This is a genomic window from Streptomyces sp. NPDC028907 (assembly GCF_055564995.1).
The window spans coordinates 1-57,446 of the sequence record NZ_JBVHVE010000002.1 but is presented as its reverse complement, the minus strand read 5'-3'; the positions used below and the strand labels follow the sequence as shown (position 1 = coordinate 57,446).

At 69.8% G+C, this 57,446-nt stretch carries 49 protein-coding genes (1 of these 49 running past the window's edge); 24 read left to right on the top strand and 25 right to left on the bottom strand.

From position 1 onward, the window contains the following. Positions 1 to 1,082 carry the 3' portion of a dipeptidase gene (locus ACZ4UU_RS04650; protein ID WP_468036472.1) on the top strand. The gene continues 109 nt to the left of window position 1, outside the view, so the window shows 1,082 of its 1,191 coding nt (coding positions 110-1,191); the start codon falls outside the window, past its left edge; the stop codon is at positions 1,080 to 1,082. 221 nt (positions 1,083 to 1,303) lie between these two features. Then, positions 1,304 to 2,431: a dipeptidase gene (locus ACZ4UU_RS04645; protein WP_468036471.1), complete on the top strand. Its 1,128-nt coding sequence runs from the start codon at positions 1,304 to 1,306 to the stop codon at positions 2,429 to 2,431. 69 nt (positions 2,432 to 2,500) lie between these two features. Here the strand turns inward: ACZ4UU_RS04645 and ACZ4UU_RS04640 are convergent, their stop codons facing one another. Further along, positions 2,501 to 2,860, bottom strand: coding sequence for a VOC family protein (locus tag ACZ4UU_RS04640; protein WP_468036470.1), 360 nt, complete (start codon positions 2,858 to 2,860; stop codon positions 2,501 to 2,503). A gap of 123 nt (positions 2,861 to 2,983) precedes the next feature. Between ACZ4UU_RS04640 and ACZ4UU_RS04635 the strand changes: the two genes are divergently transcribed. Further along, a complete protein-coding gene (locus ACZ4UU_RS04635) occupies positions 2,984 to 3,484 on the top strand; it encodes a CGNR zinc finger domain-containing protein (protein ID WP_468036469.1) in 501 nt (166 codons plus the stop codon). A gap of 167 nt (positions 3,485 to 3,651) precedes the next feature. Then, a complete protein-coding gene (locus tag ACZ4UU_RS04630) occupies positions 3,652 to 3,951 on the top strand; it encodes a hypothetical protein (protein ID WP_468036468.1) in 300 nt (99 codons plus the stop codon). A gap of 39 nt (positions 3,952 to 3,990) precedes the next feature. On the opposite strand, the gene ACZ4UU_RS04625 is transcribed toward ACZ4UU_RS04630, so the two are convergent. Then, a complete protein-coding gene (locus ACZ4UU_RS04625; RefSeq protein WP_468036467.1) occupies positions 3,991 to 5,334 on the bottom strand; it encodes a UDP-glucose dehydrogenase family protein in 1,344 nt (447 codons plus the stop codon). Between the two features lie 190 nt (positions 5,335 to 5,524). On the opposite strand from ACZ4UU_RS04625, the gene ACZ4UU_RS04620 reads away from it, so the two are divergent. Continuing rightward, positions 5,525 to 6,682 (top strand): acyl-CoA dehydrogenase, encoded by a 1,158-nt coding sequence (locus ACZ4UU_RS04620; protein WP_468036466.1) that lies wholly within the window; start codon positions 5,525 to 5,527, stop codon positions 6,680 to 6,682. A 199-nt stretch (positions 6,683 to 6,881) separates the two neighbouring features. On the opposite strand, the gene ACZ4UU_RS04615 is transcribed toward ACZ4UU_RS04620, so the two are convergent. After that, on the bottom strand, positions 6,882 to 8,150 hold the full coding sequence (locus tag ACZ4UU_RS04615; protein ID WP_468036465.1) for a tyrosine-type recombinase/integrase: 1,269 nt from the start codon (positions 8,148 to 8,150) through the stop codon (positions 6,882 to 6,884). 38 nt (positions 8,151 to 8,188) lie between these two features. Here ACZ4UU_RS04615 and ACZ4UU_RS04610 point away from each other — a divergent pair, with 38 nt between their 5' ends. Further along, positions 8,189 to 8,731: a hypothetical protein gene (locus ACZ4UU_RS04610; RefSeq protein WP_468036464.1), complete on the top strand. Its 543-nt coding sequence runs from the start codon at positions 8,189 to 8,191 to the stop codon at positions 8,729 to 8,731. A 261-nt stretch (positions 8,732 to 8,992) separates the two neighbouring features. Continuing rightward, a complete protein-coding gene (locus ACZ4UU_RS04605) occupies positions 8,993 to 9,334 on the top strand; it encodes a phage terminase small subunit (RefSeq protein ID WP_468036463.1) in 342 nt (113 codons plus the stop codon). 1,084 nt (positions 9,335 to 10,418) lie between these two features. On the opposite strand, the gene ACZ4UU_RS04600 is transcribed toward ACZ4UU_RS04605, so the two are convergent. The 8 genes from ACZ4UU_RS04600 to ACZ4UU_RS04565 form a co-directional block, all read right to left on the bottom strand. After that, entirely contained in the window at positions 10,419 to 10,904 is a 486-nt protein-coding gene (locus tag ACZ4UU_RS04600) for a hypothetical protein (protein WP_468036462.1), read from the bottom strand. A 94-nt stretch (positions 10,905 to 10,998) separates the two neighbouring features. Then, a complete protein-coding gene (locus ACZ4UU_RS04595) occupies positions 10,999 to 11,223 on the bottom strand; it encodes a DUF397 domain-containing protein (protein WP_468036461.1) in 225 nt (74 codons plus the stop codon). Between the two features lie 339 nt (positions 11,224 to 11,562). Next, positions 11,563 to 11,763, bottom strand: a complete 201-nt coding sequence (locus ACZ4UU_RS04590; RefSeq protein WP_468036460.1) for a hypothetical protein — start codon at positions 11,761 to 11,763, stop codon at positions 11,563 to 11,565. Positions 11,764 to 12,019: 256 nt separating this feature from the next. Then, positions 12,020 to 12,763, bottom strand: a complete 744-nt coding sequence (locus ACZ4UU_RS04585) for a DUF5753 domain-containing protein (RefSeq protein ID WP_468036459.1) — start codon at positions 12,761 to 12,763, stop codon at positions 12,020 to 12,022. A gap of 82 nt (positions 12,764 to 12,845) precedes the next feature. Continuing rightward, a complete protein-coding gene (locus ACZ4UU_RS04580) occupies positions 12,846 to 13,370 on the bottom strand; it encodes a DUF6879 family protein (protein ID WP_468036458.1) in 525 nt (174 codons plus the stop codon). Further along, complete coding sequence (locus ACZ4UU_RS04575; RefSeq protein WP_358991807.1) at positions 13,354 to 13,545, bottom strand: hypothetical protein; 192 nt, start codon at positions 13,543 to 13,545, stop codon at positions 13,354 to 13,356. Before ACZ4UU_RS04575 ends, ACZ4UU_RS04580 begins: the two co-directional genes overlap by 17 nt. A 432-nt stretch (positions 13,546 to 13,977) precedes the next feature. Next, on the bottom strand, positions 13,978 to 14,460 hold the full coding sequence (locus ACZ4UU_RS04570) for an RICIN domain-containing protein (protein WP_468036457.1): 483 nt from the start codon (positions 14,458 to 14,460) through the stop codon (positions 13,978 to 13,980). A gap of 338 nt (positions 14,461 to 14,798) precedes the next feature. Then, positions 14,799 to 15,356 carry an acyl-CoA thioesterase gene (locus ACZ4UU_RS04565; RefSeq protein WP_468036456.1) on the bottom strand — a complete coding sequence of 186 codons (558 nt, stop codon included), beginning with the start codon at positions 15,354 to 15,356 and terminating at the stop codon, positions 14,799 to 14,801. A 119-nt stretch (positions 15,357 to 15,475) separates the two neighbouring features. Between ACZ4UU_RS04565 and ACZ4UU_RS04560 the strand changes: the two genes are divergently transcribed. Further along, complete coding sequence (locus tag ACZ4UU_RS04560; RefSeq protein WP_468036455.1) at positions 15,476 to 16,750, top strand: LCP family protein; 1,275 nt, start codon at positions 15,476 to 15,478, stop codon at positions 16,748 to 16,750. Between the two features lie 64 nt (positions 16,751 to 16,814). Here ACZ4UU_RS04560 and ACZ4UU_RS04555 read toward each other — a convergent pair whose 3' ends face one another. Further along, positions 16,815 to 17,177 (bottom strand): four-helix bundle copper-binding protein, encoded by a 363-nt coding sequence (locus tag ACZ4UU_RS04555; protein WP_468036454.1) that lies wholly within the window; start codon positions 17,175 to 17,177, stop codon positions 16,815 to 16,817. 179 nt (positions 17,178 to 17,356) lie between these two features. Next, entirely contained in the window at positions 17,357 to 18,811 is a 1,455-nt protein-coding gene (locus tag ACZ4UU_RS04550; protein WP_468036453.1) for an LCP family protein, read from the bottom strand. A 141-nt stretch (positions 18,812 to 18,952) separates the two neighbouring features. Between ACZ4UU_RS04550 and ACZ4UU_RS04545 the strand changes: the two genes are divergently transcribed. Beyond that, positions 18,953 to 19,981, top strand: coding sequence for a glycosyltransferase family 2 protein (locus ACZ4UU_RS04545; RefSeq protein WP_468036452.1), 1,029 nt, complete (start codon positions 18,953 to 18,955; stop codon positions 19,979 to 19,981). Between the two features lie 24 nt (positions 19,982 to 20,005). On the opposite strand, the gene ACZ4UU_RS04540 is transcribed toward ACZ4UU_RS04545, so the two are convergent. From ACZ4UU_RS04540 to ACZ4UU_RS04525, 4 genes are all read right to left on the bottom strand, one after another. Continuing rightward, positions 20,006 to 21,595: an LCP family protein gene (locus ACZ4UU_RS04540; RefSeq protein WP_468036451.1), complete on the bottom strand. Its 1,590-nt coding sequence runs from the start codon at positions 21,593 to 21,595 to the stop codon at positions 20,006 to 20,008. 346 nt (positions 21,596 to 21,941) lie between these two features. Beyond that, complete coding sequence (locus ACZ4UU_RS04535; RefSeq protein WP_468036450.1) at positions 21,942 to 23,759, bottom strand: LCP family protein; 1,818 nt, start codon at positions 23,757 to 23,759, stop codon at positions 21,942 to 21,944. A gap of 226 nt (positions 23,760 to 23,985) precedes the next feature. Then, positions 23,986 to 25,140, bottom strand: coding sequence for an LCP family protein (locus ACZ4UU_RS04530; RefSeq protein WP_468036449.1), 1,155 nt, complete (start codon positions 25,138 to 25,140; stop codon positions 23,986 to 23,988). Between the two features lie 483 nt (positions 25,141 to 25,623). Continuing rightward, the gene (locus ACZ4UU_RS04525; RefSeq protein WP_468036448.1) at positions 25,624 to 26,379 is read right to left on the bottom strand and encodes a TIGR03089 family protein; all 756 of its coding nucleotides are present in this window, start codon (positions 26,377 to 26,379) and stop codon (positions 25,624 to 25,626) included. A 141-nt stretch (positions 26,380 to 26,520) separates the two neighbouring features. On the opposite strand from ACZ4UU_RS04525, the gene ACZ4UU_RS04520 reads away from it, so the two are divergent. After that, the gene (locus tag ACZ4UU_RS04520) at positions 26,521 to 28,158 is read left to right on the top strand and encodes a peptidoglycan recognition protein family protein (RefSeq protein ID WP_468036447.1); all 1,638 of its coding nucleotides are present in this window, start codon (positions 26,521 to 26,523) and stop codon (positions 28,156 to 28,158) included. Between the two features lie 191 nt (positions 28,159 to 28,349). After that, positions 28,350 to 29,432: a mannose-1-phosphate guanylyltransferase gene (gene manB / locus ACZ4UU_RS04515; RefSeq protein ID WP_468036446.1), complete on the top strand. Its 1,083-nt coding sequence runs from the start codon at positions 28,350 to 28,352 to the stop codon at positions 29,430 to 29,432. A 558-nt stretch (positions 29,433 to 29,990) separates the two neighbouring features. Here manB and ACZ4UU_RS04510 read toward each other — a convergent pair. The 4 genes from ACZ4UU_RS04510 to ACZ4UU_RS04495 form a co-directional block, all read right to left on the bottom strand. Further along, positions 29,991 to 30,992, bottom strand: a complete 1,002-nt coding sequence (locus tag ACZ4UU_RS04510; RefSeq protein WP_468036445.1) for a DNA-3-methyladenine glycosylase family protein — start codon at positions 30,990 to 30,992, stop codon at positions 29,991 to 29,993. A gap of 187 nt (positions 30,993 to 31,179) precedes the next feature. Next, a complete protein-coding gene (locus tag ACZ4UU_RS04505) occupies positions 31,180 to 32,490 on the bottom strand; it encodes a coenzyme F420-0:L-glutamate ligase (protein WP_468036444.1) in 1,311 nt (436 codons plus the stop codon). Beyond that, on the bottom strand, positions 32,487 to 33,446 hold the full coding sequence (gene cofD / locus ACZ4UU_RS04500; RefSeq protein ID WP_468036443.1) for a 2-phospho-L-lactate transferase: 960 nt from the start codon (positions 33,444 to 33,446) through the stop codon (positions 32,487 to 32,489). The genes ACZ4UU_RS04505 and cofD overlap by 4 nt, the downstream gene beginning before the upstream one ends. A 33-nt stretch (positions 33,447 to 33,479) precedes the next feature. Beyond that, positions 33,480 to 33,986: a cysteine dioxygenase gene (locus ACZ4UU_RS04495; RefSeq protein ID WP_468036442.1), complete on the bottom strand. Its 507-nt coding sequence runs from the start codon at positions 33,984 to 33,986 to the stop codon at positions 33,480 to 33,482. A 647-nt stretch (positions 33,987 to 34,633) separates the two neighbouring features. On the opposite strand from ACZ4UU_RS04495, the gene ACZ4UU_RS04490 reads away from it, so the two are divergent. From ACZ4UU_RS04490 to ACZ4UU_RS04480, 3 genes are all read left to right on the top strand, one after another. After that, positions 34,634 to 34,897, top strand: coding sequence for a WhiB family transcriptional regulator (locus ACZ4UU_RS04490; protein ID WP_003975777.1), 264 nt, complete (start codon positions 34,634 to 34,636; stop codon positions 34,895 to 34,897). Between the two features lie 301 nt (positions 34,898 to 35,198). Beyond that, the gene (locus ACZ4UU_RS04485) at positions 35,199 to 38,849 is read left to right on the top strand and encodes a glycosyltransferase family 2 protein (RefSeq protein WP_468036441.1); all 3,651 of its coding nucleotides are present in this window, start codon (positions 35,199 to 35,201) and stop codon (positions 38,847 to 38,849) included. Next, the gene (locus ACZ4UU_RS04480) at positions 38,846 to 40,381 is read left to right on the top strand and encodes a DUF5719 family protein (protein WP_468036440.1); all 1,536 of its coding nucleotides are present in this window, start codon (positions 38,846 to 38,848) and stop codon (positions 40,379 to 40,381) included. The genes ACZ4UU_RS04485 and ACZ4UU_RS04480 overlap by 4 nt, the downstream gene beginning before the upstream one ends. A gap of 28 nt (positions 40,382 to 40,409) precedes the next feature. Here ACZ4UU_RS04480 and ACZ4UU_RS04475 read toward each other — a convergent pair whose 3' ends face one another. Then, a complete protein-coding gene (locus tag ACZ4UU_RS04475) occupies positions 40,410 to 40,853 on the bottom strand; it encodes a metallopeptidase family protein (protein ID WP_107123000.1) in 444 nt (147 codons plus the stop codon). Positions 40,854 to 41,196: 343 nt separating this feature from the next. Between ACZ4UU_RS04475 and ACZ4UU_RS04470 the strand changes: the two genes are divergently transcribed. From ACZ4UU_RS04470 to ACZ4UU_RS04440, 7 genes are all read left to right on the top strand, one after another. Further along, positions 41,197 to 41,574, top strand: a complete 378-nt coding sequence (locus ACZ4UU_RS04470) for a DUF3499 domain-containing protein (RefSeq protein ID WP_228044524.1) — start codon at positions 41,197 to 41,199, stop codon at positions 41,572 to 41,574. A 184-nt stretch (positions 41,575 to 41,758) separates the two neighbouring features. Then, complete coding sequence (locus ACZ4UU_RS04465; RefSeq protein ID WP_468036439.1) at positions 41,759 to 43,387, top strand: L-lactate permease; 1,629 nt, start codon at positions 41,759 to 41,761, stop codon at positions 43,385 to 43,387. Positions 43,388 to 43,482: 95 nt separating this feature from the next. Next, positions 43,483 to 44,850 carry a phosphomannomutase/phosphoglucomutase gene (locus tag ACZ4UU_RS04460; protein ID WP_468036438.1) on the top strand — a complete coding sequence of 456 codons (1,368 nt, stop codon included), beginning with the start codon at positions 43,483 to 43,485 and terminating at the stop codon, positions 44,848 to 44,850. Positions 44,851 to 45,142: 292 nt separating this feature from the next. Further along, positions 45,143 to 45,313, top strand: coding sequence for a Trm112 family protein (locus ACZ4UU_RS04455; RefSeq protein WP_020940431.1), 171 nt, complete (start codon positions 45,143 to 45,145; stop codon positions 45,311 to 45,313). Between the two features lie 256 nt (positions 45,314 to 45,569). Further along, entirely contained in the window at positions 45,570 to 46,697 is a 1,128-nt protein-coding gene (locus tag ACZ4UU_RS04450) for an SIS domain-containing protein (RefSeq protein WP_468036437.1), read from the top strand. A gap of 162 nt (positions 46,698 to 46,859) precedes the next feature. Continuing rightward, a complete protein-coding gene (gene manA / locus ACZ4UU_RS04445) occupies positions 46,860 to 48,011 on the top strand; it encodes a mannose-6-phosphate isomerase, class I (RefSeq protein WP_468036436.1) in 1,152 nt (383 codons plus the stop codon). 162 nt (positions 48,012 to 48,173) lie between these two features. Continuing rightward, the gene (locus ACZ4UU_RS04440) at positions 48,174 to 49,157 is read left to right on the top strand and encodes a cation diffusion facilitator family transporter (protein WP_468036435.1); all 984 of its coding nucleotides are present in this window, start codon (positions 48,174 to 48,176) and stop codon (positions 49,155 to 49,157) included. A gap of 106 nt (positions 49,158 to 49,263) precedes the next feature. On the opposite strand, the gene lepB is transcribed toward ACZ4UU_RS04440, so the two are convergent. Together lepB and ACZ4UU_RS04430 are read right to left on the bottom strand one after the other, a co-directional pair. Beyond that, positions 49,264 to 49,935: a signal peptidase I gene (gene lepB / locus ACZ4UU_RS04435; protein WP_468036434.1), complete on the bottom strand. Its 672-nt coding sequence runs from the start codon at positions 49,933 to 49,935 to the stop codon at positions 49,264 to 49,266. A 108-nt stretch (positions 49,936 to 50,043) separates the two neighbouring features. Beyond that, the gene (locus ACZ4UU_RS04430) at positions 50,044 to 52,182 is read right to left on the bottom strand and encodes a fructose-specific PTS transporter subunit EIIC (RefSeq protein ID WP_468036433.1); all 2,139 of its coding nucleotides are present in this window, start codon (positions 52,180 to 52,182) and stop codon (positions 50,044 to 50,046) included. 595 nt (positions 52,183 to 52,777) lie between these two features. Here ACZ4UU_RS04430 and ahcY point away from each other — a divergent pair. Beyond that, positions 52,778 to 54,235, top strand: a complete 1,458-nt coding sequence (gene ahcY / locus ACZ4UU_RS04425; RefSeq protein WP_468036432.1) for an adenosylhomocysteinase — start codon at positions 52,778 to 52,780, stop codon at positions 54,233 to 54,235. 119 nt (positions 54,236 to 54,354) lie between these two features. Further along, positions 54,355 to 54,969, top strand: coding sequence for a hypothetical protein (locus ACZ4UU_RS04420; protein WP_468036431.1), 615 nt, complete (start codon positions 54,355 to 54,357; stop codon positions 54,967 to 54,969). A gap of 30 nt (positions 54,970 to 54,999) precedes the next feature. On the opposite strand, the gene ACZ4UU_RS04415 is transcribed toward ACZ4UU_RS04420, so the two are convergent. Beyond that, positions 55,000 to 55,965 carry an RDD family protein gene (locus tag ACZ4UU_RS04415; RefSeq protein ID WP_468036430.1) on the bottom strand — a complete coding sequence of 322 codons (966 nt, stop codon included), beginning with the start codon at positions 55,963 to 55,965 and terminating at the stop codon, positions 55,000 to 55,002. Between the two features lie 130 nt (positions 55,966 to 56,095). Here ACZ4UU_RS04415 and ACZ4UU_RS04410 point away from each other — a divergent pair, with 130 nt between their 5' ends. Next, positions 56,096 to 57,103, top strand: coding sequence for a stage II sporulation protein M (locus ACZ4UU_RS04410; RefSeq protein ID WP_468036429.1), 1,008 nt, complete (start codon positions 56,096 to 56,098; stop codon positions 57,101 to 57,103). The last annotated feature ends 343 nt before the right edge of the window (positions 57,104 to 57,446 follow it).

Genomic DNA, 57,446 nt, shown 5'->3' with positions numbered 1-57,446 from the left:
TCGACGCCCGGGACATCGCCACCCACCAGGGCGCCCACCTGCACACCGATCTCCCGCGGCTGCGCGAGGGCGGCGTGGGCGCGCAGTACTGGTCGGTGTACGTCCGCTCGGACTACGCCGGCGACAAGGCGGTCAGCGCCACCCTCGAACAGATCGACTGCGTACGGCAGCTGCTGGCCCGCTACCCGGCAGACCTGCGCCCGGCGCTGACGGCGGCGGACATGGAGGCGGCGCGCGCGGAGGGCCGTATCGCCTCCCTGATCGGTGCGGAGGGCGGCCACTCCATCGCCGACTCCCTGGCGACGCTGCGGTCCCTGTACGCGCTCGGGGTCCGCTACATGACCCTGACCCACAACGACAACATCGCGTGGGCCGACTCGGCGACGGACGAGCCCGCAGTGGGCGGGCTGTCGGCCTTCGGCCGCGAGGTCGTACGGGAGATGAACCGCGAGGGCATGCTCGTCGACCTCTCGCACGTGGCGGCGACGACGATGCGCGACGCGATGGACGCCACTTCGGCCCCGGTGATCTTCTCCCACTCCTCATCCCGCGCGGTCTGCGACCACCCGCGCAACATCCCCGACGACGTCCTCGAACGCCTCCCGGGCAACGGCGGCGTCGCGATGGTGACGTTCGTGCCGAAGTTCGTGCTCCAGGCCGCCGTCGACTGGACGGCCGAGGCCGACGCGAACATGCGCGCGCACGGCTTCCACCACCTCGACACCACCGCCGAGGCGATGAAGGTGCACCGCGCCTTCGAGGAGGCCAACCCGCGTCCGGTCGCCACGGTGTCCACGGTCGCGGACCACCTGGACCACATGCGCGAGGCCGCCGGCATCGACCACCTCGGCATCGGCGGCGACTACGACGGCACCGCCTTCACCCCCGACGGCCTGAACGACGTCTCCGGCTACCCCAACCTCATCGCCGAACTCCTGGACCGCGGCTGGTCCCGGGCCGACCTGGCCAAGCTGACCTGGCAGAACGCGGTACGGGTGCTGGGCGCGGCGGAGGACGTCGCCCGTGACCTCCAGGCCACGCGCGGGCCGTCCAACGCGACCATCGAGGAGCTGGACGGCTGAGCACGGACTTCCGGTCATACCGGAAGTCCGTGTGCGAGGGCGGGTGGGGCGAACGCTGGACCACGCGCGCGTGCCCCCACGCGCGTACCCCCGCGTGTACCGTTCCACGCGAGTTGTCGCCCCGTACCCCCGAACGCACCACCCACCGGGTGACCCCACCGGGTCCGTGCGACGGTGAACCGTACTGCTGATCAGGACGCCGATCACGTACGGAGACCGCCATGGCAGACCTCAAGTACGAACTGGATCCCGTCCCCGAGGTCGGCGAAGTCGATGACCTGCCCGGCTCGTCCGCGGGGAAGGCGTCCCCGCCCGGTGCCGACTCCGGTGAGGGTCCCGACGCCGGTCTGCTCGACCGTGCCCACGCGCTGCTCGCCGCCCGCCCCGTCGCCGACGGCTACAGCGGACTGCCGTGGGCGCTGCGTCATCTGCCCTGGTTCGACCTGGAGCTCGGCGAGAGCGCCGTCGACACCGATGTGCCCCGGATGCGCGAGGGCCATGTCGCCGCGCTGTTCTGGGCGCTGCACCTGCCCGAGGGGCTGGCCGGCGACCAGGCCGTCGGTGCCACGCTCGATCAGCTGGACCTGGTGAAGACCGTCGTACGGGCCCACCCCGAGGGCCTGCGCCTGGCCTGTACGCCCGGACCGGTCACCGATGTCCAGCACTGCGGCCGGATCGCGGTGCTGCCCGGACCGGCGGGGGCCGACGCGATAGGTGACTCGCTCGGCATCCTGCGGTCCCTGCACGGGCTCGGACTGCGCTCCCTGACGCTGTCCGGGGTGTCCTGGGCGAGTGAGGCGGGGCTGACCCGGTTCGGCGAGGAAGTGCTGCGCGAGATGAATCGGCTCGGAGTGCTGGCCGATCTCTCCGGCGCCTCCGCAGACACCGTGCGCCGGGCGTGCGCGGTCTCCAAGGCGCCGGTCCTGTGCGCCCGCTCCGCCGCCCGCGCCCTGCGCCCGCACCCGGCCAACCTCCCCGACGACCTGCTCGCCGAACTGGGCGCCGCGGGCGGCCTGTGCATGGTGCCGCTCACCGCCGAGCAGACCGGGCCGTCCGTCCGGGACGTCGCCGACCACCTCGACCACGTCCGTGAGGTCGCCGGCCCTGAGTCCGTCGGCCTGTCCGGCACCTACGACGCCGGGTCCGCCCACCCGCAGGACCTCGCGGACGCCTCCTGCTATCCGCACCTCGTCGCCGAGCTGCTGCGCAGAGGCTGGGCCGAGACCGACATCGCGCTGTTGACCTGGGACAACGTCCAACGGGTCCTGCGCGAGGCCGACTTCACGGCCCGTGAGGCACAGCGGCGCCGGGAGCCGTCGACGATGAAGATCTCCGAGCTGGACGGGTAGCCGGCCGCCGGGTGCCAGGGATCAACCGCGCCCGATCAGCGCAGGGCGCGATCAGCGAACGCGGTCGGGTCAGCAGGCGCACAGGCAGAACGGGTGCCCGGCCGGGTCCGCGTAGACCCGGAAGGTCCGCGAACGGTCCTCGGTGTCCAGCGGCTTCGCTCCCAGCGCCAGCACCTCCTTCTCGGCCGTGTCCAGGTCCTCGACCGTCACGTCCAGATGGAACTGCTGCGAGTGATCGGGCGCGGGCCACTGCGGCGGCACGTGACCGGGGGCGGCCTGGAACGCCAGCGCCGGCCCGCCGGGCACCTTCAGGTCCAGCCAGTCCCCCTCTCCCTCGACGCTGCCGCCGAGCACGCGCGCGTAGAAGTCGGCGAGGGCGCGTGGGTCGGGACAGTCCAGGACGACGGCACCCAGTGAAGCGATGGCCATGACTTCCTCCTCGAATCCTTGGTTACCCGTGATCTGCGTCAACAGGTAACGCGGTTACCCCATGCTCCCGTATCGGCGGTAACCTCGCAAGGGGATCCGGGCATGGAGGGATAGCGTTCGACCATGAGTGAGAGATCGCCCGCGCCCGGGGGTCTGGAGCTGGTCCAGGCACTGGTCAACACGCTGGACATCGAGTCGGGCGCCGACGCGCTGGACACGGCGGACGGCCGGGCGCGCCTCGGCCTGGTCGAGGAGGACGTCCCCGGCGCCCGCGAGCTGCGGGAGTCGCTGCGCGTGGCCCTGCTCGCCCACGCCGGCCATCCGCCGCACCGCACGGTGACCCCGCTCGGCGAACTGCTGACGGCGAGCCCGCTGGTGGTGGCGGTCGACCTCGCCGACGGTTCGGCCACCCTCGCCCCGGCCCACGAGGGCCCGCTGCTCTCCCGCGTGGCGGCCGCGATCGCCCAGGCCCTCGTCGAGGGCACCTGGACCCGGCTGAAGGCGTGCGAGGCGGTCGACTGTCACTGGGCGTACTACGACCGCAGTCCGGCGGGGCGTGGCCGCTGGTGCTCGATGCAGGTGTGCGGGGCGCGCGCGAAGATGCGGCGCTATCGAGCGAAGTAGGCCCGCGGGCCGAGCGGGTCGGCCATTCCGAAAGGTTGTTGAAGATTCACCCGGCGCCGGGCGGCCGGTGTGGGGCAGAATGCGGCAAGACGCCGTTTCGGCCGACTGAGCCTCGGCCGAAACGGCGTCCCCGCGTCACTGTCAGTGGCTGCCCGTAGGTTGTCCGCATGTCGATCTCTGTTGGACTCAGCCTTGATGTCACCGGTCTCCAGTCGGAAGAGGAGACGGGGCGCGTCGCCGCGGCACTGACCGCGTTCCTCACCGACAACGACCTCGACCGAGACGTGGTCGTCACCGAGGAGGCCTCGGCCGGCCGGGTCTTCGCGGGCAGCGACTACCCGATCATCGTGACCCGCTTCGGCGCCTGGGCCGACCGAATGGAGCAGGGCTCGCAGGAGACGGTGCGTGCGGTCGCTCCCGCCGCGGTGGTCGACCTGCGGTGGAGCTTCGAGGACGAGGACGACTGACCGCCGGTCGGAACGCCGGTCGGTCACGTCCTTCCCGGCCTAGGCCGTCGGGCGCCCCATCGCCCGGTAGCTCCAGCCGGCCTTCCGCCACAGCGCCGGGTCGAGGGCGTTGCGGCCGTCCAGGATCACCCGGGCCGCCGCGACCTCGCCGAGCGTGGCCGGGTCCAGCTCGCGGAACTCCCGCCACTCCGTGAGGTGCAGGACGACGTCCGCGCCGCGCACCGCCTCGATCGCGCTGTCGGCGTAGCCGAGGGTCGGGAAGAGCCGGCGGGCGTTGTCCATGCCCTTGGGGTCGTACACCGTGACCTGGCCGCCCTGGAGGTGGATCTGCCCGGCGACGTTCAGCGCGGGCGAGTCCCGTACGTCGTCCGAGTCGGGCTTGAAGGTCGCGCCGAGGACCGCGACCCGCTTGCCCAGGAAGGGCCCGCCGCCCAGCGCCTGCCGGGCCAGCTCCACCATCTGGCCGCGCTGGCGCATGTTGATCGAGTCGATCTCGCGCAGGAAGGTCAGCGCCTGGTCGGCGCCCAGCTCACCGGCGCGGGCCATGAAGGCGCGGATGTCCTTGGGCAGACACCCGCCGCCGAAGCCGATCCCGGCCCGCAGGAACTTCCGTCCGATCCGGTCGTCGTAGCCGATGGCCTCCGCCAGCTTGGCGACGTCGCCGCCGGCGGCCTCGCACACCTCCGCCATCGCGTTGATGAAGGAGATCTTCGTGGCGAGGAAGGAGTTGGCGGACGTCTTGACCAGCTCGGCGGTGGGGAAGTCGGTGACGACGAAGGGGGAGCCGTCGGCGATCGGCGTCGCGTACACCTCGCGCAGCAGCTTCTCGGCCCGCTCGCCGCGCACGCCGACCACGATCCGGTCCGGGCGCAGCGTGTCCTGGACGGCGAAGCCCTCGCGCAGGAACTCCGGGTTCCAGGCCAGCTCGGCGTCCTCGCCGGCCGGCGCGTGCTCGGCCAGATAGGCGGCGAGGCGGTCGGCGGAGCCGACGGGGACGGTGGACTTGCCGACGACCAGGGCGGCGTTCTTCAGATACGGGGCGAGCTGGGCGAAGGCGTTGTCGACGTACGACATGTCGCAGGCGTACTCACCGTGCCGCTGCGGCGTGTTCACGCACACGAAGTGCACATCGCCGAACTCCCCGACCTCGGCCCAGTCCATGGTGAAGCGAAGCCGCCCGGTCGACCCCTCGATCCCGGCCACGTGCTTGCGCAGCAGCTCCTCAAGACCCGGTTCGTACATCGGGACCTCGCCGCGCCGGAGCATCTCGATCTTCTCGGGCACGACATCGAGCCCCAGCACCTCGAAGCCGAGCTCGGCCATGGCCGCGGCGTGCGTCGCGCCGAGATAGCCGGTGCCGATCACGGTGATCTTGAGGGCCATGGAGACTCCAGAAAGGGGTACGGGGGAGGTGCGCGCCCGAGCATAGTCGGAGGCTCTGAAGGGCAACTTCCCAGCTGTCGCCAAGCTCACGTACCCGTCCCGTGAGCCGACCTCTAAAATTTGAGTTACTTAACGGTAATTAGCGCCAGCATCGCACTTCCCAATCAGCGTCCTTGGAGCGTGAGAGACCTTGGCCGGATCGGCTGACTTCGACCTGTACCGCCCGTCCGAGGAGCACGACATGCTCCGCGACGCGATCCGCTCGCTGGCCGAGGCGAAGATCGCGCCGCACGCCGCCGCGGTGGACGAGGACGCCCGCTTCCCACAGGAGGCGCTGGACGCGCTGGTCGCGAACGACCTGCACGCGGTGCACGTGCCCGAGGAGTACGGCGGCGCGGGCGCGGACGCGCTCGCCACGGTGATCGTGATCGAGGAAGTGGCCCGCGTCTGCGCGTCCTCCTCCCTCATCCCGGCCGTGAACAAGCTCGGCTCGCTGCCCGTGATCCTCTCCGGCTCCGAGGAGCTGAAGAAGAAGTACATGACCCCGCTCGCCAAGGGCGAGGGCATGTTCTCGTACTGCCTCTCCGAGCCGGACGCCGGTTCGGACGCGGCCGGCATGAAGACCAAGGCCGTCCGCGACGGCGACCACTACGTGCTGAACGGCGTGAAGCGCTGGATCACCAACGCCGGCGTCTCCGACTACTACACGGTGATGGCGGTCACGGACCCGACGAAGCGCTCCAAGGGCATATCGGCGTTCGTCGTCGAGAAGTCCGACGAGGGCGTCTCGTTCGGCGCCCCGGAGAAGAAGCTCGGCATCAAGGGCTCCCCGACCCGCGAGGTCTACCTGGACAACGTTCGCATCCCGGCGGACCGCATGATCGGCGAGGAGGGCACCGGCTTCGCCACGGCGATGCAGACGCTGGACCACACCCGCATCACCATCGCCGCCCAGGCCCTCGGCATCGCCCAGGGCGCCCTCGACTACGCCAAGGGCTACGTCCAGGAGCGCAAGCAGTTCGGCAAGCCGATCGCCGACTTCCAGGGCATCCAGTTCATGCTCGCCGACATGGCCATGAAGATCTCCGCCGCCCGCGCCCTGACCTACCAGGCCGCCGCCGCCTCCGAGCGCGGCGACGCCGACCTCACCTACCTGGGCGCCGCCGCCAAGTGCTTCGCCTCGGACGTGGCGATGGAGGTCACCACGGACGCCGTCCAGCTCCTCGGCGGGTACGGCTACACCCGTGACTACCCGGTGGAGCGGATGATGCGCGACGCCAAGATCACGCAGATTTATGAAGGCACGAACCAAGTTCAGCGGATCGTGATGGCAAGGAACCTGCCCTAGCAGGGTTTTTGCAGGTCAGGAGCTATTTCGAAGGTCCGGAGGGACACCCTTGGCTTTCTGCCCGTTGCGGCCCGATCGGGGCCGTTCCTGGGCGTCATGCTGGGGGAATCCTGGGCGGATGCCCGGCTGAAAACAGCTACTGACCTGCACAAACAACACAGCCCCCGGCGCGCTGCCGGGGGCTGTTGTCGTACGCGGATCAGGCGACCTCTGATGCCTCCGTCGGGTCGTCAGCGCCGGGCGTCAACATCGTTGCGATGGCGGCCCGGCCGCGCTGCTCGGCCCCTTCGAAGATGTAGTGGTAGTGCTCCCTCAGCACATCCGTACTGCTGTGGCCCATCCAGTCGGTCACATCGTTCTCGGGGACTCCGGCGTAAAGCAGCCGCGACCCGTAGTAGTGCCTGAGTGAGTGCGCCTTGCAGTACTTCACCTGTCCCTTGCCCAGAGCCTCCATCCAGATCTTCGGGTAGAAGTACGACGCGTAGAGGTAGCCAGTGCGCGTCACGTTGGGGAAGAGAAGCCGTTCCGGCCCCCATACGCCGTGGTTCTTGATGTGCCGCCGAAGCTCGAAGGCGACGTTCGGAGGGAGGGGGACAGTGCGCCCTGGCTCGCCTTCGTCGCGAGCCTTGATGTGCCGACGCTGGATCGCGCTGTTCTTGCCCGACGCGGTGTCTCCGTCCTCGGCAATCTGGAAGTCGACCCGAAGCGTCTCGGCCTTGAAGTCGATCTGATCGCGGGACACCGCCATGGCCTCACCCAGCCGCAGGCCGCACCCGGCCATGAGCCACAACATCGCGCGGTATCGCGGAGGAGCGGCATCCAGCATCGCCAGAACTTCCCGCGTCGTGAGCCGCCTTGCGGTGCTCTTCTGCTCCCGGATCTCCTTGGCGCGGCTGCCCGCGCCCTTGACCCTCTTGCACGGGTTCCGGCCGACGATCTCGTTGACGACAGCCCAGTCCATCATCCCGGAGAAGAACGAGAATCGCTGACGCCGTGTGCGGGCGGACAGCTTCCGGTCCTGCTCCATCCACAAGAGCCACTGCTCAACATCAGCGACCTTCAGGAACACGATGGAACGGGCCTTGAAGAACGGCTCAAGAGTCGTCTTCTGGATGGACCGGTACTGCTTCTTGGTGCTGTTCTCCAGCTTCCTTTGATTCGTCCACTGCTCCCACACGGCCGTCACGGGCTGCTTGCCCAACCGGTCGTCCAGGTAGGTCCCGGCGTCGAGTTCCTGTTCCTTGCGCTTGCGCTGGTCGTCAGCCCGCTTCTTGGTCTCGAACGTCTTCTGCCGTTGCTTGCCGTCCGGGTCATACCAAAACGTCGTCCACTTCTTCGGGTCGTCCTTCGAACGCGCAACCCAAGCTCTAGCCACGGAGGTGCTGGCCTTTCTGTCCAAGGGGAGTGCTCGACCGGTGTGCCGGGAGCACCTGACCTCAGATTGAGCTTGCCCACCCTGTGTTGTCAACCCTGGGTGGAGCCCTCAGGGTGGTGTATGGTGAGGGTATGCGAGCAGATGAGAGCGGCTTTGAGATCGAGCAGCAGCAAGGGGGGTGGACGGTTCGCATGTGGTGGCCGACAGGGCCTGTGACTGGCGGCCCGCAGCGCATCACCATCGAGCCGGCCGCCGATGCGCCCGCACGGGACGTAGCCCGTGGCATCTCCACGACTGTGCTGCGCAGGCTCGACCTTGCTGCGGCTCTGAACCTGGCCAAGATGGCACCGCAGGCTCAGAGCGTGTTGGAGGACGCGGCGAAGGCGCTCACCGAATCAGGGGAGACGGCCGGGCTTCTGCTGGCCAGCGAAGGTGTTTCGGAGCGCTACTTGGCTGTTCTCTCGTTCACCTACGCGTCCATGGCCGACATGGGAGCCGTGGCCCCCGTGAGGCGATTGGCGAAGCTGATCGGCCGTAAGCCGGAGACCATCAAGGATCACTTGAAGCGGGCTCGGCGTGAAGGCTACTTGGGCACGATCGCTGGAAAGGCCGGGGGAGAGCTGACCGATAAAACGTCGAAGATCATCGAATCTATGGCGGTTTCGAAGGGGTAGCGACCTCCCTCGTAATGCAGAACTTTATAACTCACGGCCCCCGAGGCGACTCGGGGGCCTTCTGTTTCCGGAGGAGCGCTTGACCAAGCTGATGACAGTGGATGACGTGGCCGGGTATCTGAACAAGCCCCGGTCATGGGTGTATGGGAACTGGCGTGACGAGAAGATCCCGTTCCGAAAGGCGGGGCAGTCCCTCCGCTGCCGACCGGCTGCAAGCCTGCGCCGGCCGTCGACGGCGCGTAAACGGAAACCGGAGGGTCCATGCCAAAAATGCGTAATCCGAATTCGCCGCACTCTCGATACAAGGGACTGGACGTGCTACCGAACGATCACGGCCTACCCGTTCCTGATCTGCCTTCCGTGAGGGGCTGGTCACATGCCGAATCCGAGCAATGGCACCAATGGTGGAGCAGCCCTCAGTCCGCGCGCTGGGATGAGTCCTACGTCCCGACTGTGGCAGTCATGCTGACCTATTACGGCAAAATCCTTGACGGCACCGCTACCCGTGATCACCTCACCGAGTTCCGCCAGTTGGCCACGGCCCTTGGGCTGACGGCCGACGGCATGAAGCGGCTGGGCTGGCCCTTCGAGGGGGACGAGTGAGCAGGCGGGCCGCCAAGCCCGGGGCGGCGGGAACGCATGACGGCATGCACCGAGCTGGTTATGAGTGTCCATGGGATGAGCCCCAGTGCTCGCGCTGTGTCGAGGGGTTCGCCATTCACGTCGGATTGGAACTGACTGGGAAAGTGAACCCCTGGGGCGACAAACTGAAGCATCAGCCGAAGAAGTGTTACGGATGCCGCCAGATGTGAACTGTTCGCCGCTGGGGATTTGATTGGCAAACGCGATGGAAGGGGACAGCACCCCCGGTGGGTCCTATTCTTTTCTAATTAGGCATTACCCCCGTTATTCATAAACATTTGAGTAATGCTTCAGTTATTTGTTAGTTATCGTTCCATGGTAAGGGTGGGGAAGAATGAAGGTCAAGCGGGAAGCCGTGGAGCAACGCTCCGGCCGCTCGCTGAGACTTTCGGCCCTAGCAAAGGAATGCAGCGCTATGCGTAAGACCGTGCTCATGCCCGTGGAAAAGGTTCTGTGTGACGCCCACATAGCGCGTGGAAGAGATGCTGTCGGCCGCCTTCACCCTGGTTCGCCGTTCCGTCCAGGACGCAGTCCGGATCACCAAGGGGGCTACCTCTCCGAAGGTGAAGCGTCAGCCGCTCAGCCTTGAGGACAAGGTGCGGGCCAGGATCGAAATGCACGGCGGACGCGCTACGTCCTCTCAGGTACTCCCGTACGTCGGAGCGACGGCCGCAGAGGTCAAGGAACTGTCCGGAATCGTCGTCACCGTGGAACGGGCGGGGAAGACAGGCCGACCGGCTACCGTTTTCTCACTCCGCGGTGACGCTTCCGGTGACTCTGTGCCGCAGCCGGCCAGCACGGACAGCAACAAGAACCGGAACACTTCCCGTCACGTACAGGCGCAGCCGGCCAGCGCGGAGCGTGAGCGAAACCGCGCGCGGGTCGTTCGCCTCGACGCTTACCGCCCGGCACCCAAGCAGGCCCCCGAGTCTGTGCCGGAACCGAAGCGGTCAGAACCGCTCGCAGACTTCAACCCCTTCCGGGCACTGCTCTAACCAACCAAACGAGCCCCGGCCAAAAGGCCGGGGCTTCTTTGTTGCTTCGACTACGCGACTGGGCAGGCCAGTTCAGCGTTCGCGCGATTCGGGGAACAGGTCACCACTGCCAGGGACAGATACGAGGGACGTTCCAGGTAGAAGCCGTATGACACATCAGCACCCGAGCACAGTTGCTCGGCAGCAGCGTTCACCAGCCGGGCCAGGCGCGTGGTGTCGCGGTCTCTCTCCGATACGAACCGCGGCGCGTACACGGCCAGCTGTTCACCGAGCCAGTACGCCGCTTCCTTTGACTCGTCCCAGGTGCCACGAACGAGGGGGCGGGGCTTGATGAGCCAGTACGCCGTTTCGATTGGCGGGAGGTCGGCAGTGGGGAACTCTGCGACCACTTCCCGGTAGCGCTTGAGCAGCCGCTCTGCCTGTACGTCCTGATCGGAAACCGGTGCTGGCGGAGGGTCAGGGTGTGGCGGTCGTCGTAGAGCTTCATTATCGAAACGCTCCTTCGGGCCGGTCCACAGATAGCCGTGATGGTGCACCAGTCAGTCCCGTTCGGTGTCGGCGGTCGGGGGACCAGCCGGGCCCGGCCCTGGAGCGACGGGGGAGCCGAGCCCGGCTGGCGGGGAGGGAGGATCAGACGTTCAGGCCGAACCGCGCCGGGTCGATACCGGCCGCGTCCAGCTCCTCCGTGGTGAACCGCAGCGGCTGCGCGTCCGGCCGCTTGCTGTCACCGAGGGCCCAGGCGTCGTCGCCGATCTGGGCCAGCGTCACGCACCCCTCGGTGCAGGGGCCGCCACACGCCTGGACGAACGAGGCCCCGTTGATGTCGAGCGCGTACAGGTCGGTTCCGTTCTGCATCACTGCACCTTCCTGCTCAACTAATCGCGGCCATGGCTGACCGCCGCCGCCCATACCGGGCGGGAGTCTGTTTCACCTAGGTCAGTTGGGGACCGTGCGTGGAGAGGTCAGAGGGGAGTTGTCGCGCGTCCTCGGGGTGTCCATAGCGCTTGTGCAGCCGCATTGCTTCGACGGTTTCCAGCGCCTTGGCCGGACTCCCGGATCGATTGGCTGCACGAACCCGCTTGCGGAGCGTTGCGCATTGGACGCACGACGCCGGGTCCACCTGACCCGTTCGGGGTGCTAGCAGGTTCAGCAGATCCTGAACGAACACGGAGTTCTCCCGAGGGATCTGGGGTTTCAGGCGCGCGTTACTTGCTGCGGAGGGGCCAACCACCCTCTTCCGCCGCCTTCGGGCCACAGGAAGGCAACGGAGCGCTTCTGCCGTTCGCCCGGCAGCTCCCCAGGGTCCTCGTAGTCCCCCATCACGTCGCGGAGGATGCCGATCCTTCCGGAGGCGTCCTGGACCCGCTTACCGATGTCCTCGGCCGTGACGCTCACGGCTGGTTCCCCGCGTGCTCGTCTCTCTGGTGCTGACGCATCCTCACGTTGGCGTCAGATACGGCGCTGTAGTCACTGCCCGAGCGGGCGTTCTCGCGGGCGACCGACTGAGAAAGGCACGCGGGGCAGCCGGGCACGGGTGACGGCTCGCGCGGCAGCTCCGACAGGCACGTCCCCGCCGTGGGTTCGGTCGCAGGACCGGACGTTCTCTCTTCGCTCTCCATGCCGCCATCTTCGGCGGGTCATGGATGCATCTCTAGCCTGTTTCCTGTTCCCGCAAAAAGTCGTTCCGGATGCCCTCGATCAGATTCCGCATATCCGCGCCGGCCAGCGCCACCTGCTCGAATCTTTCGAACTTATCAACGTACAGACTTACATCCCGGGGGTCTGTGACGACCACCTCTGCGTGAACCGTTTCTATGGTGACCATTCGGTCGTCACGGATGACGAACGCGTGATTAGCGATGTCCTGCTGCTGAATCGCCAGCGGAACTACACGGATGTCCACATGCGGTAGTCGAGATATGGAAGCGATGCGGTCCAGCTGTGCAGCCATCATCTGTACCGGGACGATTCGCCAGCGTAGAACTGGCTCCGTGATAACGAACCGAAGTGACTTGGCGTTGTCGTAGAGAATCGCTTGTCGTTCAAGTCGTCCGTTGATTGTCCGCGTGAGGGCGTCCTCACTCAGATCGTGGCGTTTCAGAATGGCTCGGATGTATTCGGGCGTCTGGAGTAGTCCAGGGACGAGTGCGGGTTGGAACAGCCGCAGCGTCGACATCTGGGCTTCCAGGGCCTTGGCGGCCTGCTGGCCCTTGTGGACCCCGATCCGCTTCAGAAGTCGCCACGCTGTCGCCTCGGTCGCCGAGGCTCGGGCCGCGTCCGTGTACTCGGCCTTGACCTCGTCCGACACGCCGATGGCTGTCAGGATGCGCTCAACGTCTGTTGCGCTGGGTGCCAGCTTGGCATTCTCGATCTTGGACAGCTTGGACGGAGACATGAGGGCGCTGCGAGCCACTGCTTTGGCCCCTTCCCGGAAGCCATTCGCAGAGCCCGCAGCGCGGCCCCAAGCTGTGCTCTGTTCACACCCCGTACTTTGCCCACCATTTGTTGAACGGTTCTGCCTGTGCGAGTGCCGCGTCACGGTACTGCGTGAATTCCGCCGCGCGTTCCGGCGGTAGTACTTCCGATCCGAGGTACTTCCCGTTTTCGTCGTAGTTCATGACGGCCACGGAGGTAGAGTCGAAGAACCAGAAGTCCGGGACATTCTCCAGCGGGTTGGGCTTTTCGGTGGTGTCGAGGATGAAGAACTCTTCGCCTCCGGTCATGTTCTTCCGGTAGCCCCACCCGAGTTCGAAGCGAAGATAGTCCGTGAGCGGGCGCGACAGAATGTGCACCCGGTAAACCCGCTTCCCCTTCTCGGTGTGTGAGCGGAGTTCTTCGATCCAGCCCGCGTTGTAGCCCTCCGGCTGAGGCTCCCCGGCCTGGAATGCCTGGAAAGCTTCCACGTTCCCGGACTGGCTATAGTCGTCCAGGGTTTCCAGGCGGAACGCCTCGCGCTCGAAAGAGTCGAAGAGGTCGCCGAGAGTCTTAGAGGAGGTTGTCACGGATGGCCTTCTGAATCAGTTCCATGGGGATCTCGACCAGGGTTTCGTGAGCGGGAATCTCCAGCCCGTGATCGGTGGGCGTCTCGCCTTGAACCAGGAAGGTGCCTCGGTCCGTCGCGTAGATGGTCGGACAGTCCTTGATGTCGCACGTGCTGACCAGCTTGGTGACCTTCATGGTCTGGGTTCCCCTCTCCCATGCCGCTGCCAGTGCCCCGCATCTGGGTTGATGCTCCCGAGGGTGAGGCGCACCGGTCAAGCGATCACGGTTGACGGAACAGGAAACCGCGTAACCTGCCCGAAGCCTGCCACTCCTCGGACCGTCCGGAGGGGATGTCATCAGTGCCAGCCCTACCTGGGCAGACCCTTGACGATCATGGGGAAATGCTGGGGCAGGCCCCTCTGGGAGGGTGTTCGTGCAGGTCAGAGCCGTATGACCTGTAAAGCACGTAGATCTACGAGAGCACCAACCAGGTCCAGCGCATCGTGATGGCGCGGAACCTGCCGTGACACCCGTCCTGCTGCGACGAGGGTGACCGGAGGAAGCCCCGGCCGGCCGTGCGGGCCCGGCCGGGGCTTCCTCGTCAGTCGCGCGCGTTCTCGTGCGGAGTCACCCCTGGTCCTCCGACGAGGGGTAGATCCGCCACAGCTGGGAGAGGTTCGGCCCGCCCCACATGCGGGTCAGGCCCACCAGCCGGTCGTTGCCCTGGAGGTGGTCGGCGATGGCCAGGGCATAGCGCGGGTGCACGACGGAGACCAGGTAGAAGTCATTGCCCCGCTCCGCGTGGGAGACCAGCCGCCAGTGCTGGCTGAGGCTGTCCGTGTGCTCTCGGAGGGTCACGGTGTCGGGCGGGTTGGCCCCTGCCGTGAGGCAGCGGTGGTTCGCGTACGACTCGATCCGCACGGTGGCGCCGTCCGCGTTCGCCCGCAGGAACCACCGATGCGAGGTGTTGTCCTTGGCGAACGGGTCCTGGGCCCAGGTCTGGGTGTGGTTGCCGACACCGTCGTGCCAGTCGTTGCACATGAAGTAGGTACCGGTGACGTGATGGGTCATCGTCACCGATCCGCCCGCGAGCAGTACGAGGTCCGTCAAGTCAGTGCTCCTCAGCCTTGAGAGTCCGTCACGGGAGAGGGCGCCCCTGAACTCAGCGTAGGCGGCGGGCTGTTGCTCCACAGCACGGCGAACCGGACGTTTCACGAGGCCAGAGCCTGTCCGGGAGGTCTCGAACGGTTGGACGGCGCTGCCCGACCCCGCTGACAGTGCGTCACCCACATGCCGCTCACCCGGCGCAGCGGTGGGACAGGGCACCGCCGGATTCGAACGGGCCGTACGGAAGCCACGAAGGGGCCGGGACGGCAAGACCGGGAAAGTGACAGCCGCCCCGACGGGACGGCTGGCTCATGCCTCACCCCTCGCCACCCCCGGGAGGTTCAGTCCTCGAACCCCTCCGCCAGCCGCTTCTCCCGCAGCTCCTTGATGGCCCGCCGCCGCGCCAGCCGGTGAGTCCGGCGGATCTGGGCCTCCTGGCAGCGGCGCTTGTCGCGCTCGGTCTCCGGTATCACCGGCGGTACCCGGCGCGGCTTGCCGTCGGCGTCCACCGCTGCGAAGACCAGGTAGGCCGAGCCGACCTGGGTGGGCGGGGCCGACTCGTTCCAGCGCTCGGCGAGGACCCGTACACCGACCTCCATCGAGGTCCGGCCGGTCCAGTTGACCTGGGCCTTCACATGGACGAGGTCACCGACGCGCACCGGCTCCAGGAACGCCATCTCGTCCATGGACGCCGTGACGGCGGGGCCACCGCTGTGCCGACCGGCCACCGCACCCGCCGCGTCGTCGACGAGCTTCATGATCACACCACCGTGCACCGTCCCCAGAAGGTTGGTGTCGTTGTGGGTCATGATGTGACTGAGGGTGGTACGGGACGCGGAGGTCGGCTTGCCCGGGATCTCCTGAGTGCCCGACTCCGCTGTGGTGACCTGGTCTGTCATGGCCTCCACCTTATGCCGAGCCGACATTCGCGGACTTTGTGTTGGCTTCGCAACAGCCGTGCCTCTATTTTCCCCCGAACCTTGTAAGGGACCCGGGCGTGCCCTGCACACTGGGGCGCATGAATGACTGGCCCGGTGGATGGTCCGACGACAACCGCGGTAACCGCTACGGACGCGGCAGCTCGAGCGCACAGCCCGAGGGTGCACGCGTGATGCGGCAGGTCCGCCGCGGTCCGGCGGCGCCGCCCGGCCAGGGATACGGCGGGGTGCCGCAGCAGCCGTCGTACGTGAACGGCCAGGGCCACGGCGGATACGACGCCGACGACGGCTACGACAGCGGTTACAACACCGGGCAGGTCTACGGCGGCGGCCCGGGCGGTCCCGGCGGCGGCACGCACGAGCCGCGCCCCGCGCCGAACTGGCGGCGCCGGATAAAGATCACCGCGATCACACTGGTGACGGTGCTGGTCGTGACGACCGTGGCCACCTACTTCTGGGCCGACGGCAAGCTCAACCGCGAGGTCGACCTGGCCCAGGTCATCGACCGGCCGGAGGCGGGCGAGGGCACGAACTACCTGATCGTCGGCTCCGACAGCCGTGCGGGCATGTCGGCCGAGGAGAAGAAGAAGCTGCACACCGGGTCCGCCGAGGGCAAGCGCACGGACTCGATGATGATCCTGCACACCGGCAGCAACGGCCCGACGCTGATCTCACTGCCCCGTGACTCGAACGTCACGATCCCGTCGTTCAAGGGCTCGGACTCCGGGAAGCTCTACCAGGGCACCGGCCGCCAGGTGAAGCTGAACGCGGCGTACGCGGAGGACGGCCCCGAACTGCTGGTCCGCACCGTCGAGGCCAACACCGGCCTGCACATCGACCACTACGTCGAGATCGGCTTCGCCGGCTTCGCCAACATCGTGGACTCGGTCGGCGGCGTCGAGATCGACATCCCGCAGGACATCAAGGACTCCAAGTCCGGCGCCGACTTCAAGAAGGGCAAGCAGACCCTGAACGGCGAGGAGGCGCTCGCCTTCGTCCGCACCCGGTACGCGCTGGCCGGCTCCGACCTGGACCGGACGAAGAACCAGCAGAAGTTCCTGTCCGCCCTGGCCAACCAGGTCGCCACCCCGGGCACCGTCCTCAACCCCTTCAAGCTGTACCCGACCATGGGCGCCGGCCTGGACTCGCTGATCGTCGACAAGGACATGGGCCTGTGGGACCTGGCGTCCATGTTCTGGGCGATGAAGGGCGTGAGCAGCGGCGAGGGCAAGTCGATGAACATGCCGATCTCGGGCAACGCCTCGAACGGCAACCTCCAGTGGGACACCGCGAAGGTGAAGCAGCTGGTGGAGCAGTTGAAGAACGACGAGACGGTGACCGTCTCGGGCAACTGAGCGCGCCTGTGTGTCGAGGGCACCCCTTTGCGCGGGGGTGCCCTCGACCGCTGTCAGGCGGCCGTCACATCGTGGCGCCCGCCATCGCGCGACAGGTGGCGGCACAGCTACGACACGCCTCGGCACAGCGCATCATCTGCGCGTCGTCGGGCATGGACATACACGCCTCGGCGCACATCTCGCACGCCTTGGCGCACATCGCGCACATCTCGGCCGACATCGGCGAGCGGCGCATCATCATGTCCGCGCACATACGGGTCGTCTCGGCGCAGTCCATGAGCGCCCGCATGATCTGCATCTGAGCCTGGCCGCCCATCTGCATGCAGGAGCTCATGGTCTCCTCGCAGATGCTGTGGCAGGTCATGCACGCGTCGACGCAGTCCTGCATCTCCTTGCTCATGGCAGGCATGGTTCCGGGCTGGGTCATGGCTCCTCCTGGGGGACGCGGGAGCCCGGGGCGGGCCCCGTGCCCTTCCGTCCTACGCCCGCCCACCGCGCCGCGCCATCGGGCGGACGCGAACAATTCACACCAGATGCCGCACGAGCCAACGCGTCAGGCATTCCGCCGTATGCCGTCGCGCACGTCCATTGAGGTTAGGGACGGTGCTACGAGCACCCCGCCTCGTCGCCCCGCACCACGATCGACTGGCCCTGCGTCGGGTCCTCGGCCCGTACCTTGCGCACCTTCTCGAAGTCGGCCCCGACCATCACCTTCAGCGTCGGCCCCAGCCCCTTCACCGCACGCAGCTCGCTCCCCGGCAGCGCGGCCGCCAGCGACTTCGCCGAGCGGTCCCAGCCGGGGTCGTGGACGACGACCGTCCGCTTCAGCGCCCGGTCCGCCGCGGCCACCGGACGCCCCGTCGTACGGAACCCGGTCGCCGCCAGCGCCGCGTCGACGCGCTTGCCGAGGCCGTTCTCCTTCGTGCCGTTCTCCACCTGGACATGGATCTGGCGCGGCGCGACCTCCACGGGCACGGCCCGGCGCTTCGGCCGGTGCGAGGACAGCGGCTTGTCCTCGCGCAGGGCCCGGAAGAGGCGCTCGGCCTGAGCGGTGTCCCACTTCACCGTGGAGCCGATGCCCTTCACCTCGTACTCCAGCTGCCCGATCGGCACGGTGGTGAACTCCGACGACGACGGCGAGAAGTTCCGCATCGCCCGCCCCAGGTCGAGCAACTCGCCCGTCCCGAAGCCCTTGTCGGCCCGTACCGAGCCCAGCACGGCCCGCGTCACGTCCCGGAACCTCATCGGGTTCAGCAGGATCCCGGACGACGTCGCCCGCTCGACCAGTGCCGCCATGAACCGCTGCTGGCGGTGCACCCGGCCCAGGTCGGAGTCGCTGTCGACATGCCGCGCGCGGACGTACTGCAGGGCCTCGCCGCCCATCAGCCGGTGCCGCCCGGCCGGCAGGTCCAGCCCGGTGTACGAGTCCTTCAGCGGCTCGGCGGTGCAGATCTGCACGCCGCCGACCACGTCCACCGTCTTCATGAAGCTGGTGAAGTCGACCTCCAGATAATGGTCGATCTTGACGTGCGTCATGTGCTCGACGGTGCGCACGGTCAGGTTCGGACCGCCCTCCGCGTACGCCGCGTTGATCTTGATGGGATGGGCCTTGCGCCCGTCGACCGCGGGCACCTCGGCGTACGAGTCGCGCGGCAGGCTCACCACGCTCGCCCGCTCCCGGTCCTCCGAGATGTGCACGATCATGATCGTGTCGGTGCAGTGGCAGGGGGCGCCGCCGAGCCGGTACTTGCGCCGCTCCTCCTCGCTGATGCGGTCGCGGCCGTCCGTGCCGACGAGCAGCACGTTCATCCCGTGCCCGGCCTGCGGCCGGTTCTTCATGTCCTTGAACGGGTCCACGCGCGCGATCTTCGCGTCCAGGCTGGTGACCACGGCGTGCCCGATCCCGGCCGAGGCCAGGATCACCACCGACAGCGTGGTCACCGTCCGCATGGCCCAGCGCGGCCGCCTGCGCCGTACGGGCGCGACCGGCCGCGCCCCGCCACGGGACGGCTGCGGACTGCGCTGCGGCGAGGCGGGGGAGCGGCGGGGCGGCGTGGGCATGGGGGGATACCTCCGCTGGGGTTGCCCTGGGGGCCGTACGTGGGATCCGTGAGCACCGTAGGCCCATACGATCTGCTGACCGGGGCAGCGACCCCGGCGGCGCGCAATGCTGTCCCCCGTTCGCGGTAACGTGAGGCCCCTATGAACGCCAATCCCGACGTGCAGCTCCCCGCCGTGTCCGTCATCATGCCCGTCCTCAACGAGGAGCGGCATCTGCGCGGAGCCGTCCAAGCGATCCTCGCGCAGGAGTACGCCGGCGAGATGGAGGTCGTGATCGCCCTCGGTCCGTCCACGGACCGCACGGACGAGATCGCCGCCGAGCTCGTGGCCGAAGACCCCCGCGTACACACCGTCCCGAACCCCACCGGCCGCACGCCCGCCGCGCTCAACGCCGCGATCAAGGCCTCCCGCCACCCGATCGTCGTCCGCGTCGACGGCCACGGCATGCTCTCGCCGAACTACATCGCCACCGCGGTACGGCTCCTGGAGGAGACCGGCGCGCAGAACGTCGGCGGCATCATGCACGCCGAGGGCGAGAACGACTGGGAGCACGCCGTCGCGGCCGCGATGACCTCGAAGATCGGCGTCGGCAACGCGGCCTTCCACACCGGTGGCGAGGCACAGGCCGCCGAGACCGTGTACCTCGGTGTCTTCCGGCGCGAGGCGCTGGAGCAACAGGGCGGCTACAACGAGGAGTTCATCCGCGCCCAGGACTGGGAGCTGAACTTCCGGATCCGCGAGGCGGGCGGCCTCATCTGGTTCTCGCCCGAGCTGAAGGTGTCGTACCGCCCGAGGCCGAGCGTGAAGGCCCTCGCCAAGCAGTACAAGGACTACGGCCGTTGGCGGCACGTCGTCGCCCGCTACCACGCCGGCTCCATCAACCTGCGCTACCTCGCCCCGCCGACCGCGGTGTGCGCGATCGCCGCGGGCCTCGTGGCCGGCGCCGCCCTGACTCCCTGGGGCTTTTTGATCCCCGGCGGCTATCTCGCGGCCATCGCCGCCGGGTCCGTCCCGGCCGGCAAGGGCCTGCCGCTGAAGGCACGCCTCCAGATCCCGGTCGCCCTCGCCACCATGCACATGTCCTGGGGCTACGGCTTTCTGACCAGCCCGCGCTCCCTGGCGAAGAAGGTCATCGCCTCGCGCCGCCCGGCGGTTCTCAGCGCCAACTGAGCCCCGCCGGGCGGGCGGTGCCCGTCACCAGGTGAAGTCCGGGTCCACCTTCATGCACGCCTTGGTGTCGGAGGCGTTCAGCGCCTCCGCCGTGTCCGGCGTCTTGTCGTCCTCCTTCGGCGCCTTGTAAGCCGTACCCTCGCGCCAGTCGGCGCCCACGACGAGCGTCACGCCGGAGACGTTCGTGGACTTCTCCACGGCGCTGGTGGGGATGCCGAGGGCCTTGGCGAGCCGCTGGGCGTCGCCCTCCAGGTCGGCGCTCGGGTAGCGGACGATTGTCGTGTCCTCGACCGGTGCGGTCGAGGCGTCCGCCACGGCCCGGGTGAAGCCCTTGTCGACGAGCAGCCCGGCGACGGTGGTCGCGCGACCGGAGGCCGGGGCGAGGGTGTCGGTGCGGGTGCCGTTCTGCACCTGGACGGCGATCTCGTCGTCCGCCGCGGCCGGGTCGGTGGAGCCCTTGTCCTCGGTGGACTTCTTCTTCTTGTCCTTGCCGTCGAGGGCGATGTCCTCACGCACCAGCCGGAACAGCTTGGTCGCGTCCTCGGTGGGCACCACCCGGCCGGTCTGGATCGTGTCGTACTCGTTCGGCATCGTCGTCATGGTGATGCGCGACGTCGGCACCTTCTTGAGCTCGCCCGCCAGGTCGTACAGCTTCGCCACCGTGCCCAGACCCGGGTCGACGGTGAGGGCGTTGGTGGCCGCCTCGGCGAGCGCGCGCAGCTTGCCCGGGTTGCTGAGCTTGGCGCTCTTGCGCAGCTCACGGACCATCGAGTTCATGTACTGGTGCTGCGCCTTGGCGCGGGCGAGGTCGCTGCCGTCCTCGAAGCCGTACCGGGTGCGCAGCCACTGCAGGGCCTGCTCGCCCTTGACGTACGTCGTGCCCTTCTCCAGCTTCAGCCCGGAGCCGTGGCCCTTGCTGTCCTTGGACTCGATGTTGGCGTTCACGCAGACCGGGACGCCGCCGATCGCGTCCGCCATCGACACCACACCGGAGAAGTCGATCATCATGAAGTGGTCGATGTGGATGTCGGTCAGCTTCTCCCACGTCGCCACCGTGCACCCCGGCCCGCCGCGGCCGAGCGACCGGTTCGTCATCATGCGCTCGCGGGCCTCGTACACGTCCCCGCTGTCCGGGTCCGTGCACTTGGGCATGTCCACCAGGGTGTCGCGCGGCATGCTCACCACCGACATGTTGGTGCGGTCGGCGGACACGTGCAGCAGCATCTGCACATCGGCGAGCGGGACACCGCCGAACGTCTCCTTGGCGCCGCCGAGTTTCTGGTTCTCCTTGCTGTCCCGGGCGTCCGAGCCGATCAGCAGGATGTTCAGCGGCGTCTGACCGGCCGCGTTCGCCTCGGTCTTGGCGGCGCGGTCCTTCGCGTCGCCGATGTTGAGGTCGTCCTTCTTCAGGTTGCCGTTGAGGTGCTGGTAGTAGAGATACCCGGCACCCGCGGTGCCCAGTATCACCACCGCCAGAACCGTCGCCGACCAGCGCAGCGCACGCCGTCTGCGACGCCTGCCGTCGGCCCCCCGGCCGCCTCTGCGACGCCCGCCACCGTGCCGGCCGCCCCGGTCGGCCGGCGTGTCCTGGTCGGCCTGCGGGGTGAGGGACATGGTGTCCTCCACCGCGGGGGCCTCCCCTCGCACACTGCTCTGCGCCAACTCTCTGCCCTTCCCCGCCCTTTGCCCGACACGGCTCAGCTCCGCCCCGGACCTCCCTGTCCGGTGCGGAGCGCACCATGGCAGACCGCCCTGTCCGACACCGGTTCGCTACCTGTCAGACCTCTGGGGGGCCGGACCGGGTTGGCCACGCGTCGGCAAAATCCACGCCGGGTACGGCAGCGCGCCGAGCCGGCCGACGCCGGTCGACACACCGGCGTCGTGTGTCAGACCAACGAGCGTCCGGCACAGTTGCGTTCCCGACACCAATTTCGTGCCGGGAGCGAGCGGCATCCCGGGGCTACTTCGCGCACTCGACCTTGTCGGCCGTGGACTTCTCCACGTCGGGAGCCTTCGTCGGAGCCGTGAGCGAGACGCCCGCGCCCTTGAAGTCCTTGCCCAGGGTCAGGGTCATCGTGGGCAGGCCCTGGGAGTTGGTCACGCTCTTGCCGGGCTTCATCGCGGACCCCGACAGCCCCATGATGGCGGCGAGCGCGCGAGCCTGGTCCGCCTGGTCCGGCGCGTACTCCAGCGTCGTCTTCGCCAGCGTCGCCGGGGCGTTGCCCGCGTTCTCGGACTTCTCCACGCCCTCCTCGGTCTGCAGCCAGGTGAGGGTCTCCTGGGCGCTGCCGGCGGGCGCTCCGCCGTTCATGACCTGCACCCGTACCTCGGAGGGGTCGGCCTTGGTGCCCTTGAGCCGGGCGGCCACGGCGGCGGCCTCCTTCTTCTTCTGCTGCTTGACCTCGGTGAAGGAGACGTCGTTCTGGATCGCCTGGAAGACCTGGGGAGCCGTCGTCTCGTTGAGTACGACCGTCGCCTTGACCTTCTCGGCCGGGTTGTCGATCACCGGAACCGTGGTGAAGGTCAGGTTCTTGGTGTTGAGCTTGCCCAGCTCCAGACCGAGGTCCTTCAGCTTGTCGATGCTGTCGAGCTGGGAGTCGACGGTCAGCGCCTTGGTGCCCGCCTCCGCCAGCTTGATCATCTTGGTCGGGCTGGTGAGCGTGTCGTTGGACTTCAGCTTGCGCATCAGCGCGCTGAGGAACTGCTGCTGGAGTCCGATCCGGCTCAGGTCGCCGCCGAAGCCGACGGCGTGCCGCGTGCGGACGAAGGCCAGCGCCTGCTCGCCCTCGATCACATGCTCGCCCTTGGGGAGGTTGAGGTGGGAGTCGGGGTCGTTGATGTCCTTGCCCAGACACACCTCGACGCCGCCGACCGCCGTCGTCAGCGTCTTGACCGCGTTGAAGTCGGCCACCATGAAGTTGTCCGGCTTGATCCCGGTCAGCTCGGTGACCGTGCGCGCGGTGCAGCTGGGCGTACGGCCCTCCTGGCCGAGGCTGGTGTTGAAGCGGACGCCGGTCTCGCCCGCGATGACCTTCGAGGAGCCGTCCTCCTGCGTCGTCGGGCAGTCCGGGATGTCGACGATCAGGTCGCGCGGGATGCTGAGCGCGGTCGCGTTCGAGCGGTCCTTGGAGACGTGCAGCAGGATCGTGGTGTCGGCGTGCCCGGCGCTGCCCGCGTCGCCGTACTTGTCGTTGCCCGCTCCCGTGCGCTTGTCCGTGCCGATGAGCAGGATGTTGATGGCCTTGTCCTTGGAGAAGCCACCGGTGCTCGCGCCGTCGTCGGAGATGGACTGGATGTTGCCGTTGAGGTGCTCGATGTAGAGGTACCCGCCGACCGCGACGGCGACCACCACGAACGCCGTCACACCGCTGGTCCACAGCAGGGCCTTCTTCGCCTTGCTCTTCTTCTTCACCGGCCGACGACCGCGCCGGCCCGCCGACGGCTCCTCGGGCGCGCCTCGGCGCCTGCGCTGCGAGGGGACCTCGCGGCCGGGCGCGGCGCGGTCCGGGCGCGGCTCGCGGGCCGGTGCGCCGGTCCGGTTGCGTACGGCGCCTCCGGCGTCACCGGCTCCGGCGGCGCCGTTCGCCGCGCGCCCCGCGCTCGCTCCGCCGGCTCGTGCGGCGGTGCCGGCCCGGGAGGCGGATCTGCGCGGTCCCGGAACCGACGACTGCGGAGCGGAAGGAGTCAGTCGCAGTTCGTATTCACCGGTGTTCGGGTTGAGCACCCACTGGTCTGCGGGATCGATGTCGTCCGCCCGCCCACGGCCTTGCGCGTCCACGGTTGTCTGAATCCTCCGTCGGGGCCACGCGGCGCCTTCCCCCTCCAAGGCGCTCGGGTCTCTCGGTCAAACAGTGCGCAAGCCTAACTACGGCAGGGAGCACCGGATCGCTCACACTATCCGCCCAGTTCAGCGTCAAGCGACGACGGTGACAAATTCCACGTCCCTACAACTGGGCAATCCGGCGCATTTCTTTGAACTGGGGTTCGTCGACTTGGTGAGCGTTTTACTCACAGGGGTTCTCGGCGGCTGTGTTGCCCCGGAAGGTGGGTGCCGGGGGAGTGGGGTCGGCGGGGCGGCTCGACTGACCCCTGCGGGACTTCCCGTCGCCGTCATGCGAACTCCTGTACGAAGAGCCGCGTGGTGACCCCTGGGACTTTTCGGGCGAATTCACGACTTCCACCGGGGCGTCGACGCGGAGTCGCTGGAAGAGCCGTCGCGCTTCGGGCTCCACGAGTTGGTCGCGATTGGCGTTGTGTATGTACGACTCCCGAGGGACCGTGAGAAATTGCACGCGTTCGGTGGGGATGTTGCGTACTCCGCGGGCGAGTTCGTACAAACCACGCAAACTGGCCAGGTCGGGGTCGGTGGTGAGGGACGAGGTCGCCGCGTCCAGGACCGGGTAGAGCTTGACCGGATTCAGCAGGACGTCGTTGCTCTGGACCTTGTGCACGAGGGCGGCGAGGAAGCGCTGCTGGCGCTCCATGCGCTCGGTGTCGCTGCCGTCGCCGAGGGACTTGCGGGCGCGCACGTAGCCGAGGGCCTGCTCGCCGTCGAGGGTCACCTTGCCGGCCGGGAGCCGTAGCTTGGCCGCCTTGTCGTTGATGGGCTTCGCCAGGCAGATCTGCACGCCGTCGACGGCGTCGACCATCTCCTTGAAGCCGTGGAAGTCGACGACCACGTGGTGGTCGACGCGGATGTCGGTGAGTCGCTCCACGGTGCGGATCGTGCAGGCCGAACCGCCCTTCTGGAAGGCGTAGTTGAACATCGCGAACATGGGCTGGGTGCGGGTGCCGTCGCGGCGGCGGCAGCTGGGGACGTCCACCATCAGATCGCGGGGTATCGACACGGCGGTGGCGCTGCGGCGCTCGGCGGAGAGATGCAGCAGGATCGTGGTGTCGGAACGCTCGGTCCCGGAGTCGCGTCCGTAGCGCCGGTTGGCCCGGCCCGCCCTTGAGTCCGACCCGATGAGCAGGATGTTCTGCGCGCCACGCACCAACGAGGTGGGGCGCTCCTTCTCATACCGGGCGAGTTCGGCCGCGGCGGCCTCGTCGGGCGTGATGTTCGCGTCGAGCTTCGCGTACACGGCCCACCCGACCCCTCCCGCGACAACGAGCACACCCCCCACCCCGAGCGCCCCACGCCGCACCCACCGCCGCATGGGCCCCCTCCTGCTGCGCGCGCGTGCGGTCTCGGTCACGGCTGGGTCCACCCCTCAGTGCGTGCTGCGTGCGGTGTGGGCTGCTCTTACGACCATGGCGTGGATGGGGGGTGGGGGGTGGGTCGTGGAGGGCTGAACGGGTGACGGTTGCTTGCGACGGCCTGCGGGTGTCGGGGGGAGGAGGGGTGAGGTGCGCGTCACAGCCGCCGACGTCACCCTTCGACGCCGGGCCGGTGTCTTGGGCCCGTCCGGCGTCTTGGGCCTGTCCGGTGTTTGAGGACGAGATGTTGCCGTCCCTAGCTCCCACCCACACGCAGGGGCTTAGGGCCGGCCCAGGCATTTCCAGCCCGTCCGGCGTTTGAGGACGAGGCCCGGAGGGCCGATGGCGGGGGTCCAGGGGGCGGCAGCCCCCTGGCGGGGTCGAAGGGGCGGAGCCCCTTCAGGGATGGGACGGGTAGGGGCGGCGGGGGCGAGGAACTGGGGCTAGCGGGCCGTCGTGGTGACCCGTTCGTCATCGATGCGCTTGGCCAAGGCGTCCTCCGACAGCGCGTCGAGGCGGCGGCACAGGACGACGGAGCCGCCGGTCGCAAGCGCGGCGTACAGCCCGGCGTTGAGCCCCTCCCACGTGTCGTACGGAAGGGCCGAGAGGATCCGGGACCCGGGGCCGGTGAGACCGAGCGCCGGCGCCTCGTCGCGGGCACGCTCCACGACCTCGGCAGCACTGAACTCCCGGCCGGCCACGATGAGCGCGGGATCCTCGGGGTCGACCGGAGCGTACGGCGCGAAGCGGTCGCCCTGACTCGGCACCTCCACGGCGTAGTCGGCGAAACCGACCGGAGGCTGCGGAAAACGACCCCCCAGCGGCCGTAGCGCCAACGCGACCCGCTCCCCCCGACAGGCCCGCGCGGCCTCCAGCCCCTCCGGCCCGCTCACCACCACGTCGGCCACCGCCGGGTCGCCCCCCACGTCCGCGACGGCACCCACCGACGAACACGCCAGCAACCACACCGCCGTCTGCCAGTGCGCGGGCAGCAGCAGCGTGACCCGGTCACCCGGCCCGGCCCCGAGGTCCCCCTGGAGCAGATTCGCGGTCTTGGCCACCCAATTGGCGAAGGTGGCCACGGACAATTCGACACGTTCCCCGGTGGCGTCGTCGTAGAAGGTCACCAGGGGTCGTCCGGGATCCGCGGCGAGCGCGGAACGCAGCAGGTCGGCTGGGGTGCGATCGGTGGCGTTCACCTGCGCAAGCGTACGCGGGCGAGCGGGTGCGCACCCCTGGGTGGGGGCGCCGGCCCGCCACCGGTTCGGACGAACGGCGGGCAGACGCTTCGTCAGTTCTCCGATGGACAGGTTTGTATGACTATGCCCAACATCAACGGTATGCGTGGATTCCTTGCTTCCTCGATCGGTGTCACGTGCGCGGCCGCTCTAGCCCTCCCGCTCACCCCACCCGCCTTCGCGACAACCGCGAGACCGGCGTCCGGAGTGCAAGCGGCCACCGGCGAGAGGATGGTGACCGGGCCGACGGGGCGTCACGAGGACGCCGATGCGTACCTCCCCGGCAGCACCCAGTCGCTGCCCCTCGCCCCCCTCGACCGTGATCGCATCCTCGGTGCCCCCGTCGCGCAGGGGCTGTCCCCCCGGGACGTACCGCACTTCTCCCTCGTCGGCGTCACCTGGGATCGCCCCGGCGCCGAACTGCACGGCCGCGTCCTCGTCCGTACCCGCGCGGTCGGCACGGGCACCTGGTCCGGCTGGCAGGAGGTCGAGACGCACAACAGCGACCACGCCGCCGACCCGGGCACCGACGAGCCCACCTCGGGCCGGGTGCGCGGTTCCACGGCGCCCTTGTGGGTCGGGGAGTCGGACGCCGTGGAGGTGCGGGTCACCCCGGAGACGGAGCCGGAGCCGGAGCCGGAGACGAAGACGGAGACGAAGACGGAGAACGGGCCCGCACGCCCCCGGCCGACCGACGAACCCGAGGACGGGGAGGCCGCAGGGGAGGGGACTGGGGAAGAAGTCGGAGAGGGAGCCGGGGAAGAAGCCGGAGAGGGAACCGGGGAAGAAGCCGGAGAGGGAACCGAGGAGGATGCCGGAGAGGAAGTCAGTGGTGACGACTCGGCGACCGCCCCCGAGACCGCCACGACGCTCCCCGCCGGCCTCCGCCTCGAACTCGTCGACCCCGGCGAGGCCGCCCCGGTGAAGGGCGGCGACTCCGGCGATGCCACCCGCCCCGGATCCCTGAAGGCCGAGACCGTCGAGACGGCCGAAGCCCTCGCCGCATCCGGTGCCAACGCCGCACTCGCCCCCATCGGTGCCGCCGAGATCCCCGCGCTCGACCGCACGGCGACCGAGCGGGAGCTGCTGGCCCTGCGCGGATCCGAGTTGACGCAGGCACAGCGGGCGAAGCCGTACATCGGGCCGCGGCCGCGCATCGTCACGCGACGCGGCTGGGGCGCGAACGAGAGCTGGCGGGAGCGGAGGTTCGTCTACACGAAGAAGGTGAAGGCGGCCTTCGTGCACCACACGGCCACCGGCAACAAGTACCGGTGCTCGCAGGCTCCCTCGCTCATTCGCGGTATCTACCGCTACCACGTCAAGAGCATGGGCTGGCGCGACATCGGCTACAACTTCCTCGTCGACAAGTGCGGAAGAATCTACGAGGGCCGCGCCGGGGGAGTGGCGAAGCCCGTCCTGGGCGCCCACACTCTCGGTTTCAACTCCAACAGCATGGGGATCGCCGTCCTCGGCAGCTACGGCACCAGCAAGCCGACCGCCGCCTCGGTGAAGTCCGTGGCCCGGCTCACGGCTTGGAAGCTGGGCCTCTACGGCGCCAATCCGCGCGGGAAGACATATCTGACGTCCGGCGGTGGCAATCTGTACCGAAAGGGAAAGAACGTACGACTGAATGTGATCTCCGGTCATCGCGACGGCTACTCCACCGCGTGCCCCGGCCTCCAGCTCTACCGAAAGCTCGGCTCGGCCCGCGCCTCGTCGGCCCGCTACCAGGGCCGCTGAGGCGAAGGGGAGTGGAGTTCCGGGGGCCTGGTGGGGCAGGGGGCCCTGGTGGGTCACATTCACCGCCGACGGGGGGCACGGGGCGGAACGCGAAGTACCGCACTGCCGTCGAAGGCGCCGCACAACGGACTGCATACACTGGCCGGCCGAAAGACAGTTCGGCCGGTCCCGGCAGGAAGCAGAGACGACAGGTGACAGAAGCGATCCTCCTGGTCGGTGGCAAGGGCACTAGGCTGCGTCCGCTCACCGTGCACACGCCGAAGCCGATGGTTCCGGCGGCCGGGGTTCCGTTCCTCACGCACCAGTTGGCGAGAGCGAGAGCGGCGGGCGTGGACCACATCGTCCTGGCCACGTCGTACTTGGCCGAGGTTTTCGAGCCGTACTTCGGCGACGGCTCGTCGCTCGGCCTCCGTCTGGAGTACGTCACGGAGGAGGAGCCCCTCGGCACGGGCGGCGCGATCCGCAACGTGGCCTCCCGGCTCCACTCCGGCCCCGACGACCCGGTCCTGATCTTCAACGGCGACATCCTGACCGGCCTGGACATCAAGGCCCTGGTCCACACGCACCGGACGACGGGCGCGGACGTCTCCCTCCACCTCACCAAGGTGACCGACCCCAGGGCGTACGGCCTGGTCCCCACGGACGACACGGGCCGGGTGACGGCCTTCCTGGAGAAGCCCCAGACCCCCGAGGAGATCGTCACCGACCAGATCAACGCAGGCGCCTATGTCTTCCGCCGCTCCGTCATCGACACGATCCCGGCGGGCCGCCCGGTCTCCGTCGAACGCGAGACCTTCCCCGACCTCCTCGCGGCGGGCGCCCACCTCCAGGGCATGGTCGACTCGACCTACTGGCTCGACCTCGGCACCCCCGCGGCCTTCGTCCGCGGCTCGGCCGACCTGGTCCTCGGCCACGCCCCGTCCCCCGCCGTCCCCGGCCGCTGCGGCGACCGCCTCATCCTCCCCACGGCCACTGTGGCCCCCGACGCCAAGCTCACCGGCGGCACCGTGGTGGGCGAGGGCGCCTTCGTGGCCGAGGGCGCCCGCGTCTTCGGCAGCACCATCCTCCCCGGCGCGGTCATCGAACCCGGCGCCGTCATCACCGACTCCCTCATCGGCACCCGAGCCCGCGTAGGCGAACGCTCCGTCCTCACCGGCACGGTCATCGGCGACGGCGCGATCATCGGCGCCGACAACGAACTCAGGGACGGCGTACGAGTGTGGTGTGACGCGAGGATCCCAGCGGGGGCGCTCCGCTTCTCACCGGACGTGTAGGAGAGCGGCGGCATTTTCAGCCCGCCCGGCGTTTGAGGACGGTCCCCGCCCCCGCCCGCAGGGGTTTGTCCCGCCCGGGTACCCCGGGCCTGTCCGGTGTTCGGGGACGAGCCATCTCCGTCCTCAGCCCTCGTCCACCCGCAGGGGTTTGTCCCGCCCGGGTACCCCGGGCCTGTCCGGTGTTCGGGGACGAGCCATCGCGGTCCTCAGCCCTCGTCCACCCGCAGGGGTTTGTCCCGCCCGGGTGCCCCTGGCCTGTCCGGTGTTCGGGGACGAGCCATCGCGGTCCTCAGCCCCCGTCCCCCGCAAGGGTTTGTCCCGCCCGGGCACCCCCGGCCTGTCCGTTGTTTGAGGACGAGCCGTCCCCGTCCCCAGCCCCCCGGCCCGCCCACCCGCAGGGGCTCCGCCCACCCGGGCACCCCCAGCCCGTCCGGCGTTTGAGGCCGAGGCCGTTCAGGCCGATGGGGGTGCAGGGGGCGGAGCCCCCTGGCGGGGTCGAAGGGGCGGAGCCCCTTCAAGGGATGGGACGGGTAGGGGCGGCGGGGGCGAAGAAAGCCCTCACAACCGCCCGATATCCCCCCGAGGCATCCGCGGAGCCCGCCGCGCCGGCACCCGCCCGCTCAACAAAATCAACCGAGCCGCCCGATGCCGCTGCCCCGCATACGGCGTCAGCAACTCCAGCATCACGGAGTCATCGGCATCCCGATCCCCGGCAAGCGCCCACCCCACGATCCCCGGCAGATGCAGATCCCCCACAGTCACCGCATCAGCCGCCCCATGACTACGCTGCACAACCTCCGCGGACGTCCACGGCCCCACCCCCGGCACAACCTCCAACCGAGCCTGCGCCTCCGCCGGAGGCATCCGCACGGCCTCCTCCATCCGCGCGGCAACCCGCACAGCCCGCAGAATCGTGGACGCCCGCTTGTTGTCGACCCCGGCCCGATGCCACTCCCAGGACGGAATCAACCGCCAGGTCTCCACGTCCGGCATCACACACATCCGCTCGGGCGCGGGCCCGGGCGCCGGCTCCCCGAACTTCCGCACCAGCAACCGCCACGCCCGATAGGCCTCATCGGCCGTGACCTTCTGCTCCAGGATCGACGGAATCAACGACTCCAGCACCAGCCCGGTCCGCGTCAACCGCAGCCCCGGCCTCCGATGCCGAGTCACCGCCACCAGCCGATGCCGCGGTACGAAGACGGACGGATCGTCGGCGGCCCCGAGCAGCTCCGGCAACTGTTCGAGCAGCCACTCGGCCCCCGGCCCCCACGCCTCGCCCCGCACTTCGGCCCCGCGTACACCGACCCGCAGCGTCCCGGGCCCGGCAGGCGTACGACAGGCCCGCCACACGGACCCGTCCGGCATCGCCCGGAACGTCGGATCCCCGGGCCCCCGCCTCAGCGGCCCCAGCACCAGCCCCAGATCGAGCGGCCCGTCCGGCACGACCGTCCGCACCTTCCCCGCCACGACAGCCTGTCGCGGCACACCCCCGGGCACGGCGACATGCCCACCACGCACCGTCGTACGCGTGGGTCGCGGAGCGAATCGTCCTGCCACGTCTGAGGTCCTAGGAATGCGGGAGGGGTCTACGAGTCAATGCGGAAGGGGCCTACCAGTAGGAGTACCGGGAAGAAGCCGACGAGCATGCCCCCGGATGGCGCCTACGAGCGGGCGCCCACGAGCGGGCGCCCTACGAGCGTAGGCCCTACCCGGCGCTCCATGACCCCTGTGGGCCCCACCCCCGTCACCGAACCTCGACAAAAGCCCCCGCATCCCGCTCCGGCCGAGCCCGCGGCTCCTCCGCCGGATGCCCGACCGCCACCGCCCCCATCGGATCCCAGTCCTCCGGCAGCCCGAGCACCTCCCGTACGACCTCCCGGCAGAACATCGTCGACGACACCCACGCCGAACCCAGCCGCTCCCCGGCCAGCGCGACCAGGAAGTTCTGCACCCCGGCGCCGGTCGCGACGACGAACATCTCCCGCTCGGCCCCGTCCCGCCGCGCGTCGCCGTAGGTGTGCGAACCGTCCATGACCAGGCAGGGCACCACCAGATACGGCGCGTTGCGCAGCACGTCCCCGCGCCGCACCCGCTTGGCGACGGACTCCTCGCTCTTGCCGTCCCGCCGTAGATCGGCGATCCACGCGTCGCGCATGGCGTCGAGCAGCCGTGTCCGCGACTCCTGCGACTCCAGCAGCACGAACCGCCACGGAGTCGTGTGATGTGGGGCCGGCGCGGTGACGGCCGCCGCGACGGCCCGCCGTACGGCCCCGCCGTCGACGGGCTCGTCCGTGAAGGCCCGTACGGTACGCCGCTGGGTGACCGCCTCCCGTACGGCCTCCGACGTACCGAGCCGGAACATGTCGTCCCGCGCGTCGCGTACCAGGGCCCGGGCCCCCTCCCCGTGGTCCTCGGTCACCGTGCTCGCCAGCCCGCGCACGACGGCGACCGGAAGTCCGGCGGCCTTGCCCTTGACCAGGTCACCGGCGGCGGCCAGCTCGTCCGCCGTCGCCACGACGGTCGCGCTGAGCGGATTGCCGTACGCGTCCGTGCCCCCGCGCAGATCGTCGAGTACGCGGATGCCGGCGGCGCCGATCGCGACATCGGTGAGCCCGGCGCGCCAGGGGCGCCCGAAGGTGTCGGTGACGACGACCCCTACCTCGACGCCGAGTGCGTCCCGCAGTCCGTCCCGGATCGCCCGCGCGGACGCGTCCGGATCCTCGGGCAGCAACAGCACGGTCCCGGCGGGAGTGTTGGAGGCGTCGACCCCGGCGGCGGCCATCACCAGGCCCTGCCGGTTCTCGACGATACGAAGGGCTCCGCGACGCGCCACGACCCGTACCGTCTCCGCGTCGATCGCGGCCTCGCGGTCCGTCGCCTCGACGATCCGCCCCTCCGCCTTGGACACGATCTTCGAGGTGACGAGGAGGACGTCCCCGTCGACGAGGCCGGGTTCGGCGGTGGCGATCAGTTTGGCGAGGTCGTCGCCCTGCTGGACCTCGGGAATCCCGGAGACGGCCCAGACCCGGTAACCGTCGGCAGACACCTCGCTCAAGTCGCCCGCACCTCCTCCGCCAGCGTCAGCGCCTCCTGGGCCATCCGCGCGGTCGCGTCGAGGTCGGTCATCATCAGCGGCACGGCCCGGCAGCGGATCCCGGCCGCCTCGACCCGCTCCACGGAGCCCTCGTCCACGGTGTCGACGAGCCAGCCGTCGAGGAGTCCCGAGCCGTAGTGCTCGGCGACCGCCGCGGCCGTCGACTCCACGCCGACCGCCGCGAGCACCTTGTCGGCCATCCCGCGCACGGGCGCGTCCCCGACGATCGGGGAGAGCCCCACGACCGGCACTCCGGCGTCGGCGATGGCCTCGCGGATGCCGGGCACGGCGAGGATCGTGCCGACCGAGACGACCGGGTTGGACGGCGGGAAGAGGATGACGTCCGCCGCGGCGACGGCCTCCAGGACGCCCGGCGCCGGCTTGGACTGCTCCGCGCCGACCGGCACGATCGCCTCCGCCGGCACCGAGGCCCGCAGTCGCACCCAGTACTCCTGGAAGTGGACGGCCCGGCGTTCGCCGTCCAGGTCGACGGCGACGTGTGTCTCGACGCGGTCGTCGGTCATGGGGATGAGACGGACTCCCGGCTTCCACCGGTCGCAGAGCGCCTCGGTCACCGCGCTCAGCGGGTATCCGGCGCCGATCATCTGCGTCCGCACGATGTGCGTGGCGAAGTCCCGGTCACCGAGCCCGAACCACTCGGGCCCCACGCCGTACGCCGCCAGCTCCTCCTTGAGATGGAAGGTCTCGTCGGCCCGGCCCCAGCCCTGCTCCTCGTTGATGCCGCCGCCGAGCGTGTACATCACCGTGTCGAGGTCCGGGCAGACCTTCAGCCCGAAGAGGTGGATGTCGTCCCCGGTGTTGCCGATGACCGTGATGTCCGCGTCCGGCACGGCCCGCTTCAGACCGCGCAGGAACCGGGCACCACCGATGCCGCCTGCCAGAACCACAATGCGCATGGGAGCAGTCTTGCAGGCGGGTACGACAATGCGTCAGGCAGTCACGGGGCGGGGCTCCTCACGCGCCTCGCAGGCCGACGAGGTGTGCATCGGCATCTCGGTCAGGCCCGGGTGGTACACGTGCAGGCTGACCGCCGGGTCCAGCGTGTCGTTGGCCACCTCGTGCGCGTATCCCGGTGCGAAGACGCGCTGCGCGCCGGCCGCCAACACGCGCGTGCCGCGTTCCGTGCGCTCGGTCAGCGTGCCGTCGAGGACCGTCAGGACGCCGGAGGACCGGCCGTGGTCGTGCAGGCCGCTGCCCTGTCCGGGGACCCAGGACAGCAGCCACACCTCGTAGCCGGGGCCGGTGTGCAGCCGGTGGTACCAGCGCGTGGTCGCGTCGTACCGGACGAGGTGCTCCCACTGCGACCGGTCGGCGGCGATGGAGCGGGCGAGGCCGACGAACTCGGCCACGGTGGCCGGGTGCTCGCGCGGTGTCTGGAGGAGGTGCGGGACTTCGAGGATGTCGCCGGCGATCTGGAGGTCGCTGTCGCTGTTCATGGGGTGCGTGGTTCCTCAGTGAAAGAAGGTCAGAGGGAACGGAGGCCGAGAGACGGGTGGCTCGGCCGTCAGCTGGAGCAGGTGTGGCTCAACAGCTGGGACAGCAACAGCTACAGCGAGCGCGGGCAGCACCGTGGGACCCGGCGGTGCGGGTCGAGGTGGGTGCCGAGTTCGCGAGCATGCCCACAAGAACACCGGTTTGCACCTCGGGTGTCAACTCGGCGCCCGTTATGTGGGACATGTTTCACCTCATCCGGTTCATCTCTGTGGTGAAAGGTTTGTTCATGGGGTGGCCGGGACACATGGCGCACAACCGGGCGCACGAGCGTCGTTGTGATCCTGTGATCCGACTGTGATCCGGTTCGCTTCTGCGCGTGTGTGCAACGAGATCGAACTTCTGGGCGTCCTTTTCCGTACAGGCTCTGAGCGGGGTCGGACACCCTCCCGGGCCTCGTCTGCTTGTCAAGGTTTATGACGATTTGAACACTTTCCGCTAGGCCTTGGTTCCGCAGAGTGAATAAGGGGCTCAATAGCAGATCTCGGCTTGACTCGCCCGGAGCAGCACACTTGTAATTTCACTCGTGTCGTTCAGCCGAAATCGGTAACGGCTACATCACGGGGACGCGAAAGACAGACGAGGGGCGCACATGACCGAGCTGGTGCAGCAACTGCTGGTCGACGACGCGGACGAGGAACTCGGCTGGCAGGAGCGCGCGCTGTGCGCCCAGACCGACCCCGAGTCCTTCTTCCCCGAGAAGGGCGGCTCCACCCGCGAGGCCAAGAAGGTCTGCCTCGCCTGCGAGGTCCGCTCCGAGTGCCTCGAGTACGCCCTCGCCAACGACGAGCGATTCGGTATCTGGGGCGGTCTGTCCGAGCGGGAGCGCCGCCGCCTGAAAAAGGCCGCCGTCTGAGCGGTGCACCGGCCGGACGTCCGGCCATGGCGGGCCGAGCCGCGGGACCGAGCGGTGGCCCGACCCGACCTGGCCCGAGCGGCCGGGGCTGAAGAGCGCGTTCTCTCACACCCAGTCCGTACGTATCGCACGTACATACGTCTCGAATATGTCTCGAACGGCCCGTCGCAGGTGGGTTATCCACAGGCGGCGGGCCGCCGTGATGCCCAGCCGATAGTGTGGTCGCTCGTCCGAGACGCCGCGCTGTCCCCACGGGGCACGGGCGTCCACCGCAGTCCATCGAACCGGGGCCCGTACCTCGATGTCCGTGCACAGCCACACGGCAGCCCAGCACGACTCCGCTGCCACACCTGAGTTCCCGCGTCATGTGGTGACCGCGGTCCTCGTCTCCCACGACGGCGCCCGCTGGCTGCCCGACGCGCTCGCCGGGCTGCTCGGCCAGGAGCGCCCCGTCCAGTTCGCCATGGCGGCCGACACCGGCAGCGCGGACCGGTCCGCACAGCTGGTCGGCGAGGCCCTCGGCGACGACCGGGTGCTGCACCTCGCCCGGCGCACCGGATTCGGCCAGGCCGTCGAGGAGGCCAACCGCACGGCCCCCGTCCTCACCCCGGACGAGCTGACCTATCTGAAGCGGCCGAGCGGCTGGGACCCCGTCACGCGCACCTGGCGCGACGACGCCTACGACATGCCCGAACTTCCACACGGGGACCCGGTGCAGTGGCTGTGGCTCCTGCACGACGACTGCGCACCCGAACCCGACGCCCTGGCCCAGCTGCTGCGCGTCGTGGAGAACGAGTACGAACTGGGCCGCGACGACGTCGCCGTCGTGGGCCCCAAGCTGCGCGGCTGGTACGACCGCCGACAGCTCCTCGAGGTCGGCGTCACCATCGCCAACTCCGGCCGCCGCTGGACCGGCCTGGACCGCCGTGAACAGGACCAGGGCCAGCACGACCACGTGCGGTCCGTGCTCTCCGTGTCCACTGCCGGGATGCTGGTCCGGCGCGACGTCTTCGAACAGCTCGGTGGCTTCGACCGCCGCCTGCCCCTGATGCGCGACGACGTCGACCTGTGCTGGCGCGCCACCGCCGCCGGCCACCGCGTCCTCGTCGCCCCCGAGGCAGTCGTACGACACGCCGAGGCATCCTCGCGCGAGCGCCGCACCGTCGACTGCGTGGGCCGCACCGCGGCCTCCCCGCACAAGGTCGACAAGGCGGGCGCCGTCTACACCCTGCTCGTCAATACCCGTACGGCCGCTCTGCCCTGGGTGCTGCTGCGCCTCGTCCTCGGCACGGTCCTGCGGACCCTTGCCTACCTCGTGGGCAAGGTCCCCGGGCAGGCCCTCGACGAGATCCGCGGCCTCGTCGGCACCCTGCTGCGCCCCGAGCGGATCATCGCCGGGCGGCGCAGGCGCGGGAGCCCCGTCATCGACAAGGGGGAGCTACGGGCGCTGTTCCCACCGCCCGGTGCGACCGTGCGGGCCGCCGTCGAGCAGGCCGCGAGCAGCCTCTTCGGCAGCTCCGACCCCGAGGCGGCCGCGGGCGCGGGACGGCACGGCGGCGCGATCGAGTCCGGGCCCGGCGGGGACGACGCCGACTTCCTGGAGGTCGAGCAGTTCGCCCGCCTCAAGCGCGTCGCCCGCAAGCCCGGCCCGGTGCTCTTCCTGGTGCTGCTGTTCGTCTCACTGATCGCCTGCCGCGCCCTGCTCGGCGGTGGCGCGCTCGCGGGCGGTGCACTGCTTCCCGCGCCCGCCGACTCCGGTGAGCTGTGGTCGCGTTATCTCGACGCCTGGCATCCCGTGGGCGCCGGCGGCGCCGCGTCCGCGCCGCCCTACCTGGCGATCGTGGCGATGCTCGCCTCGGTGCTGCTGGGCTCGACCGGGCTCGCGATCACCGTCCTGCTGGTCTGCTCGGTGCCGCTGGCCGGCCTCACCGCCTACTTCGCGTCCCGCCCGCTCGTCGAGTCACGCCTCCTGCGCGCGTGGGCGGCCGTCGTCTACGCGTTCCTGCCCGCCGCGACCGGCGCGCTCGCGGGCGGCCGTCTCGGCACCGCCGTCCTCGCCGTCCTGCTGCCGCTCATCGCGCGCGCCGGCATCGCGGCGAGCGGCCTCACGAACAGCTCCGGTGCGCGTGGCAGCTGGCGCGCCACCTGGGCGTACGCCCTGCTGCTGACGATCACCACGGCCTTCACGCCGATCGTGTGGCCGATCGCGCTCGCCCTCGGGATCGGGCTCCTGGCGGTAAGGCGCTCCGACATCACCGCCTACGGCCTGCGCTTCCTGGCCCAGCTCGGCGTCCCCCTGCTGGTCCTCGCCCCCTGGTCGCTGTCGCTGCTCCCGTTCGGCTTCTTCCAGGAGGCCGGTCTGGAGTACGGTCCCTCGGCCGCGTCCGCGCTGGACCTCCTCGGCGCCAGCCCCGGCGGCCCCGGCACCGTCAGCGGCCTGATGCTCATCGGCGTCGTCCTGGCCGCGCTGGCCGCCCTGCTGCGCACCGAGCGCCAGTTCGGGATCTGGACGGCCTGGGCCGTCGCCCTCGTGGGCCTCGTCTTCGCGGCCCTGTCCAACGGGTCCACCTGGGCCGGCCCCGCGACCCTCGTCTACGGCGTCGCACTCCTGGCCGCCGCCCTGCTCGGTGCCGACGGAGCACGCGCGCGTGTGGCCGAGCAGAGCTTCGGCTGGCGTCAGCCGGTCGCCGCGCTGATCGCCTTCGCCGCGGCCGCGGGACCGTTGCTCGTCGCCGCCGGCTGGATGATCGGCGGCGCCGACGGGCCGCTGGAGCGGCGCGACCCGGTGCAGGTGCCCGCGTTCGTCGCCGAGGACAGCAACACCCGCGACCAGGCCCGCACCCTCGTCCTCGACAGCGACTCCCCGGCCCACGTCGGCTACATGCTGGTGCGCGGCTCCGGCGCCCGCCTCGGCGACGCCGAACTCGCCGCGGCGGACGGGGAGAACGCCAAACTCGACAAGATCGTCGCCAACCTCGTCGCCGGCTCCGGCGCCGACCAGGCCGACCAGCTGGGCGCGTTCGCCGTGCGTTACGTCCTCGTCCACAAGGGCGCGCCGCGCGAGGTCACGCGCGTACTGGACGCCACGCCCGGACTGTCCCGGCTGAGCGAGCAGAACGGCAGCGCGCTGTGGCGGATCGACCGGCAGGTGTCCCGCGCGGCCATCGTCGCCGGGTCCGGCTCGGCCGAGCCGCAGTCCGTCGCCGCCGGGCCGACGGAGATCCACACCACGATCCCGGCCGGTTCCGACGGGCGTGTCCTGCGCCTGGCCGACAGCGCCGGCGACGGCTGGACGGCCACCCTGGACGGCAAGCCGCTCACCCCGACCACGCTCGACGGCTGGGCCCAGGGCTTCGAGCTTCCCGCCGAGGGCGGCAGGCTGGACGTCACCTACGACGACCCGATCGCCCACACCGCCTGGCTGTGGGCCCAGGGCTTCCTCGCCCTCGTCCTGGTCGTGATGGCCCTTCCCGGACGCCGCCGCGACATCGACGACGACCTTCCCGAGGAGCAGCCCGCCCCGGCCGAGGCCATGGCCGGCGACGGCCGCCGCGCCCGTCGGCTCCGTGCCCAGGCCGAGGCCGAGGAGACCGGTCAGGGCGGCGAATTCCCGCCCCCGCCGAACGAGGCGCCCGCCGCCGCGATCCCGCAGCAGCAGACCTACGGAGAGTGGGACACGCCCAGTTACGCGGGCGCCGAGTACGGCGGCTACGGCGGCGAGCAGTACCAGACCGGCCAGCAGTACCCGGCGGGCGGCGCCTACGACCAGGCGTATCAGGCGGATCCGTACCAGGGTGGCCAGTACGACCCGTACGCGTACGGAGGGCAGGCCCCCACAGGCGCGTACGACCCCTCGTACGACCAGACGTACCAGCAGGGTTACGACGGCACGTACGACCCGGCGCAGCAGCAACCGCACGGCAGTGAGCGTTCCGACGGGAGCCAGCAGTGAACCGCACGACCCTGTCCCTGATCGCCGGCTGCACCGCCCTCGCCGCCGTCACCGGGCTCGCGGCGCTCACCACGCCGGACGCGTCCGGCGCGAACACCGCCAAGGCGGCCGCCGAGCTGCCCGTGGAGCGCACCAGCCTGCTCTGCCCGGCGCCGAGCACCTCGGACCTCGCCGAGACGACGTACACGTCGTTCACGCCCGTCACCAAGGGCACGGGGAGTGACGGCAAGGCGGAACTGCGGTCCGCGGCGCAGGAGTCGGCAGCCACTGCGGACGGCAAGGGCAAGAAGGCCGACGACGCGAGCAAGGCCGGGAAGTCCGACAAGACAGCGAAGGCCGACAAGCCGGTGCTGGAGTCCAAGGAGCCGGGTGAGCCGGTCATCGGCGACGCGTCCGGAGCCGACTCACCGGCGCTGATCGGGACCGCCGACGGAAAGTTCGCGCCCGGCTGGACCGTGCAGGAGACCACGGAGGTCGCCGCGGGCACCGGGCGTGGCCTCCAGGGCGTCAACTGCGCCGCCCCCGACACCGAGTTCTGGTTCCCGGGCGCCAGCACGGCTCCGGACCGCACGGACTACGTCCATCTGACCAACCCCGACGACTCGGCCGCCGTCGTCGACATCGAGCTGTACGGCAAGGACGGCGCGATCGAGACCCCGGCGGGGGAGGGGATCACGGTCCAGCCGCACTCCGGCGAGCCGATCCTGCTGTCCACGCTGACCAGCGAGAAGCAGGACAACGTGACCGTGCACGTGAGCGTGCGCAGCGGGCGGCTCGGGGCGTCGGTGCAGGCGCTGGACGACAAGCTCGGCGGGGACTGGCTGGCCGCGTCCGCCGACCCCGCGGGCAGCCTGGTCCTGCCCGGCATCCCGAAGGACGCCACGTCGGTGCGGCTGGTCGCCTTCACGCCGGGGGACGCCGACGCGGACCTGAAGGTGCGCCTCGCCTCGCCGGCCGGAGCGATCACCCCGGCCGGGAACGAGACGCTGCACGTCAAGGCGGGCATGACGAGTGCGGTCGATCTCGGTGACGTGATGCGGGGCGAGACGGGGTCGCTGGTCCTGACGCCCACGGACCAGTCGGTGCCGGTCGTCGCGGCGCTGCGCGTGGTGCGCGGCAAGGGAGCCAAGCAGGAGACGGCCTTCATACCCGCGAGCCGCCCGGTCGGCACGCGCGCGACGGCCGTGGACAACAGGGCCAGGGGCACGACGCTGTCCGTGACCGCCCCGTTCCGTACGGCGCAGGTCAAGGTCACGGCGTCGGCGGGCAGCGAGGGCGGTTCGGCGGCGTCGAAGACGTTCACGATCAAATCCGGCACCACCCAGGACCTGGAGATGCCGGCGTCGAGCGGCCTGAAGGGCACGTACGCGCTGACGGTGGAGTCGGTGTCGGGCGGGCCGGTGTACGCGTCGCGGACGCTGGTGGCGACGACGGAAGGCGTGTCCGGCTTCACCGTGCAGACGCTGCCGGACGACCGGGGGATGGTGGCGGTGCCGGAGGCGGACGAGGACCTGTCGGTGCTCCAGAAGTAGGCGGCGGCCCCCAGCGGGGCCTGGGCCGTCAGTCCTCGCCGTAGCGGGGGTCGACCGTCTCGGGGGTCAGGCCCAGCAGTTCCGCCACCTGTTCCACGACCACCTCGTGAACCAGTGCCGCCCGCTCGTCCCGCCCCTTCGTGCGGATCTCCACCGGCCGACGGTAGATGACCACCCGTCCCGGGCGCCCCTCACGCGCGGGGATCGTGCCGCCGAGGGGGACCGCCTCGTCGTTCCAGGTCCGGCCGTCCAGGCGGGGGACCTCCAGGACCAGGAAGTCGATGTCGGCCAGCTGTGGCCAGCGGCGTTCGAGGCGTTCCACGGAGTCCTGCACCAGGTCGGCGAAGACGTCGGCACGGCTCGCGGCCAGCGGGACCTGGGGAGGTGCGATCGGGCCGCGCATGCCCCGCCCGTGGCGATCACGGCGGCGGGGCCCGGGGCCGGCGGCACGGGGCGGTACAGGGGTGTCCATCACTGCTGAAGCGTAGTCCTCGAGGCCGCCGCCTGTCCGATCCCCATGTCGTGGCAGGGGTGGCGTTCGGCCGCTCGTACGGCATGTCGGCAGATGACCATTCCAGCCAAGGTTGGGCTCGTTTCCGTATCTCTCCGAGACCGGCGTTGGCGAGGTAATTGACTGGGTTTGCGGTGAGTGATGACCGGCCCCAGGGATGTTCGGGATCTCGGAGGCAGGCTTCCTTGCAGGTCAGCGAGTTGGGGCAGAAGGGGTGTGTGGGGTGTTTCACAGCACGACACGGTGGAGTGACCTGGGGGAGAGTCGTCGCGGCCCGCTCAAGAGTGCGGTACCGTCCAACGTCGTGAGCCCTGTACGTCGCTGTTCGCGCACCGCTTGCGGCCGTCCCGCCGTCGCGACGCTGACGTACGTCTACGCCGACTCGACCGCGGTCCTCGGCCCGCTCGCGACCTACGCCGAACCCCACTGCTACGACCTGTGCGCCGAGCACTCCGAGCGCCTCACCGCCCCGCGCGGGTGGGAGGTCGTGAGGCTGCTGGACGGCTCGGCTCCGGCCCGCCCCAGCGGCGACGACCTCGAAGCGCTTGCCAACGCCGTGCGTGAAGCGGCCCGTCCGCAGGAGCGGGCGGCCGAGGCCGGTGGGGGCGGTGGCCGTGGGGCCGACCCGATGGAGGTCGCGCGGCGGGGTCATCTGCGGGTGCTGCGCTCACCCGACAACTGACGACCGGGCCGTTCCCTTCTTCCACCTCCCGTCTTCCGCTCTCCCGCGCTTCTCGCATGCTCGTCGCGCACGTCCGTCTCGTTGAATGATGCACAGCCATTGACGTGAACTTGTCGCGGACACGACCATTCCGTATGCCGGAACGAGAGATCGCTTTCCGCATGACGGAAACCGGGAGGCGCCCGTGTACGTCCAGGAACTGGAACCCGTCGCCGGCTCGCTCGGCCTGTCCGCCCTGGTGGCCGCGCTGCCGCTCGTGATCGTCCTGGTCCTGCTGGGCGGGGTCCGGATGAAAGCGCACCTGGCGGGGCTCACAGGGCTTCTGGCGGCCGTTCTGGTCGCCTGGCTCGCCTGCGGCATGCCGCTCGACCAGACGCTCTCCAGCGCCGCCCAGGGCGCCGCCTTCGGGCTCTTCCCCATCCTGTGGATCGTCGTCAACGCCCTGTGGGTGTACCGGATGACGGTCCGCACCCGGCACTTCGACATCCTGCGCAGGTCCTTCGGGCGGCTCTCCGACGACCCGCGCATCCAGGCGCTCGTCGTCGCCTTCTGCTTCGGGGCCCTGCTGGAGGCGCTCGCCGGATTCGGGGCGCCCGTCGCGATCTGCTCGGTCATGCTCGTCGCGCTGGGCTTCGAACCGGTGCGGGCGGCGGTCGTCGCCCTGGTCGCCAACACCGCGCCGGTGGCCTTCGGCGCGATGGGCACGCCGGTGGTGACACTGGCTCAGGTCACCGGACTGCCACTGGACGACGTGGCCTCCGTGGTGGGGCGTCAGACGCCCTTGCTGGCCCTGGTCGTACCGCTCGTGCTGGTCGGACTCGTGGACGGACGGCGCGGGCTGCGGGAGACCTGGGTCCCGGCCCTCGTCTGCGGATTCGCCTTCGCCGTCGCCCAGTTCGCCGCCTCCAACTACGTCTCCGCGCAACTCGCCGACATCGGTGCCGCCTTGGCCGGCGCGGGCGCCCTGGTCGCCGTACCGCACGCGCGCGTGCCCGCCACCGAGGCGGTACGCGCGTCCGTGCTGACCGGCGCGAGGAGCGAGGAGCTGGACGAGGACGATCCGCGGCGGGAGGTCGTGCGGGCCTACGCGCCGTACGCGTTGATCGTCGTGATCTTCTCCGTCGCGCAGCTCCCGGTGGTCAAGGTCTGGCTCGCCAAGGCGACCCGGACGTACGACTGGCCCTTCCTGAACGTCGCGAACCCGGACGGGGAGCCGGTCGCCGGTAATGCCTTCAGCTGGCCGATCGTGTCCACCGGCGGCACGCTCGTGCTGATGGCGGGCGTGTGCACGGCGGTCGTTCTCGGCGTCCACGCGCGTGTGGCCGTCAGGGAGTGGGCCGCGACCGTGCACGAGTTGAGGTTCGCCGTCCTGACCGTGACGTCCGTGCTGGCCCTCGCGTACGTCATGAACCTCTCCGGCCAGGCCGCCACCATCGGCTACTTCGTGGCCGCGGCCGGCGCGGGCCTCGCCTTCCTGTCCCCGGTGCTGGGCTGGTTCGGGGTGGCCGTGTCCGGGTCGGACACCTCGGCCAACGCGCTGTTCGGCGCGTTGCAGGTGACCGCGGCCAGGGAGTCGGGGCTGTCACCTGAACTCCTGGCCGCCGCCAACAGTTCAGGTGGCGTGCTCGGCAAGATGATCTCGCCGCAGAACCTCACCATCGCGTGCGCGGCCGTGGGGCTGGCGGGCCGGGAGGGGGACCTGCTGCGGCGGGTCCTGCCGTGGAGCCTGGGCCTGCTGCTGGTGATGTGCCTGATCGTGGTCGGCCAGAGTTCCCCGGTGCTGGACTGGATGCTGCCCTCATCTTTGCGCTGACCTGAGGTTACGGCTCGGGGTCCAGTCGGTGGCCGCACGTCCCGCGGTCAGTGGTGGCGGGTAGTTTGGGGTGACCGATAGGACTTTCAGGAGGGTTGGCCGTGGCTGATCTGTCACAGCTCGTGAAGGCGTACGACGTGCGCGGAGTCGTCCCCGACCAGTGGGACGAGTCACTGGCCGAGCTCTTCGGGGCAGCCTTCGTCGAGGTGACGGGCGCCGGCGCGATCGTCATCGGTCACGACATGCGCCCTTCGTCCCCCGGCCTGGCCGGCGCCTTCGCGCGCGGAGCGGCGGCCCAGGGCGTCGACGTCACCGAGATCGGCCTGTGCTCCACGGACCAGCTGTACTACGCCTCGGGCGCGCTGGACCTCCCGGGCGCGATGTTCACGGCCTCGCACAACCCGGCCCAGTACAACGGCATCAAGATGTGCCGCGCGGGCGCGGCCCCGGTCGGCCAGGACACCGGCCTCGCACAGATCCGCGAGCTGGTCGAGGGCTGGACCGAGTCGGGCGCCCCGGCCCCGGCCGCCCGGACGGGAACGATCACCCGACGCGACACGTTGGAGGACTACGCGGCCCACCTCCGCTCGCTCGTCGACCTGACCTCCATCCGCCCCCTGAAGGTCGTGGTGGACGCGGGCAACGGCATGGGCGGCCACACCGTCCCGACCGTCTTCGGCGGCCTCCCACTGGACGTCGTCCCGATGTACTTCGAGCTGGACGGCACCTTCCCGAACCACGAGGCGAACCCACTGGACCCGGCGAACATCGTCGACCTCCAGAAGCGGGTCCGCGAAGAGTCCGCCGACCTCGGCATCGCCTTCGACGGCGACGCCGACCGCTGCTTCGTCGTCGACGGGAACGGCAACCCCGTCTCGCCGTCCGCCATCACGGCCCTGGTGGCCTCGCGTGAACTCGCCAAGCACGGCGGCAAGGGCACGATCATCCACAACCTGATCACGTCCTGGTCGGTCCCGGAGGTCGTCAAGGAGAACGGCGGCACCCCGGTCCGCACCCGCGTCGGCCACTCCTTCATCAAGGCCGAGATGGCCAATTCCGGCGCCATCTTCGGCGGCGAGCACTCCGCCCACTACTACTTCAAGGACTTCTGGAACGCCGACACGGGCATGCTGGCCGCCCTCCACGTCCTCGCGGCCCTCGGCGGCCAGGACGGCCCCCTGTCCGCCCTGGTGGACCAGTACGACCGCTACACCGGCTCCGGCGAGATCAACTCCACCGTCACCGACCAGGCCGACCGCCTCGCCGCCATCAAGGCCACGTACGGGCCCCAGGCCGGAGTCACCCTCGACGAACTCGACGGCCTCACCGTCACCACCACCGACTGGTGGTTCAACGTCCGCCCCTCCAACACAGAACCCCTCCTCCGCCTCAACGCGGAGGCCCGGGACGAGGCGACGATGACGAAGGTGCGGGACGAGGTACTGGGAATCATCAGAGCCTGAGCCATTTCCAGCCCGTCCGGCGTTCGAGGACGAGCCGCACTTTTAGCCCGTCCGGCGTTTGAGGACGAGGCCCGAAGGGCCGATAGCAGGGGTCTGGGGGCGCAGCCCCCAGCGGGGTCGAAGGGGCGGAGCCCCTTCAAGGGATGGGACGGGTAGGGGCGGCGGGGGCGAAATCCCCCACCGCACCCACAACGCCGCCCAACCCCGGCACCCCGCCCCCACCGGCGGTACGCTGACCAGGCACATCCGCACACGCACGTACCACCCCCACCCGCCCCAGAAGGGACCAACCATGCCGCTGGAAGCCGGCCTCCTGGAGATCCTCGCCTGCCCGGCCTGCCACGCCCCCCTCAAGGAGCAGGACGCCGAGCTGATCTGCACCGGCCAGGACTGTGGCCTCGCGTACCCCGTCCGCGACGGCATCCCCGTCCTGCTCGTCGACGAGGCCCGCCGCCCCGCGTAACGCGCCACCGCGACATACGCCGTCCAGCCCCCGCACGGCACCGACGCGGCACCGGCAACCGGCGACAAACAAGGCCACCGTCACCCGGCACCCGACGACTGGGCAACTGCAGGCCGCCAACCGGGAACGCACAAGACCACCGGCAACAGACGAAGCGCAGGAACCAGACAAGAACCCGCGACCGAGCAAAGCCCCCAGCGCACAACCCGCGCAGGACCCCGCCCCAAGACAACCCGGCGATCGGAGGCTGCCGCCCATGCTCGACGAATCGCTGCTGGACACGCCGGAGGCGCTCGCCGAGGCCGACCGCCGTGACCTCCTGCGCGGCGCCGCCGAAGCCGGCGCCCGCGTCCGCACCGCCGCCCGGCACGCCGCCGAGGCAGGCGTCCACGACCTCAAACCCGACGGCCGCCCGCGCGCCATCATCCTCGCGGGCCCCGGCACCGCCGCCATCGGCGCCGCCGACCTCCTCGGCACGCTCGCCGGCGTCACCAGCCCCGTCACCCGACTGGCCCCGGCCGGTGTCGCCCCCGCCGCCGGCGCCCTGCGCTGGGAACTGCCCGGCTGGGCCGGTTCCGTGGACCTCCTGCTGATCACCACCCCCGACGGCACCGAACCGGGCCTGTCCCTGCTGGCCGAGCAGGCCTACCGCCGAGGCTGCACGGTCGTCGCCGTGGCTCCCGCCGGTTCGCCGCTCACCGAGGCGGTGCACAACAACCACGGCCTCTTCGTGCCGATGGCGTCCGCCCCGTACGAGCAGGACGAGGCCCTCGCCGCCTCCGCTCCCGGCGTGCTGTGGGCACTGCTCACCCCGCTCTTGGCGCTCCTCGACCGCACCGGCATGATCACCGCCCCGCCGGACGCCCTGGAGAAGGTCGCCGACCGCCTCGACCACATCGCCGAGCGCTGCGGCCCCTCCATCGCGACCTACAGCAACCCCGCCAAGACCCTGGCCGCGGAACTCGCCGACGCGCTCCCGCTGATCTGGACCGAGGGCGTCTCCGCGGGCCCGGCAGGCCGCCGTTTCGCCGCCGCGCTCGCCGAACTCTCGGGCCACCCCGCCCTCGTCGCCGAACTGCCCGAGGCGCTCGCCTCGCACAACGCCCTGCTCGCGGGCAAGCTCGCGGGGAGCGCCGACCCAGAGGACTTCTTCCGCGACCGCGTCGAGGAGCCACCCGCCCTGCACGCGCGCGTGGTGCTGCTGCGCGACCGGCCCCTGGGCGGCCTCACCGCCGCGCCCGCCGCCCGCGACCTGGCCCTGAGCCATGACACGCCGATCAGCGAACTGGAACCGGAACCCGGCGGCGAGCTGGAGACCCTCGCGGAACTGATCGCCATCACGGATTTCGCCGCCGTTTACCTGGCGCTCGCCTCGGGAGCCTGATCTGTCTCAGGACGCCCCGGCAGCCGTACGGCAGAGGAACCGACGAGGTACCGACGAGGAACTGACGAGGAACCGACCGCCGTACACAAGGCGAACGGCGCCCTCCACGAAGAGAAGCCGTCGTAGTCGTACTCGACCCGCAGAGAGCAGGCAGACACCCGCATGGACCGCCTCGACAACACCGTCCGCCCCTACGCCTGGGGTTCCACCACCGCGATCCCGGAGCTCCTCGGCGTCGAGCCGACCGGTGAACCGCAGGCGGAGATGTGGATGGGCGCCCACCCGGGCGCACCCTCGCGCACCGCGCGCGGGACGCTCGTCGAGGTCATCGAGGCGGCCCCGGAGCGCGAGCTGGGCGCCGCGGCCGTGGCGAAGTTCGGCCCTCGTCTGCCGTTCCTGCTCAAGATCCTCGCCGCCGGCGCCCCGCTCTCCCTCCAGGTACACCCCAACCTGGAGCAGGCGAAGGAGGGTTACGCGGACGAGGAGGGCCGCAACATCCCCGTGGACGCGGGCCACCGCAACTACAAGGACGCCAACCACAAGCCCGAACTGATCTGCGCTCTCACCGAGTTCGACGGCCTGTGCGGCTTCCGCGACCCCGTCCAGGCGGCCGACCTGCTGGACGGCCTCGGCGTCGACTCCCTCAAGCCGTACGTCGACCTGCTGCACGCCCACCCCGAGGACGCGGCTCTGCGCGAGGTGCTCACCGCGATCCTCACCGCCGACCCGGCCGACATGGCCCGTACCGTCACCGAGGCCGCCACCGCATGCACCCGCCTCGGCGGCGACTACGCCCCGTACGCCGACATCGCCCACCACTACCCGGGCGACCCCGGCGTCATCGCCGCCATGCTGCTCAACCACGTCCGTCTCCAGCCCGGCGAGGCACTGTTCCTCGGCGCCGGCATCCCGCACGCGTATCTGAACGGCCTCGGCGTCGAGATCATGGCCAACTCCGACAACGTCCTGCGCTGCGGCCTCACCCCCAAGCACGTCGACGTCCCCGAACTCCTGCGCATCGTCCGCTTCGAGCCGAGCGACCCGGGCGTACTGCGCCCCGAGGCCGCCCCGGACGGCGAGGAGGTCTACGAGACCCCGATCGACGAGTTCCGGCTGTCCCGGTACGTCCTCCCGGAGGGCACGACCGCGCACGACCTCACGCGCGCGACCCCGCAGATCCTGCTCTGCACGGCGGGCACGGTCCGCGCCGGCGAACACGAGCTGACGCCCGGCCGCTCCGTCTTCGTACCGGCGGGCGAAACGGCCGAAGTGTCCGGTGCCGGTACGGTCTTCCGGGCCACGGTCGTCGCCTGACCGAGGGCATCGGACGACCCGGCGCGCCGTTGTCGGACCGGACTGCAACAATGGCCCACCGGCAAAGGACGGGCAAAGCCGATCGGGGGCGACACGCTCCCCTCGGCGACGCCTCGACGGCGTACGTACGAAGGCTATGAAGGCGAAGGGACAACGCGACACATGAGCGCGTCAGGCGGTACCAAGGCGATCGTGGCGGCACTGGCCGCCAACCTCGCCATCGCGGCATCGAAATTCGTGGCGTTCGCGTTCAGCGGCTCGTCGTCGATGCTCGCCGAGGGCGTGCACTCGCTCGCGGACTCCGGCAACCAGGCCCTGCTGCTGGTCGGCGGCAAGAAGGCCCAGCGCGAGGCGACGCCGCAACACCCCTTCGGCTACGGCCGCGAACGGTACATCTACGCCTTCCTCGTCTCGATCATCCTGTTCTCGGTCGGCGGCATGTTCGCCCTCTACGAGGGCTACGAGAAGATCAAGCACCCGCACGAGATCGAGCACTGGTACTGGCCGGTCGGCGTCCTCGTCTTCGCGATCATCGCCGAGACCTTCTCCTTCCGTACGGCCATCAAGGAGTCGAACGTCGTGCGGGGCCGGAAGTCCTGGAAGGAGTTCGTCCGCCACGCCAAGGCTCCCGAGCTGCCCGTCGTCCTCCTGGAGGACCTCGGCGCGCTGGTCGGCCTGATCCTCGCCCTGGGCGGCGTCGGCCTGGCGCTGCTCACCGGTGACGGCGTCTGGGACGGCATCGGCACCGTCTGCATCGGCGTCCTGCTCGTGCTGATCGCGGTCGTCCTCGCCATCGAGACCAAGTCGCTGCTGCTCGGCGAGTCCGCCGGCGCCGAGGAGACCACGAAGATCGAGGCCGCCATCGTCGACGGCGACACCGTCACCCGCATCATCCACATGCGCACGCTGCACCTCGGCCCCGAGGAACTCCTGGTCGCCGCCAAGATCGCCGTTCGGCACGAGGAGACGGCCACCGAGATCGCCTCCGCCATCGACGCAGCCGAGGCCCGCATCCGCGAGGCCGTCCCGATCGCCCGCGTCATCTACCTCGAGCCCGACATCTACAGCGAGGCCGAGGCAGCCAAGGGCGCCGACCGCGAGGCGACCCCCGGCGGACCGGCCGCGCCGCACGGCAGCGAGCACTGAGGACGCGTACGACCTCGACGGGGCCCGCCGAGCGATTCGGCGGGCCCCGTCCCATATCCCTACCCTTCGGCCCGACCACTTGTGTCCATGCGGCCTTCGGGTCCGATCACAAATGCTCGGGCCACAACACGAGTTGCGCCGCCGACCGCCGCCGCAGGTTCCGCGCCGCGAACCCGCACACGATCCCGGCGAGCGCCAGCAGAAACCCGAGCAGTGTGGCCCCGGCGAGCAGCAGCGGCATCGCGGAGCTGTCCGTCACCCGGCCCACGACCGCCCCGACGGGCACCGTCCCGCCGTGATCCTCGGCGAAGGAGCGCGAATCGCGCGAGTTCGTACGGTTGTCGCCGAGCACGAACAGCCGGCCGTCGGGCACCTTCACGTCGTACGCGCGATGCAGCCCGTCGGCGACGCCGTGGTTCACGTACGACTCCCTGAGCGGCTTCCCGTTGACGGTGATCCGCTCGCGCGCCGTACCCGCGTCCTCGCAGCAGACGACACGGTCGCCGCCGACACCGATGACACGCTGTATGACACCCAATCCGCCCTGGTAGCGGGCCGGCGCCGTGTAAAGCACCACGTCGCCCGGCCTCAGCTCGTCCCCACCGACCCGCTCGACGACCACCCGGTCTCCCACCGTGTACGTGGGCTTCATGCTTTCCCCCGACACGGTCGACAGCACGTAACCCGTACGCAGCCACAGCACGGACCCGACGACGAGCGCCAGTCCCAGGAGACCCACCACCCACGCCGTGACCGCGAGTCTTCGCGCCTGCTCCATCGCCACTCCCTCCCCACGCGGAACGCCCGCGGCGGACGAGAGTAGCCGTCGCCCGTGAACCGCTCGTGCGGGCCCACGCCCTGATGGCCGCGGGCCCGCACCGCGCGGCTACTGGATCTCGCTCAGCGCCCCCAGCACCGCCTGCTCATCACGGGCGGTCAGCAGCCGCTCCCGGAACCCGGCATCCATCAACTTCCGCGACAGCAGCGCCAGAATCCGCAGATGCTCGTCACCCGCGGCCGCCTCCGGTACGGCGATCATGAACACCAGCCTCGCCTTCGTACCGTCCAGCGAGCCCCACTCGACGCCCTCCGAGGACCGCGCGAATCCGACCACCGGTGCCGTCACCGCATCCGTCTTGGCATGCGGAATCGCGATCTCCTCCCCGAGCCCGGTCGTCCCCTGCGCCTCCCGCCGCAGCGCGGTCGCCACCAACTCGTCGACATCCGCGACCTTGCCGGTACGGGCCAGCAGCTCACCCATCTCCCGGATCGCGGACTCCTTGCCGTCCGCACGGAGTTCGACCTGCACCGTCCGCTGGGTGAGGTAGCCCGAGAGAACCTCGGCGGCAGCATTCTCCGAGGCCGAAGCGCCACCCGCCGAATCCTCGAACTCCAGCGACTCCTCGGACTCCGCGCCGTCCGCCGGGGACGCCCCCGCGTCGGCCGCCGCCCCCGACTCACGTACGGCGGTCCGCCGAGCCACGACACCGCCACCGCCCGGGGTTCCGGCGCCCACCCCGACGAGCACCGGCTCGGGCCCAGCAGCGCCGAGGTCACCGACAGCCTCCCCGCGCCGCCTGCGCTCACTCAGGTCGACCAGAGCGACCGTGGCCAGCGCGGTGACGACCGTGCCGAGCGCCACGGCCACGAAGAACATCGGCACCCCGCTCACCGCGCCCAGCACCGCCACGATCGGCCCGCCGTGCGGCACCGCGTCCTCGACCCCGGCGACCCCGGCGATCGCACCGGCCACCGCGCCGCCCAGCATGTTGGCCGGGATGACCTGCGCGGGCCGCGCCGCCGCGAACGGGATCGCGCCCTCGGAGATGCCGAAGCACCCCATGAAGAGCGAGGCCAGCCCCGTCTCCCGCTCCTGCTCGGTGTACAGCCGCTTCCGTATGAGCGTGGCGAGGCCCTGTCCCAACGGCATGACCGGGATCGCCGCCGCGCACATGCCCATCACCGTCTGGTTGCCGGTCGCGATGAGCCCTGCGCCGAACAGGAACGCCGTCTTGTTGACCGGCCCACCCATGTCGAAGGCGATCATCAGCCCGAGAATCGCACCCAGCAGGATCGCGCTCGTCCCCGTCATCCCGCTGAGCCAGCTGGTCAGGTGCTCGAACACCCAGGAGATCGGCTTCCCGATGACGTAGATGAAGAACAACCCGAGCGCCGTCGTCGCCACGATCGGGATCACGATGATCGGCATGATCGGCTGCGCGAACTTCGGGACCTTGACCTTCTTGATCCACAGCACCAGATACCCGGCGAGGAACCCGGTCACGATCGCCCCGATGAACCCGGCGCCCGCCTTGGAGTCGTACAGCTCACCGGTGTTGGCGATCCAGCCACCGATCATGCCGGGCACGAGCGCGGGCCGATCTCCGATGGCATACGCGATGTAGCCGGACAGGATCGGCACCATCAGGGTGAAGCCGATGACACCGATGTTGTTGATGTCCATCCAGAAGGAGTCCTTCGGGATGACCAGACCGCCCGACGGGTCGGTGTGCCCGCCGAGCGAGAGCGAGATCGCGATCAGCAGCCCACCGACAACGACGAACGGGATCATGTAACTGACCCCGTTCATCAGCGCCTTGTACCCGACGCTCCGCTCCCTGCCGCCACCGCTCGTGGAGGCCGTGGGGGCGCCCCCTCCCGTGTGCACGGGCGCCGACAACACCCGCTCGATCAGCTGCTCGGGATGACGAATGCCCTCCGCCACCCCGACGGTCAGCACCCGCTTGCCGGCGAAACGGCTCAGGTCCACGTCCTTGTCCGCCGCGACGATGACGCCGTCAGCGTGTTTGACATCGTTGTCATCGAGGACGTTTTCAGCCCCGATGGATCCTTGCGTCTCCACCTTCATGTCGATACCGCGGCTCTCGGCCGCCTGCGCGAGCTTCTCGGCCGCCATGTACGTATGCGCGATGCCGGTCGGGCACGCGGTCACCGCGAGCAGCTTCAACCGCTGCTGCTCGCCACTACCGCCGCCCGTGGGGGGAGGGCCGGCCGGACTTGTCACGTCGATCTCCTAACGCCTTTGTCACACGGAACGCCGTCCCGGACGCCCCGCAAGATCGATCGGTTGTTCAGATCTCCCGGGCATCCTGCACCACCCCGCCCCAGACTCAAAGGCCCGAATGCCCCGCAACGCCCCGCTCTGCCGTCTCCTGTACGCCCTTCGTTGGTGTCCTGTTATCGCCCCCACCCCGTCCTGCTCCGACCGCTGCTCCCCTCCCTCGGCTGCTCCCGCGCCCCTACCGCCCCGTTGCCGCTCTTCGCTCCGCCGCCCGCCGCCACGTGACCGACGCCACCGCCATGAACAACCCCCCCTCGCCCCTCACCACGAGACCTCCGAGTGCCGACGGATGGCGCGATCTGTTCGCAGGCGGACTGGGGACGGCCGGGCCGCGCGGTGTAGCTTGGGACAGAGCCAGACGTCGCTGCTGATGGCGGTCGGGCGGTCCCGACGCGGACCGACCGAGGGAGAGAGGGCCTCCGACGGACTGCGCTGCGCGCACGCGGGCATGCCTGTGTCCTCTTCGGGCACCCCTGTGTCCGCCGCCGCGCAGACCAGCCGTACCCACCCTCGACCCAACCCCGAGGAGCAGCTCGTAATGACGACTGTCGAGAACCGACAGGACTTCAAGGTCGCCGACCTCTCCCTGGCCGACTTCGGCCGCAAGGAGATCACCCTCGCCGAGCACGAGATGCCCGGCCTGATGGCGATCCGCAAGGAGTACGCCGAGGCGCAGCCCCTGGCCGGCGCCCGTATCACCGGCTCCCTGCACATGACCGTGCAGACCGCCGTCCTCATCGAGACCCTGGCCGCCCTCGGCGCCCAGGTCCGCTGGGCCTCCTGCAACATCTTCTCCACCCAGGACCACGCGGCCGCCGCCATCGCCGTCGGCCCGAACGGCACACCCGACAACCCCCAGGGCATCCCGGTCTTCGCCTGGAAGGGCGAGACCCTGGAGGAGTACTGGTGGTGCACGGAGCAGGCCCTGACCTGGCCGGACAGCCCCACCGGGGGCCCGAACATGATCCTCGACGACGGCGGTGACGCCACCCTCCTGGTCCACAAGGGCGTCGAGTACGAGAAGGACGGCAAGGTCCCCTCCGTCGACACCGCCGAGTCCGACGAGCACCGCGTCATCCTCGAACTCCTGCACCGCACCATCACGGACGGCTCGCAGAAGTGGACCCAGCTGTCCTCCGAGATCCGCGGCGTGACCGAGGAGACCACGACCGGCGTCCACCGCCTGTACGAGATGCAGCGCGACGGCACCCTCCTGTTCCCGGCGATCAACGTCAACGACGCCGTCACCAAGTCGAAGTTCGACAACAAGTACGGCTGCCGCCACTCCCTGATCGACGGCATCAACCGCGCCACCGACGTCCTGATCGGCGGCAAGACCGCCGTCGTCTGCGGCTACGGCGACGTGGGCAAGGGCTGCGCGGAGTCCCTGCGCGGACAGGGCGCCCGCGTGATCGTCACCGAGATCGACCCGATCTGCGCCCTCCAGGCGGCGATGGACGGCTACCAGGTCACGACCCTCGACGAGGTCATCGACAAGGCCGACATCTTCATCACCACGACCGGCAACAAGGACATCATCATGGCCTCGGACATGGCCAAGATGAAGCACCAGGCGATCGTCGGCAACATCGGCCACTTCGACAACGAGATCGACATGGCCGGCCTCGCCAAGGTCCCCGGCATCGTCAAGGACGAGGTCAAGCCGCAGGTCCACACCTGGACGTTCCCCGACGGCAAGGTCCTCATCGTCCTGTCCGAGGGCCGCCTGCTGAACCTGGGCAACGCCACCGGTCACCCGTCCTTCGTGATGTCCAACTCCTTCGCGGACCAGACTCTGGCCCAGATCGAGCTGTTCACCAAGCCGGACGCCTACCCGACCGGCGTCTACACGCTGCCCAAGCGCCTGGACGAGAAGGTCGCGCGCCTCCACCTGGACTCGCTCGGTGTGAAGCTGACGAAGCTCCGCCCCGAGCAGGCCGCGTACATCGGCGTCGAGGTAGAGGGCCCGTACAAGCCGGACCACTACCGCTACTGAGCCGAGCAGACCCCCGAGGCAGGCCCCCGCACCCCCGTGTCGGGGGCCTGCCCCTTTGGCCGTGCGGCACCTTCAGCCGGCCCACGCGCCACCCAGAGCCATCAAGATCCAGGACCCCGATGCCCCGCGGCCGCTATTCGCTCCATGATCCGCACGATCACACCCCCCTCGCAGAAGAACACTTCCACTGCGCCCCCGGCCCTTCCGGCTGGCGCTATGTCTCCCAGCTGACCACCCCCGCGGGCGATCACAGCGGCTCCGTCGACCTCACCCTGGACGAACTCGGCCGCCCCCTCCGGCTCGAACTCCACGCAGGTGGCTGGCAGGTACGCGGCGCCGCCCTGGACGGCGTCACCTGGGTCCGTACCGACCCCACGGGGGCTCATGCCACGGAAGGCAACGTGCGCGCCCATGCCTTCACCGGGACATCCCCCTCGTTCCTCATCGCCACCACTCGTCTCCTACGCCTCACCCCTTCCGACTCGGCAACCCGCGTACGCCTCGTGGCCCTCACGGACCCGGTCCTGGCCCCGCGCACCGTGGACCAGTCCTGGGCCTTGGTGAACAGACAAACACACGCCACTGACAACGGACCCCTGGCCGTGGACGAATACCAGGTCACAGCCTTGGACACGGGCGAGCAGCACGTCGTGCACATCGCGGGCGACGTGGTCCTCGCGGCACCGGGCATCGAACTGGAGGACCTGGACTCGCCGCCGTCAACGTTCGTTTGAGCGCTCGGCGCGCCTCGGTCGGAGAGGGGCCTAGGCCGGCGGGACGAAACCGGTGGAGGGCCTGTCGTCCTTCGGAGTATGTGGCGCCGGAGTCTGCTCCGTCCGGTACGGCGCCCGCGAAGGCGGTGCAGCGGAAGCGGGCGCAGGAGCCGCGGTCGGCATGACCGACGGACCGTACGCACCAGGCTCCCCACCCGCAGCACCCACAGCACCGGCGTGGACGGACCCCCCACCCGCGGCCGCCGCCCCGTTCCCGAAGGCTCGCCGCGCCTCACGCGTCTGCCGTTCCTGAAGCACCGCCGCCAGATACGCCGCCGACGGCACACCGTGCGGCGCCGGAGCGCCCGTACGCGCCGCGAGGTCCGTCGCAAGTCGCTCCGCCATACGCCCGCCGACCTGAGGGTCGAGTTGCTGCATCCGCATCAGGTACTGGCGAATGGCGAGCCACAGGTCATTGGGCACCGCCGAAAGGTCGAGCTCCGAGAACCGACCCGCCAACCACGGCGGAGGCGGGGGAACGAAGCCGGTCCGCGTGAGCGGCACCCGTTCTCGTACGACGAGCGTCCCGGCGAACACATCACCGAGCCGCCGCCCGCGCGCGGACACCAACGAAGAGATGACAGCGATGACGCCGAGCGTCATCAGGATCTCGATCACACCGATGAGGCCACGCACCAGCGCGTGCCGGAACCGGATCGGTCCGCCGTCATCGCGCACCACCCGCAGCCCACACGCAAGCTTCCCGAGCGAGCGCCCATGGCTCAGCGTCTCGACCGCGATCGGCCCGCCGACCAGCAGCAAGACGAACATCGCAATCGACAACGCCGTCTGCGCCGCCTCGTCCAAAGAAGCCGTCGCCGCCACCACACCCAGGGTCACGACGATGTACGCGATCACTGCCACGGCGAGATCGAGCAGCACGGCCAGCCCCCTGCTGGGCAGCTTCGCGGGGCGCAACTCCAACGCCACCGCCTCACCCGTCACCAGCTCACTCACGCCGACCGTCCTTCCCCTGCTCTGCCCTCGGAATGGCCAGTCTGCCAAGCTGAGGGCGCATCGCGCCGCAGTACGACAAGCTGACACCCACGACGAGTCGCCGACGAACAGCCGAGGAGCAGAAAACCAGATGGACCTCGACGTCTTCGTCACTGCCCACCGAGCAGAGTGGGACCGCCTCGACGCCCTCCTCGGACGCCGGCGCCGTCTCACCGGTGCCGAGGCCGACGAACTCGTCGCCCTCTACCAGCGCACGGCGACCCATCTGTCCCTGATCCAATCCAGTGCCCCCGATCCTCAGCTGACCGGTCGCCTCAGCCAGCTGGTGGCACGCGCGCGTAGCGCTGTCACAGGTACCCGACGCGCCTCATGGCGTGACGTCATTCGCTTCCTCACCCAAGGATTCCCGGCCGCTGTCTACCGGGCGCGCCATTGGTGGGTCCCCACCGCGCTCCTCTCCACCCTCGTTGCCGCACTGCTCGGCTGGTGGATAGGCACCCATCCAGAAGTACAGGCCACCATCGCGGCCCCGAGCGAACTGCGCGAGCTCACCCGCCCGGGCGGCCAGTACGAGACGTACTACTCCAGCCACCCCGCGGCGTCCTTCGCTGCCCAGGTCTGGACGAACAACGCCTGGGCCGCCGCCCTCTGTCTGATCCTCGGCGTCTTCCTGGGACTGCCGGTGCTCTGGATCCTCTTCCAGAACATGCTCAATCTGGGCGTCGGCTTCGGCCTGATGTCCTCGGCAGGCCGCCTGGACACTTTCCTCGGCCTGGTCCTGCCACACGGCCTCCTCGAACTGACCGCGGTCTTCGTCGCCGCCGGCACCGGACTACGCCTGGGCTGGACCCTCATCGACCCGGGCCCGCGGACCCGCCGCTCAGCTCTCGCCGAGGAAGGCCGAGCCGCGATCGGCATGGCGATAGGCCTGGCCCTGGTCCTCTTCGTCTCCGGCGCCATAGAAGGCTTCGTCACCCCATCGGGCCTGCCCACCTGGGCACGCATCAGCATCGGAGTCGTGGCTGAGCTCGCCTTCCTCGCCTACGTCTATGTCCTCGGCGGACGTGCCGCCCGCACCGGAGAGACGGGCGACATCGAGGCGGCCGAGCGCAGCGCCGCCGTTCCGACCGCCGCCTGATGTGCGTACACGCCTGTTGAGCTGCTAGTCTCCTCTTCGCCCCGCAAGAACCGTTGACACGGAGCTGGTGGGGAGGTAGATTCGAACAGTTGCCTGGAAGTGGATGTGAGTCCCGCCGGGCAGAGTGAGTATCTGTCTGCTTCGGCGGAACATTGATTCCCGAGAAGCCCCTCCCGATGAATCGGAATTGAGCGGCTGGTTAGTCCGGCCAGGAACTTCTGATAAAGTCGGAGTCGCCGGAAAGGGATACGCGAGAGCGGGAACCTGGAAAGCACCGAGGAAATCGGATCGGAAAAGGATCTGATAGAGTCGGAAACGCAAGACCGAAGGGAAGCGCCCGGAG

What these genes read in the sequence shown, in the direction of transcription:
- ACZ4UU_RS04645 (WP_468036471.1), top strand. Translation starts at nt 1,304, where the DNA reads ATGGCAGACCTCAAGTACGAACTGGATCCCGTCCCCGAGGTCGGCGAA.
- ACZ4UU_RS04640 (WP_468036470.1), bottom strand. Translation starts at nt 2,860, where the DNA reads ATGGCCATCGCTTCACTGGGTGCCGTCGTCCTGGACTGTCCCGACCCA.
- ACZ4UU_RS04635 (WP_468036469.1), top strand. Translation starts at nt 2,984, where the DNA reads ATGAGTGAGAGATCGCCCGCGCCCGGGGGTCTGGAGCTGGTCCAGGCA.
- ACZ4UU_RS04630 (WP_468036468.1), top strand. Translation starts at nt 3,652, where the DNA reads ATGTCGATCTCTGTTGGACTCAGCCTTGATGTCACCGGTCTCCAGTCG.
- ACZ4UU_RS04625 (WP_468036467.1), bottom strand. Translation starts at nt 5,334, where the DNA reads ATGGCCCTCAAGATCACCGTGATCGGCACCGGCTATCTCGGCGCGACG.
- ACZ4UU_RS04610 (WP_468036464.1), top strand. Translation starts at nt 8,189, where the DNA reads ATGCGAGCAGATGAGAGCGGCTTTGAGATCGAGCAGCAGCAAGGGGGG.
- ACZ4UU_RS04605 (WP_468036463.1), top strand. Translation starts at nt 8,993, where the DNA reads ATGCCAAAAATGCGTAATCCGAATTCGCCGCACTCTCGATACAAGGGA.
- ACZ4UU_RS04595 (WP_468036461.1), bottom strand. Translation starts at nt 11,223, where the DNA reads ATGCAGAACGGAACCGACCTGTACGCGCTCGACATCAACGGGGCCTCG.
- ACZ4UU_RS04585 (WP_468036459.1), bottom strand. Translation starts at nt 12,763, where the DNA reads ATGTCTCCGTCCAAGCTGTCCAAGATCGAGAATGCCAAGCTGGCACCC.
- ACZ4UU_RS04575 (WP_358991807.1), bottom strand. Translation starts at nt 13,545, where the DNA reads ATGAAGGTCACCAAGCTGGTCAGCACGTGCGACATCAAGGACTGTCCG.
- ACZ4UU_RS04565 (WP_468036456.1), bottom strand. Translation starts at nt 15,356, where the DNA reads ATGACAGACCAGGTCACCACAGCGGAGTCGGGCACTCAGGAGATCCCG.
- ACZ4UU_RS04560 (WP_468036455.1), top strand. Translation starts at nt 15,476, where the DNA reads ATGAATGACTGGCCCGGTGGATGGTCCGACGACAACCGCGGTAACCGC.
- ACZ4UU_RS04555 (WP_468036454.1), bottom strand. Translation starts at nt 17,177, where the DNA reads ATGACCCAGCCCGGAACCATGCCTGCCATGAGCAAGGAGATGCAGGAC.
- ACZ4UU_RS04550 (WP_468036453.1), bottom strand. Translation starts at nt 18,811, where the DNA reads ATGCCCACGCCGCCCCGCCGCTCCCCCGCCTCGCCGCAGCGCAGTCCG.
- ACZ4UU_RS04545 (WP_468036452.1), top strand. Translation starts at nt 18,953, where the DNA reads ATGAACGCCAATCCCGACGTGCAGCTCCCCGCCGTGTCCGTCATCATG.
- ACZ4UU_RS04540 (WP_468036451.1), bottom strand. Translation starts at nt 21,595, where the DNA reads ATGTCCCTCACCCCGCAGGCCGACCAGGACACGCCGGCCGACCGGGGC.
- ACZ4UU_RS04530 (WP_468036449.1), bottom strand. Translation starts at nt 25,140, where the DNA reads ATGCGGCGGTGGGTGCGGCGTGGGGCGCTCGGGGTGGGGGGTGTGCTC.
- ACZ4UU_RS04520 (WP_468036447.1), top strand. Translation starts at nt 26,521, where the DNA reads ATGCGTGGATTCCTTGCTTCCTCGATCGGTGTCACGTGCGCGGCCGCT.
- cofD (WP_468036443.1), bottom strand. Translation starts at nt 33,446, where the DNA reads ATGCGCATTGTGGTTCTGGCAGGCGGCATCGGTGGTGCCCGGTTCCTG.
- ACZ4UU_RS04495 (WP_468036442.1), bottom strand. Translation starts at nt 33,986, where the DNA reads ATGAACAGCGACAGCGACCTCCAGATCGCCGGCGACATCCTCGAAGTC.
- ACZ4UU_RS04490 (WP_003975777.1), top strand. Translation starts at nt 34,634, where the DNA reads ATGACCGAGCTGGTGCAGCAACTGCTGGTCGACGACGCGGACGAGGAA.
- ACZ4UU_RS04485 (WP_468036441.1), top strand. Translation starts at nt 35,199, where the DNA reads ATGTCCGTGCACAGCCACACGGCAGCCCAGCACGACTCCGCTGCCACA.
- ACZ4UU_RS04475 (WP_107123000.1), bottom strand. Translation starts at nt 40,853, where the DNA reads ATGGACACCCCTGTACCGCCCCGTGCCGCCGGCCCCGGGCCCCGCCGC.
- ACZ4UU_RS04455 (WP_020940431.1), top strand. Translation starts at nt 45,143, where the DNA reads ATGCCGCTGGAAGCCGGCCTCCTGGAGATCCTCGCCTGCCCGGCCTGC.
- ACZ4UU_RS04450 (WP_468036437.1), top strand. Translation starts at nt 45,570, where the DNA reads ATGCTCGACGAATCGCTGCTGGACACGCCGGAGGCGCTCGCCGAGGCC.
- manA (WP_468036436.1), top strand. Translation starts at nt 46,860, where the DNA reads ATGGACCGCCTCGACAACACCGTCCGCCCCTACGCCTGGGGTTCCACC.
- ACZ4UU_RS04440 (WP_468036435.1), top strand. Translation starts at nt 48,174, where the DNA reads ATGAGCGCGTCAGGCGGTACCAAGGCGATCGTGGCGGCACTGGCCGCC.
- lepB (WP_468036434.1), bottom strand. Translation starts at nt 49,935, where the DNA reads ATGGAGCAGGCGCGAAGACTCGCGGTCACGGCGTGGGTGGTGGGTCTC.
- ahcY (WP_468036432.1), top strand. Translation starts at nt 52,778, where the DNA reads ATGACGACTGTCGAGAACCGACAGGACTTCAAGGTCGCCGACCTCTCC.
- ACZ4UU_RS04420 (WP_468036431.1), top strand. Translation starts at nt 54,355, where the DNA reads ATGCCCCGCGGCCGCTATTCGCTCCATGATCCGCACGATCACACCCCC.
- ACZ4UU_RS04410 (WP_468036429.1), top strand. Translation starts at nt 56,096, where the DNA reads ATGGACCTCGACGTCTTCGTCACTGCCCACCGAGCAGAGTGGGACCGC.